Origin of the sequence: Nostoc sp. UHCC 0252 (assembly GCF_034931145.1) — a bacterium.
Lineage (GTDB): Bacteria > Cyanobacteriota > Cyanobacteriia > Cyanobacteriales > Nostocaceae > Nostoc.
Map to the genome: position 1 here is coordinate 1 of NZ_JAYGHE010000015.1, position 57,671 is coordinate 57,671.

The 57,671-nt window shown below is 42.0% G+C and carries 50 protein-coding genes and 1 CRISPR repeat array (1 of these 51 running past the window's edge); of the genes, 25 read left to right on the top strand and 25 right to left on the bottom strand.

Annotated elements, in window-relative coordinates; all coding sequences use genetic code 11:
• Window positions 1-207: 207 nt before the first annotated feature.
• Together VB732_RS35965 and blaOXA are read left to right on the top strand one after the other, a co-directional pair.
• Window positions 208-480 carry a hypothetical protein gene (locus VB732_RS35965; protein ID WP_416235738.1) on the top strand — a complete coding sequence of 91 codons (273 nt, stop codon included), beginning with the start codon at window positions 208-210 and terminating at the stop codon, window positions 478-480.
• 18 nt (window positions 481-498) lie between these two features.
• Complete coding sequence (gene blaOXA / locus VB732_RS11795; protein ID WP_416235739.1) at window positions 499-1,119, top strand: class D beta-lactamase; 621 nt, start codon at window positions 499-501, stop codon at window positions 1,117-1,119.
• Here blaOXA and thiS read toward each other — a convergent pair.
• Window positions 1,116-1,328 (bottom strand): sulfur carrier protein ThiS, encoded by a 213-nt coding sequence (thiS, locus tag VB732_RS11800; RefSeq protein ID WP_323231026.1) that lies wholly within the window; start codon window positions 1,326-1,328, stop codon window positions 1,116-1,118. The two genes, blaOXA and thiS, sit on opposite strands and share 4 nt — an antisense overlap.
• Before the next feature lie 89 nt (window positions 1,329-1,417).
• Window positions 1,418-2,533 (bottom strand): thiamine phosphate synthase, encoded by a 1,116-nt coding sequence (locus VB732_RS11805; RefSeq protein ID WP_323231027.1) that lies wholly within the window; start codon window positions 2,531-2,533, stop codon window positions 1,418-1,420.
• Window positions 2,534-3,646: 1,113 nt separating this feature from the next.
• Here VB732_RS11805 and VB732_RS11810 point away from each other — a divergent pair.
• Window positions 3,647-5,920 (top strand): calcium-binding protein, encoded by a 2,274-nt coding sequence (locus tag VB732_RS11810; protein WP_323231028.1) that lies wholly within the window; start codon window positions 3,647-3,649, stop codon window positions 5,918-5,920.
• A gap of 417 nt (window positions 5,921-6,337) precedes the next feature.
• The gene (locus VB732_RS11815; protein ID WP_323231029.1) at window positions 6,338-8,179 is read left to right on the top strand and encodes a DUF1565 domain-containing protein; all 1,842 of its coding nucleotides are present in this window, start codon (window positions 6,338-6,340) and stop codon (window positions 8,177-8,179) included.
• Window positions 8,180-8,410: 231 nt separating this feature from the next.
• Here VB732_RS11815 and VB732_RS11820 read toward each other — a convergent pair whose 3' ends face one another.
• Together VB732_RS11820 and VB732_RS11825 are read right to left on the bottom strand one after the other, a co-directional pair.
• The gene (locus VB732_RS11820; protein ID WP_323231030.1) at window positions 8,411-9,274 is read right to left on the bottom strand and encodes an NmrA family NAD(P)-binding protein; all 864 of its coding nucleotides are present in this window, start codon (window positions 9,272-9,274) and stop codon (window positions 8,411-8,413) included.
• Between the two features lie 505 nt (window positions 9,275-9,779).
• Window positions 9,780-11,009, bottom strand: a complete 1,230-nt coding sequence (locus VB732_RS11825; protein ID WP_323231031.1) for a TetR family transcriptional regulator — start codon at window positions 11,007-11,009, stop codon at window positions 9,780-9,782.
• A gap of 172 nt (window positions 11,010-11,181) precedes the next feature.
• On the opposite strand from VB732_RS11825, the gene VB732_RS11830 reads away from it, so the two are divergent.
• The 4 genes from VB732_RS11830 (at window position 11,182) to dusB (ending at window position 14,590) form a co-directional block, all read left to right on the top strand.
• Window positions 11,182-12,039 carry an acyl-CoA desaturase gene (locus VB732_RS11830; RefSeq protein WP_323231032.1) on the top strand — a complete coding sequence of 286 codons (858 nt, stop codon included), beginning with the start codon at window positions 11,182-11,184 and terminating at the stop codon, window positions 12,037-12,039.
• 83 nt (window positions 12,040-12,122) lie between these two features.
• Complete coding sequence (locus tag VB732_RS11835; RefSeq protein WP_323231033.1) at window positions 12,123-12,542, top strand: hypothetical protein; 420 nt, start codon at window positions 12,123-12,125, stop codon at window positions 12,540-12,542.
• Between the two features lie 117 nt (window positions 12,543-12,659).
• Window positions 12,660-13,457: an Rpn family recombination-promoting nuclease/putative transposase gene (locus VB732_RS11840; protein ID WP_323231034.1), complete on the top strand. Its 798-nt coding sequence runs from the start codon at window positions 12,660-12,662 to the stop codon at window positions 13,455-13,457.
• 77 nt (window positions 13,458-13,534) lie between these two features.
• A complete protein-coding gene (dusB, locus tag VB732_RS11845) occupies window positions 13,535-14,590 on the top strand; it encodes a tRNA dihydrouridine synthase DusB (protein WP_323231035.1) in 1,056 nt (351 codons plus the stop codon).
• A 37-nt stretch (window positions 14,591-14,627) separates the two neighbouring features.
• A CRISPR array of direct repeats spans window positions 14,628-16,529; the repeat unit is 37 nt; unit sequence GTTTCAATCCCTAATAGGGATTTTGTTTAATTGCAAT.
• Between the two features lie 326 nt (window positions 16,530-16,855).
• On the opposite strand, the gene ald is transcribed toward dusB, so the two are convergent.
• Entirely contained in the window at window positions 16,856-17,947 is a 1,092-nt protein-coding gene (ald, locus tag VB732_RS11850) for an alanine dehydrogenase (protein WP_323231036.1), read from the bottom strand.
• 409 nt (window positions 17,948-18,356) lie between these two features.
• On the opposite strand from ald, the gene VB732_RS11855 reads away from it, so the two are divergent.
• The 8 genes from VB732_RS11855 to VB732_RS11890 all read left to right on the top strand — a co-directional run bounded on the left by VB732_RS11855 (window position 18,357) and on the right by VB732_RS11890 (window position 25,158).
• The gene (locus VB732_RS11855) at window positions 18,357-18,527 is read left to right on the top strand and encodes a hypothetical protein (RefSeq protein WP_094344343.1); all 171 of its coding nucleotides are present in this window, start codon (window positions 18,357-18,359) and stop codon (window positions 18,525-18,527) included.
• A gap of 332 nt (window positions 18,528-18,859) precedes the next feature.
• A complete protein-coding gene (locus VB732_RS11860; protein ID WP_323231037.1) occupies window positions 18,860-19,153 on the top strand; it encodes a hypothetical protein in 294 nt (97 codons plus the stop codon).
• A 169-nt stretch (window positions 19,154-19,322) separates the two neighbouring features.
• On the top strand, window positions 19,323-20,330 hold the full coding sequence (locus VB732_RS11865; protein WP_323231118.1) for a WD40 repeat domain-containing protein: 1,008 nt from the start codon (window positions 19,323-19,325) through the stop codon (window positions 20,328-20,330).
• Window positions 20,331-20,403: 73 nt separating this feature from the next.
• Window positions 20,404-20,628: a DUF2281 domain-containing protein gene (locus VB732_RS11870; protein WP_179074335.1), complete on the top strand. Its 225-nt coding sequence runs from the start codon at window positions 20,404-20,406 to the stop codon at window positions 20,626-20,628.
• A complete protein-coding gene (locus VB732_RS11875; protein WP_323231038.1) occupies window positions 20,628-21,032 on the top strand; it encodes a type II toxin-antitoxin system VapC family toxin in 405 nt (134 codons plus the stop codon). The genes VB732_RS11870 and VB732_RS11875 overlap by 1 nt, the downstream gene beginning before the upstream one ends.
• A 667-nt stretch (window positions 21,033-21,699) precedes the next feature.
• Window positions 21,700-22,755 carry a permease gene (locus tag VB732_RS11880; protein WP_323231039.1) on the top strand — a complete coding sequence of 352 codons (1,056 nt, stop codon included), beginning with the start codon at window positions 21,700-21,702 and terminating at the stop codon, window positions 22,753-22,755.
• Window positions 22,756-22,825: 70 nt separating this feature from the next.
• The gene (locus VB732_RS11885; protein WP_323231040.1) at window positions 22,826-23,599 is read left to right on the top strand and encodes a TIGR03943 family putative permease subunit; all 774 of its coding nucleotides are present in this window, start codon (window positions 22,826-22,828) and stop codon (window positions 23,597-23,599) included.
• Window positions 23,600-23,658: 59 nt separating this feature from the next.
• The gene (locus VB732_RS11890) at window positions 23,659-25,158 is read left to right on the top strand and encodes an Ig-like domain-containing protein (protein ID WP_323231041.1); all 1,500 of its coding nucleotides are present in this window, start codon (window positions 23,659-23,661) and stop codon (window positions 25,156-25,158) included.
• 276 nt (window positions 25,159-25,434) lie between these two features.
• Here the strand turns inward: VB732_RS11890 and VB732_RS11895 are convergent, their stop codons facing one another.
• The 4 genes from VB732_RS11895 to VB732_RS11910 all read right to left on the bottom strand — a co-directional run bounded on the left by VB732_RS11895 (window position 25,435) and on the right by VB732_RS11910 (window position 29,781).
• A complete protein-coding gene (locus VB732_RS11895) occupies window positions 25,435-26,217 on the bottom strand; it encodes a sulfite exporter TauE/SafE family protein (protein ID WP_323231042.1) in 783 nt (260 codons plus the stop codon).
• A gap of 50 nt (window positions 26,218-26,267) precedes the next feature.
• Window positions 26,268-27,554, bottom strand: coding sequence for a sulfite oxidase (locus tag VB732_RS11900; RefSeq protein ID WP_323231043.1), 1,287 nt, complete (start codon window positions 27,552-27,554; stop codon window positions 26,268-26,270).
• A 179-nt stretch (window positions 27,555-27,733) separates the two neighbouring features.
• The gene (locus VB732_RS11905) at window positions 27,734-29,188 is read right to left on the bottom strand and encodes an aminotransferase class V-fold PLP-dependent enzyme (RefSeq protein ID WP_323231044.1); all 1,455 of its coding nucleotides are present in this window, start codon (window positions 29,186-29,188) and stop codon (window positions 27,734-27,736) included.
• Between the two features lie 449 nt (window positions 29,189-29,637).
• Window positions 29,638-29,781, bottom strand: coding sequence for a hypothetical protein (locus VB732_RS11910; RefSeq protein ID WP_323231045.1), 144 nt, complete (start codon window positions 29,779-29,781; stop codon window positions 29,638-29,640).
• 521 nt (window positions 29,782-30,302) lie between these two features.
• Between VB732_RS11910 and VB732_RS11915 the strand changes: the two genes are divergently transcribed.
• Window positions 30,303-31,793: a hypothetical protein gene (locus VB732_RS11915; RefSeq protein ID WP_323231046.1), complete on the top strand. Its 1,491-nt coding sequence runs from the start codon at window positions 30,303-30,305 to the stop codon at window positions 31,791-31,793.
• A 35-nt stretch (window positions 31,794-31,828) separates the two neighbouring features.
• Here VB732_RS11915 and VB732_RS11920 read toward each other — a convergent pair whose 3' ends face one another.
• A complete protein-coding gene (locus tag VB732_RS11920; protein WP_323231047.1) occupies window positions 31,829-33,952 on the bottom strand; it encodes a flavin-dependent dehydrogenase in 2,124 nt (707 codons plus the stop codon).
• Window positions 33,953-34,112: 160 nt separating this feature from the next.
• Between VB732_RS11920 and VB732_RS11925 the strand changes: the two genes are divergently transcribed.
• The 3 genes from VB732_RS11925 to VB732_RS11935 all read left to right on the top strand — a co-directional run bounded on the left by VB732_RS11925 (window position 34,113) and on the right by VB732_RS11935 (window position 35,624).
• Window positions 34,113-34,346: a hypothetical protein gene (locus VB732_RS11925; protein ID WP_179065172.1), complete on the top strand. Its 234-nt coding sequence runs from the start codon at window positions 34,113-34,115 to the stop codon at window positions 34,344-34,346.
• Window positions 34,347-34,771: 425 nt separating this feature from the next.
• On the top strand, window positions 34,772-34,912 hold the full coding sequence (locus VB732_RS11930; protein ID WP_323231048.1) for a hypothetical protein: 141 nt from the start codon (window positions 34,772-34,774) through the stop codon (window positions 34,910-34,912).
• A gap of 532 nt (window positions 34,913-35,444) precedes the next feature.
• Entirely contained in the window at window positions 35,445-35,624 is a 180-nt protein-coding gene (locus VB732_RS11935; RefSeq protein ID WP_012410305.1) for a hypothetical protein, read from the top strand.
• A 179-nt stretch (window positions 35,625-35,803) separates the two neighbouring features.
• On the opposite strand, the gene VB732_RS11940 is transcribed toward VB732_RS11935, so the two are convergent.
• From VB732_RS11940 to lgt, 5 genes are all read right to left on the bottom strand, one after another.
• Complete coding sequence (locus tag VB732_RS11940) at window positions 35,804-36,274, bottom strand: hypothetical protein (RefSeq protein ID WP_323231049.1); 471 nt, start codon at window positions 36,272-36,274, stop codon at window positions 35,804-35,806.
• 679 nt (window positions 36,275-36,953) lie between these two features.
• Window positions 36,954-38,048 carry a 23S rRNA (adenine(2503)-C(2))-methyltransferase RlmN gene (rlmN, locus tag VB732_RS11945; protein ID WP_323231050.1) on the bottom strand — a complete coding sequence of 365 codons (1,095 nt, stop codon included), beginning with the start codon at window positions 38,046-38,048 and terminating at the stop codon, window positions 36,954-36,956.
• Between the two features lie 59 nt (window positions 38,049-38,107).
• Entirely contained in the window at window positions 38,108-38,461 is a 354-nt protein-coding gene (locus tag VB732_RS11950) for a phenylpyruvate tautomerase MIF-related protein (protein WP_323231051.1), read from the bottom strand.
• Window positions 38,462-38,567: 106 nt separating this feature from the next.
• The gene (gene cobM, locus VB732_RS11955; protein WP_323231052.1) at window positions 38,568-39,392 is read right to left on the bottom strand and encodes a precorrin-4 C(11)-methyltransferase; all 825 of its coding nucleotides are present in this window, start codon (window positions 39,390-39,392) and stop codon (window positions 38,568-38,570) included.
• 177 nt (window positions 39,393-39,569) lie between these two features.
• On the bottom strand, window positions 39,570-40,445 hold the full coding sequence (lgt, locus tag VB732_RS11960; protein ID WP_323231053.1) for a prolipoprotein diacylglyceryl transferase: 876 nt from the start codon (window positions 40,443-40,445) through the stop codon (window positions 39,570-39,572).
• A 267-nt stretch (window positions 40,446-40,712) separates the two neighbouring features.
• Here lgt and coaD point away from each other — a divergent pair, with 267 nt between their 5' ends.
• The 3 genes from coaD (at window position 40,713) to VB732_RS11975 (ending at window position 42,314) form a co-directional block, all read left to right on the top strand.
• Window positions 40,713-41,264, top strand: a complete 552-nt coding sequence (gene coaD, locus VB732_RS11965) for a pantetheine-phosphate adenylyltransferase (protein ID WP_323231054.1) — start codon at window positions 40,713-40,715, stop codon at window positions 41,262-41,264.
• Window positions 41,174-41,842 carry a DivIVA domain-containing protein gene (locus tag VB732_RS11970; RefSeq protein ID WP_323231055.1) on the top strand — a complete coding sequence of 223 codons (669 nt, stop codon included), beginning with the start codon at window positions 41,174-41,176 and terminating at the stop codon, window positions 41,840-41,842. Before coaD ends, VB732_RS11970 begins: the two co-directional genes overlap by 91 nt.
• 145 nt (window positions 41,843-41,987) lie before the next feature.
• Window positions 41,988-42,314: a Ycf66 family protein gene (locus VB732_RS11975; protein ID WP_323231056.1), complete on the top strand. Its 327-nt coding sequence runs from the start codon at window positions 41,988-41,990 to the stop codon at window positions 42,312-42,314.
• 90 nt (window positions 42,315-42,404) lie between these two features.
• Here VB732_RS11975 and VB732_RS11980 read toward each other — a convergent pair whose 3' ends face one another.
• The 3 genes from VB732_RS11980 to cysS all read right to left on the bottom strand — a co-directional run bounded on the left by VB732_RS11980 (window position 42,405) and on the right by cysS (window position 46,856).
• Window positions 42,405-43,751, bottom strand: a complete 1,347-nt coding sequence (locus VB732_RS11980) for a TldD/PmbA family protein (RefSeq protein WP_323231057.1) — start codon at window positions 43,749-43,751, stop codon at window positions 42,405-42,407.
• A gap of 89 nt (window positions 43,752-43,840) precedes the next feature.
• Window positions 43,841-45,280: a TldD/PmbA family protein gene (locus VB732_RS11985; protein ID WP_323231058.1), complete on the bottom strand. Its 1,440-nt coding sequence runs from the start codon at window positions 45,278-45,280 to the stop codon at window positions 43,841-43,843.
• A gap of 109 nt (window positions 45,281-45,389) precedes the next feature.
• Window positions 45,390-46,856: a cysteine--tRNA ligase gene (gene cysS, locus VB732_RS11990; RefSeq protein WP_323231059.1), complete on the bottom strand. Its 1,467-nt coding sequence runs from the start codon at window positions 46,854-46,856 to the stop codon at window positions 45,390-45,392.
• A gap of 137 nt (window positions 46,857-46,993) precedes the next feature.
• On the opposite strand from cysS, the gene VB732_RS11995 reads away from it, so the two are divergent.
• The gene (locus tag VB732_RS11995; protein ID WP_323231060.1) at window positions 46,994-48,100 is read left to right on the top strand and encodes a GTP-binding protein; all 1,107 of its coding nucleotides are present in this window, start codon (window positions 46,994-46,996) and stop codon (window positions 48,098-48,100) included.
• Between the two features lie 234 nt (window positions 48,101-48,334).
• Here the strand turns inward: VB732_RS11995 and VB732_RS12000 are convergent, their stop codons facing one another.
• Both VB732_RS12000 and VB732_RS12005 read right to left on the bottom strand, forming a co-directional pair.
• Window positions 48,335-49,012 carry a hypothetical protein gene (locus VB732_RS12000; RefSeq protein WP_323231061.1) on the bottom strand — a complete coding sequence of 226 codons (678 nt, stop codon included), beginning with the start codon at window positions 49,010-49,012 and terminating at the stop codon, window positions 48,335-48,337.
• A gap of 111 nt (window positions 49,013-49,123) precedes the next feature.
• Window positions 49,124-51,100, bottom strand: a complete 1,977-nt coding sequence (locus VB732_RS12005; protein WP_323231062.1) for a heavy metal translocating P-type ATPase — start codon at window positions 51,098-51,100, stop codon at window positions 49,124-49,126.
• Window positions 51,101-51,542: 442 nt separating this feature from the next.
• On the opposite strand from VB732_RS12005, the gene VB732_RS12010 reads away from it, so the two are divergent.
• Window positions 51,543-51,923 (top strand): hypothetical protein, encoded by a 381-nt coding sequence (locus VB732_RS12010; RefSeq protein ID WP_323231063.1) that lies wholly within the window; start codon window positions 51,543-51,545, stop codon window positions 51,921-51,923.
• A 236-nt stretch (window positions 51,924-52,159) separates the two neighbouring features.
• Here VB732_RS12010 and VB732_RS12015 read toward each other — a convergent pair whose 3' ends face one another.
• From VB732_RS12015 to pipX, 5 genes are all read right to left on the bottom strand, one after another.
• Complete coding sequence (locus VB732_RS12015) at window positions 52,160-54,838, bottom strand: RNA helicase (protein WP_323231064.1); 2,679 nt, start codon at window positions 54,836-54,838, stop codon at window positions 52,160-52,162.
• Between the two features lie 120 nt (window positions 54,839-54,958).
• Window positions 54,959-55,777, bottom strand: a complete 819-nt coding sequence (gene proC, locus VB732_RS12020) for a pyrroline-5-carboxylate reductase (RefSeq protein WP_323231065.1) — start codon at window positions 55,775-55,777, stop codon at window positions 54,959-54,961.
• Between the two features lie 106 nt (window positions 55,778-55,883).
• Complete coding sequence (locus VB732_RS12025) at window positions 55,884-56,486, bottom strand: cell division protein SepF (protein ID WP_323231066.1); 603 nt, start codon at window positions 56,484-56,486, stop codon at window positions 55,884-55,886.
• Between the two features lie 365 nt (window positions 56,487-56,851).
• Window positions 56,852-57,520, bottom strand: a complete 669-nt coding sequence (locus VB732_RS12030) for a YggS family pyridoxal phosphate-dependent enzyme (protein ID WP_323231067.1) — start codon at window positions 57,518-57,520, stop codon at window positions 56,852-56,854.
• On the bottom strand, window positions 57,517-57,671 hold the 3' portion of the coding sequence (pipX, locus tag VB732_RS12035) for a transcriptional coactivator PipX (protein WP_094341608.1). 124 nt of this gene lie beyond the right edge of the window; 155 of the gene's 279 nt are visible here — the last part of the coding sequence; its start codon lies off the right edge, out of view; the stop codon is at window positions 57,517-57,519. Before pipX ends, VB732_RS12030 begins: the two co-directional genes overlap by 4 nt.

The window sequence follows — 57,671 nt, forward strand, 5'->3', positions numbered from 1 at the left end:
ATCATCCCATCTTCACAAACCTACAACCTCAAAAAACACAAATTACCTACTAAACTTATCACCAATATCTTGCGTAGGGGCACAACATTGCCTGCGCCCCTACCCGTATACTTCATTTACCTGAAAAACGCTGTATAGCTGCGTGTTCCTCCACAAATGGGCAAGATTACAGTGTAGGATCTCGTTTGTGATTCTATTAAATATGCAATGAAAAATATATTGTTTCGTATATGGCAATCTCTTCGGCGTTACCGAATGCAAGCTGTTATATTTACAATCATTGGATGTGTAGCTGTCACCTTTGAGACAATGCATGTTCTGGCTCAACCGACTTCAACCTCATCTGAACGTCCTGCTGTGAAAGCGCCAAATTTTGGGCGACACTTTCAAGAATTTGGGCGTGAAGGCTCAATCTTGATTTACGACTCCAAAAATAATCGCATTTATGAACATAATCCTAAACGTAATGCAACTGCGTAGGCGTAGCCCGTCGTAGACATCGCTCCAGCTTCGACATTCAAAATTTTTAACGCGCTAGTGGCTTTAGAAACAGGTGTAGTTCTTAATGATGTGGCGGTTCTGACTTGGGATGGAATTCACCGAGACATTGATGCCTGGAATCATGATACAAATTTGCGTCAAGCCTTTAAAGATTCAACTGTTTGGTTCTATCAAGTGCTGGCGCGTAGGGCTGGATATGAACGGATGCAGCAATTTATTAATAAAGTAGCTTACGGAAATCGTCAAATTGGAACCGCCGCAGACATTGATCGTTTTTGGCTAGAACAGAAGATATTGCAAATTACACCCCAAGAGCAAATTAAGTTTTTGCAACGGTTGTATCAAGGCGATTTGCCTTTCTCTCAACGGACAATAAATCTTGTCAAAGACATTATGATCCGTGAACAAACTCCAGACTACACGCTGCGAGGAAAGACGGGATGGTTAACGACTAGCAAACCACAAGTTGGTTGGTTCGTGGGTTATTTAGAGCAAAACAAAAACGTGTACTTTTTTGCAACCACCCTTGATATGGATAAAGTAGAGGATGCACCCGCCCGCATTGAGATTACCCGCAGTAGCCTCAAGGACTTGGGTTTGCTAGCTCATATAAACTAACCACCACCAACAATAGTTACCACTTCTAAGCGATCGCCTGGTTGCACTTTCGTTTCCGGCCAAAACTGGCGGTGGAGAATTTCGCCATTATATTCTACAGCCACCAACCGGGGGTTAAAACCCAACTCTTGGAGCAAATGGGGTAAAGAAGTTTCAACTGGGCAGCTATGGGTTTCCCCATTTACCTGAATCGTAATCTCATTAGACATATTATATATGTGGGGAATAGGGAGTGGGGAGTGGGGTATTAGGTATTGGTTACTTACTTTGGACAAATGACTAATGACAAATGACTCTTTTAAAGTTCTGGTTTAATGCGATTGAGTTGGGAGAGCAAATATTGTGTTACTAGGGTAGGCTGTTCGGCTTGCATGAGCGATCGCACTACTGCTACACGTTCGGCTCCAGCATCGATCACATCATTGATATTATTAGCATCTATCCCCCCAATCGCAAACCAGGGAATTGAGCAATTTTTGGCTGCATAGCTGACATATTCTAAGCCTGTTGCTACCTTACCTAGTTTCGTGGGAGTTTCATAAACTGGCCCTACGCCGATATAATCCACACTTTCAGCAATTGCTGCTTGCATTTCTTCTTTATTTGTGGTAGACATACCTATCAGACGCTGCGAACCGAGTAATTGCCGAGCTACAGAAATGGGCATATCTTGTTGTCCTAGATGCACCCCATCTGCATCGACAGCTAAAGCCAGATCCACGCGATCGTTAACAATAAACAAAGCACCGTAGATATGGCATAATTGCCGGAGTTTTCTGGCTTGTTCCAGACGCAAAGAATCATCGGCGGTTTTATCGCGGTATTGTAAAAGCGTTAATCCACCTTTGAGTGCAGCTTCTACGTTATTCAACAAATTTTCATGTGGGGAAGTAACAAGATACAAACGCGATCGCCACAACAATTGATGGCGCTGATGACCCATTAAACTACTTTCTAGGGTATAAACCTGATAGCGCATCTGCTTACAAGCTTTAGCCATATTTGGTTGGGTTAGCTTGCTATATTCTTCCAACACCCGCAAGGCTTCTTCGACACGGCAAAAGTTAGCTTGCAATACCGATTTTATACTAGCTCGTTCTTCTTCTTGCGGATGGGTTAGCTCAGTCCCCGCATCACCTGGTGTATCTCGCGCCGCCCGTAATTCTGGGGTATGCCACTTGGCTAATTCTTGTCGCAGGCGCTTGCATTCAAGAGCTAACTGGGCACTATTCAAGCCAAAGCGACACCATTCTTCAATAATTCGTAAGCCTTCACGAGCGCGGTCTAAATTGGCATCTAAAATGCGGTAGACAACTTGTTGTACTTGCTCTTTTTGGCTGTATGGCTCGACCATTACAACAACCCCATTAGTACTTTCATCAAAATGTGAATTATCATAAATCCTAGTAACCATAAGTTAATTAATTTGCTTTTTTTACTTAATTTTGGCGGAATCTACGCAAAAAAATCTAGTAGTTAGAGTTACGATAAATTATCCCATGTTCTTATAAGCAGTGATAAGGGTAGTTTGAGGCTACAGTTTTGCACTAAGGTTAGTCAAGTATTTTAGGGTAAATGACAAGCTTACAAAGGACTGGTAAGAGCGGATACACTCGAAAATAGACAATGGGCAAATTATACGCAACTTTCTATAGGACTCCTATTTTATTTTCAAAAAACTCGTTACATCTTAATCTTCTAAAATTCTCTTGCCTTTTGCCTCTTCCCTACTAAGCCAAGTAATTGATTCCTATAGAATTTTTGACAAAAGCTGTTGTTGCTGCTCATAAGGACAAAAAAGTTCTTTCTTTTGCCCTGCCTATCTGATTCTTTTGATAAGACGACCTTTTAAAAGCTACTTAATTTTATTCAATTTTTACTCCGTGAACGGGAATGTGCCACGTCTCTACATTGATTTTTAGAGATGTCTAGTAAAGATATCTTGTCCAAGCTATTGATTATGTAGGTTTTTTATGCGAATCCTCGTAAATTGGACAATGTATTGGCAATATAAGCCAATACAGAGTAGATGTTCTATATATAATGTGAATGTAAAGAGTATGTAAAGTTACTGCCTAATGCAAGATAAGCTTCAGTAAATACACAGTATGATGTTACTGCGAGGTTATTTAAGTGTTCCCTACCTCCATGCTAAATACTGTCACGCAACATTCCCAATGGAAGCGTAAAAGTATCTTTCTTTGTCAGACAAGCATTAGGAACGTCCAAGAAATAAATTATGCATCTTGTGGGGTGGCAATTCTACCTGCCTAAAATATTGAGCGGGTGGAAATACGCATTTCACTCATAAGTAAATTGGGGATATTTTTATTTGGAAACACCTTAAAACTATACTGCTCGGTGTTTTGCATTTTCACCTCAGAATTGTTTTGGGGAAAAGGTTTAATGCTTTTTCTTTGTCCCTTAACCAACAAGTATTGGGCTAAGGTAATTCAAATTCAAAAATGCCCTAAAACAGAATCACCTGCAATCTGAAAACTTCAACATATTCGCTTACCTAAGAATTATGGCAAATATCAATGGCACTAACAGTTATGATTCCCTCGTTGGCACAACTGGGGATGACATTATCAAAGGCTTTGCGGGTAATGATTACATAAATGGTAACGGAGGCAACGACATCTTAGATGGTGGCGCTGGGAATGATACTGTAAATGCTGCTGGTTCTGCTGGAGATAATACCCTCAAAGGCGGAAGTGGGAAGGATTCTTTAGATGTATCTTCTTCTTCTGGGAACAATGCCTTAGAAGGTGGCTCTGAGAACGATAGACTTAATGCTTCCTATTCTTCTGGAAAGAACACCTTGAAGGGTGGTGCTGATAATGATTATCTAAGTATCTTTTATTCTTCTGGGAATAACAACCTTAGTGGGGATGCAGGTAATGACTACCTTGAAATTAGTTATTCTACTGGCAACAATACAATTTCAGGTGGAAGTGGTACCGATTATTTTTACGCTTATGGAGTCCAGGGTGCAAATACCCTTTATGGCGGTGATGGCAATGACTACTTCTATACTAATGTCTCGGATACTGCACCCTCTTCCCTCGTGACTCAAACCGTTGATGGGGAGACAGGTAACGATTACTTGTTTGTTGATTACAGCAATGCTCACGCTGGAATTACCTCAGCCTACGATGATACCAATAAACAAGGCTCGATTGCAGCAGGTACGAATCAAGTAAGCTACAAGAATATTGAACAATTAAACGTCATAGGTACAGCCTTCGATGACTATATTGTTGGGAGTGGTGGCAGTGATACGATTCTTGGCAATGCTGGTGACGATTATTTGGATATTAACTATTCAATAGGCAATAATCTGCTGGATGGTGGCAATGGCAATGATTCTCTTTCCGCTTCTGGCTACTATTACTACTATCGCTACGACGAGTACGACTCCTTTCATACCATTATCGGTGCATCAGGTAATAACACCCTCTATGGTGGTGCCGGGAATGATAACTTGAATGCTAACTATTCAACTGGCAATAACTTGCTAGATGGTGGCGATGGCAATGACTCTCTTTCCGCCTATGGCTACGTTTATGGCTACTACGGTGGTTTTGTCACTTTGTATGACATTGTTGGTGCATCAGGCAATAACACCCTCTCCGGTGGTGCTGGTGACGATACCTTGAATGCTAACTATTCAACTGGCAATAACTTGCTAGATGGTGGCGATGGCAATGACTCTCTTTCCGTCTATGCCTATTTGTACTCTTCTAATGAATACAGAGGTACTACTTATACCGTTGTCAGTGCATCAGGCAATAACACCCTCTATGGTGGTGCTGGTGACGATACCTTGAATGCTAACTATTCAACTGGCAATAACCTGCTGGATGGTGGCGATGGCAATGACTATCTTTCTGCTTCTGGCAATTACGGAATATATGGCCGAATTAGTGCTTCAGGTAATAACAGCCTCAAGGGTGGTGCTGGTAATGATACCTTGAATGTTGACTATTCAACAGGCAATAACCTGCTGGATGGTGGCAGTGGCAATGACTATCTTTCCGCTTCTGGCTACGTGTACTACTCTGGTAGTGGTTATGGAGTTAGCGGTGGATCAGGCGATAACACCCTCTATGGTGGTGCTGGTGACGATAACTTAAATGCTAACTATTCAACTGGCAATAACCTGCTTGATGGTGGCGATGGTAATGACTCTCTTTCAGCTTCTGGCTACAGGTACTACGATTATAATCGTAATGCTTATGGCGTTGTCGGTGGATCAGGCGATAATACTCTCTATGGTGGTGCTGGTCATGATAGCTTGAATGCTGACTATTCAACAGGCAATAACCTGCTTGATGGTGGCGATGGCGATGACGAACTTTCCGCCTATAGTGCATTAGGCGATAACACCCTTGATGGTGGTGCTGGTGATGATACCATCTATGGTGGTGTTGTCCGCGATATCCTGATAGGTGGTAGTGGTAATGATGTCATCTATGGATATGGCGGTGATGATATTTTTGTCTTCAATAGTTTAACTGAAGGTGTTGATAGTCTTTATGACTTTGACGCGACTAATGAATTGATTCAGATATCTGCGGCTGGTTTTGGTGGTGGGTTATTAGCAGGTTCACTTCAGACAAGTCAGTTTAGCCTGGGATCATCGGCAACGACAAGCGATCAGCGATTTATCTATGATTTGACTACAGGTGCGCTGTATTTCGACCAAGATGGCAGTGCTAGTGGATTTACTCAGGTACAATTCGCGCAAATATATAGTGGAGCATTACTCACTAATAACAATTTTGCGGTTGTTTAAGGACTGCTAAACAATATCTGGTGGTAGCGAAAGTCAACACTAGCAACAGATGTAGCAATCCTATTTGATGTATGAAAATCGAGAGGCTTAGATATCTGACTTCTCAAATAAAATGAATGATTTAGATGCGGTTCTTTTGAGGAGATATTGAAGAGCAACGCAATTTTGTGAAATAATTCCAAATTTAGTTGCGATGTCTACGGCGGGCTAGTTTTGTCTTTTGATTCTTTTATTTATAATACTCGGAAAGTGCCAGAAGAGGGATATCGTTTATTACTCTGTATTAAATATCGCCAATCGTTCAAGATATGAGTAATATTATTGACATCATACTCCCTAAGAATATAAAAATTTATTATTTCCGTGTTAAATATGATTCACTGTTGTGTGTTTTCTAGGTACCGTAGGGTAGATATTATGCTTGCAAATCTAAGGGTTATAGAATCAGCAAGGCTTTTATTTTTTAGCTTATCAGTATTATCTTTTACCGTCAGCGTGGGAGCCACAAGTATGGCGTTCCTGGGTAGTGCGTTAGCGGAGCTCGCCGGAGGCATCGCTCAAGTTCCATTGACACCAAATTCAGCACCTTTAAGTGACACCAAAAATTCTCAGGCTAACGTGCTATTTGTCAACCCCGATGGTGGAAACGACGGCGCAGGCAATGGTAGCGAATCCGCTCCTGTGAAAACCATTACTCAAGCTTTACGATTAGCTAACGCCAATACTGTAGTTATGCTCTCCACGGGCACTTATAGCGCCGATACAGGAGAGGAATTCCCCTTAATGCTGAAACCGGGTGTTTCAATTCAAGGCAACCCTAGCAATCAAGGTAAGGATATTATCATTCAGGGAGGTGGTGATTACCTGAGCCGCAGCTTTGCCGGTCAAAATGTCACAATTGTGGGAGCAACCCAAGCCTTGCTGACTGGGGTAACGGTGACAAACCCTAATCGCCGGGGTTACGGTTTATGGATTGAATCTAGCGATCCGGTAATCGCGGAAAATACATTTACTGGTAGTACCCAAGATGGAATTTCTGTCTGTGGTAATGCCGCACCCACTATTACCAAGAATTATTTTGATCGCAACGGAGCCAATGGCATCACAATTGCCGGGAATTCCAGTCCCCAAGTCAAGGAGAATATCTTTCACGAAACGGGTTTTGGCATTAATATTGCTCAAAATGCCGCTCCTGTAATTATAAGCAATCAAATTCAGAACAATAGATCGGGAATTGTCGTGCAGGCGAAAGCTCGCCCGATTTTACGGAATAATATTATTCAAGATAATAAAGAAGATGGTTTAGTTGCGATCGCTCAAGCAATGCCAGATTTGGGTAGTGCATCGGAACCTGGGGGTAATCAATTCCAAAATAATGCTCGCTACGATATTAACGCCAGCGCTGCTAAAGAGTTAATTTCTGCTGCTGGTAACAATCTTGTGAGCGATCGCATCACTGGCAAAGTAGATATTAACGGGACAATAGCACTAGCAGCACAAAATTCTCAACCTGCTGCCAACAATGTGTTGCGAGAAATACCAGCAAACGGTGAAATCACCTTTTCGGCTCCTGAAATCTCTGAAACTACCAATGAGCAAACCAGCAACAGCGTTTCAGCCAATAATCCTGTTTCTGCAAAATTAAACACTCAACTGCTGCCACTAGTGCCAGCGAATGTACCACTTTCCACCCCTATATCCAATCAACAACCACCTATCTCTAAAGTTGCTGGATTTCCGACTCCAAGCAGCTTATCGGCTAGACAAATACCTGCAACTTCAAGCCCAGCACAGCCGCCTAATACACCACAGTTAAATTATGTGCGGATTGATCCTAATACCATCGAGTTTACTGCCCCTGAGTACCCATCCAATTCAGTTACCAGCACAAGGAATCAAACACAGCAGCCATTACCAATACTAGAAACTTCTACCCCAGGTGCTTCAGCACTTTTACCACTTCCTGATCAGAATATCCCTATTGGTAATGCTCGGAATATGCAAACAAGTTCTGCAAGTATTCCTTATGGCGGTAACTCTGCAACACAATTCGGTATTCGTTATCGTGTGGTAGTTCCACTCTTCACTGAAAGAGATCAAGATTTGGTGCGATCGCTTGCTCCTGGTGCGTTTGCCACAGTTTGGGAAGGTCAAAGAGTTATGCAAGCAGGGGTATTTAGCAGTGAATATAACGCTAAAGAAATGCTCAAAACACTTTCTAGCAATGGTTTAAGAGCCATTGTCGAGCCGTTGAATTAATTGGGCAAAGGGGAAAGATTTACATCCCCTCCAGTCTTTTTCCTCAATTTTGAATTTTGATGTAAGGGCGATCGCTCTTTAACGGGTAGAGCAGCGTCGCAAAAAAGCCCAACAACAGCGAAATCAATTTGTCCAGCAGTATAATTTGGCTAATCTTAGGCAGTGCTTGCGCGATCGCACTTGAGCATAAGTTGAATTAGCGATCGTATTCTTGTTTGAAAGAGCGATGAGTTAAACAACAGAATGCGCTAGTTCTGCTATGTAACTCTCTAATGAAACTACTCCTCGTGTAACAAGGTTGTGGGGTGGCATCTCTCCTTTGATCGCAAGGGTTGTCATGTTAGAGAAAGACGCTGCTGCTGCGTTTGAAAATCCCATATTCTGCATTGTCTTTATCCACTGGTCACGCGGAGTTTCCACTACCTCGACTGGTTTTTGTAAAACTTTGGCAAATGCTTGTGCAACGTTGAGCGAAGAATATCTTTCTGGCCCTTCGATGTTGTGTAGCTCTGTATTCTTTATTGGCTCTGTCATCAAACGCGCTGCCAACTGACCAATATCGCGTGGGGCTACCATCGGCAATGCAAAATCGGTTGGAAAGAAGGTATGGATTATGCCATCCTGTTTAGCTGATTGTAGAGATAAGTCCCAATTGCTCATATAGTAGGCAGCGCGGATGATACTAAATGGTATGGACTGGGCGGCGAGTTGCTGCTCCATTTCGTAAAGCACTCCCAAATCGCCAATTTGAGAACCGGGCTGCGCTCCATAAGTGGATTCGGCAACGATTTTCTCTAAGCCAGAGTCTGTTATCGCTTCCAGAATGGATGCCAAGCTTTTTCTTTCTTCAACATCTGTGTCTGTCGCCGGGTTAGCAGGTGGATTAAGCAGGAAAAGACGTTTACCCTTTGCAAACACGCGGCGTAGTTCTACGGTATTATGCACGTCTACAACCTCAACCATCGCACCGCGCTTCTGCCATTCAGGAATAGACGCAGAACTGCGTGAGACAATGGTTACTGGCTCACCTTGTGATAACAGCGTTTGTGCTACAGCAGAACCAACATGACCATTGCCACCAAGAATGATGTGCATGGGAAAAATCAAGAATGATAGGTATGGAAGAAGTATAGGAAAAGTGCAGTGTTGCACTCAAGCAGCCCAACTATTTATATTTAGTCTAAACTCCAGTTGCCAACTTAGGGTCAGAAGTTGGTATTTGCTTACTGAACTTACTTAAGTAAGTCGGTGCAATAAAATCAAACTATGTAAACAAAAGTAAATAAGGCTCAAACTCTTTCTCCCCCTGCTCCCTGCTCCCTGCTCCCTGCCTTATTGCAACAATAATTATTTACGCCGACCTACTTATGTGGTGCGCGAAGCGCGATAGACAGGCACTCTTACAAAAGGTCACGCCGTTCGAGCAACACCCAATCCCCATCTGAGAGTACAGCTACAATCTTGAATGGTGCAAACAACAATGGTAAAGAAACCTCTGTTGTTTTACCTTAATCATTTAAATGCATCATTCTAATGAATTCTTAATTACGAATTACGAATTACGAATTATTCGCTCACTGGCTCCTTATCTCCCCACTCCCTATCCCGGCTTATGATCCAAACGGGTAGCTTGCTCTAGGGCGGCTTTTTCTTTGGCTCGGCGGACATAAGGTTGTAATTGAGAGCGATCGCAACCTGTTAAAATAATCAGGTTTTCCAAAGTAATCCCCCGCATCAACATTTCTACGCGCCAAGTTTGTTGTGCTTGGGCGATCGCTGGCGTTTGTCCTTGAGGAGTTAATAGCCCCTCACTCCATACTTGCCAACGTGTCTCAAGCTCTGATTCTGAGAGCGGTTTGCCTGTTTCATTCAAAAACATGGCTGTTTGAGCATCTTTACGACTTTTCAGCCATTTGATTAAGGGATTATTGGTAAAAGAGCCGTAGCGTTTGCCCAAAATCCACTGATTCACAGGCACTTGACGGACAAACCCTGGAATTGTAATTTGCAAAAAGTGCCCTTGAGTATCATAGATTTGGTGCGATCGCTCCAAGCTAATTATTTCCGTGGCAGATAACCCAGCCCCAAATAACACATAAGCCAAGGCATAATCTCGTATTCCCAATTTCCTTGCTTGTTGCAGAATTTCGTGGACTAAACTAGCAGGCAAATCAGCTACTTCTGTGGTGATGAAGCCTCTTTGTAAGGAGTCTATTGCTGATTCTGCTGAAGATGACATGGCTCCATGTAAAAACAACTCCACCAAATTCTCCAGAAAATCATCGCGATCCTCCCAAAGTTCGTGAAATTCGCTGGTGAACTCAATTACGGCATATCCCAAAATCATCCCATTTAGCAAACTGGCTAATTTTTCTGCCGGTAAGTAGGTATTTAAGTGCCCTTGCTGGATTACAGTAGCTAAATACTGAGCTACATAACGATTTGCCTCTGTTACTCCCCTGCCCAGGGCGCGGCGGTTTTCTGCCGGGAATTGGTCGGCTTCACCCACCACAGACCGGACGAACTCTGGCACTCGTTCTAATGTATGTAAAGTGTCACTTGCATAATCTTTCAGAGCTTGGTAGACATTGCCGGGAGGCGTTGCCCGCCGCACCAGCGACTCACCTAAATCTTTGAAAGCTGCGGACTCTTCCAGCACAGCCAAAAGCAGTCCATGCTTATTGCCAAAATTCCGAAATAGAGTCACTTCATTAACTTCGGCTTTTTCAGCAATTTGGCGGGTTGTGGTAGCGCTGACTCCGTGAGCAGAAAACAACTCAAGTGCAGCTTGAATCAGGCGTTGACGAGTGGAAACAAGTTGAGACGACATAAATAAATGCAAGTGGCACTTGCACGGATATCAGATTTCTGCTAGCATAACAAATGTAAGTGATACTTGCTTTACGCTACTGTAACGAACTAGTATACAGAGCGGGTAAATCTCTGTGGGATTATGCCTAAGAAAAAGCAAATTGCTTGATCATCCATTAACAGGAATTTTTATGACCGCAAATTTTGGGGCGATCGCTCCTGAGAGAGGCAATTCACCTCAACTCAGGTGGATAAATGTGGTATTTTTTGGTGTATTTCATGCCTTAGCACTTCTGGCTCCTTGGTTTTTCTCCTGGCCAGCATTAGGTTTGCTAGTGTTTCTGCACTGGTTATTCGGGAGCATTGGTATTTGCTTGGGATATCACCGACTACTGAGCCATAAGAGTTTCCAAGTTCCCAAGTGGTTAGAGTATGCGATCGCCCTCATTGGAGCGCTGGCTTTGCAAGGTGGGCCAATTTTTTGGGTAGGTGGACACCGCCAGCATCACGCCCACACGGAAGATATTGATCTAGATCCCTATTCTGCCCAAAAAGGATTTTGGTGGAGCCATATACTATGGATTTTCTACCCGCGTCCAGAATTTTTTGACTATGACACCTATAAAAAATATGCTCCTGACCTAGCAAGGCAACCCTTTTATCGCTGGCTGGATCGCTACTTTTTGCTATTGCAAATACCCTTCGCATTGCTCCTATATGCATTAGGAGGATGGCCTTTTGTTTTCTACGGAGTGTTTCTCAGGTGCGTCTTGCTTTGGCATTCAACCTGGTTTGTGAACTCAGCATCACATCTGTGGGGTTATCGCACCTTTGATGCTGATGATGGCGCTCGTAATCTTTGGTGGGTATCTATCGTCACCTATGGAGAAGGATGGCACAATAACCATCATACTTATCCCCACATGGCGAAATCTGGGTTGTCTTGGTGGGAGATTGATGTTACTTGGTGGAGCATCCAAGTTTTGCAGACTTTAGGTTTAGCCAAAAAAGTTGTTTCACGTCCCCCTCAAGGTGCAAATAACGGCTAAATTGCAACTAAATTATCATGAATTTGTTATGCCGATTGCTTTTCGTAGTCGGCTTAATAAGCTATTACTTGCATATTTGCATCATGATCAATACTTCTAGCTTTCGCCAGACGATTCTGCTAGCTATCATCACACTCAACCTCATTTCTACTTGGCTACACTACATAGATAATGCATTATTTTTGAGTCGATATCCTGGCCCCCAGTGGTTTACTTCTGTTGGAGTAATTAGCACTGTGATTGTGATGACTCCAGTAGGACTTTTAGGATATTGGTTTTATGCCAAAGGCATGTTTTGGTTGGCGCACTTTTTATTAGCCTTATACTCAATCACTAGTATCTCCAGTCCAGTCCATTATCTCTTCCCAATGGTTACTCCCATGTCTTTGAAAATGCATAGCCTAATTTGGTTGGATGGAATTATGGGACTGTTACTGATAGGTTTTTTGCTATGGTCTAGTCTTGTATTGAAAGAGTGGCGTAGTACACTACCTGCAAATTGACATAACATATATAACTGAAATTGCCCTCAATTTATTTTCTTAAGTCTAATTAAATAATCTGTTACTAGCTGTTTCACGGTAAAATCTAACGGTTTAAATCACCGCAATGTATCAAGCGTGAAAACCGACAGCATTTTTTACCGCCTTTTTCAAGAACTTCCTAGCATCTTTTTTGAGTTAATTGGTAATTCACCCCAAACGGCAGACGCTTATAAATTCTCTTCAATTGAAATTAAGCAAACTGCATTCCGTATAGATGGTGTTTTTTTTCCAACACAAGGGGAAGAAAATCCGATTTACTTTGTTGAAGTCCAGTTCCAAACTGACACAGAAATTTATTCGCGCTTATTTTCAGAAATTTCTTTATACTTACGCCAAAATAAGCCTAAAAATTCTTGGCGAGGAGTAGTTATCTATCCCAATCGCAGTTTAGATACATCAGATATCAAGAATTACAGTGAATTTTTCACAAGTGGGCGCATCAGTCGTATTTATCTTAATGAATTAGGTGAAACTGCATCATTGCCAGTTGGAATTGCTACGATGAAATTAGTGGTCGATGAAGAGGAGACAGCAATTATTGCTGCAAGGCAGTTAATAGAGAGAACTCAGCAAGAAATCAACATCGAACCACAACGGCGGCAGTTACTAGAATTGATAGAGACAATATTAGTTTACAAGTTTCCGACAATGAGTCGAAAGGAGATTGAAGGTATGTTTGGGTTAAGTGATTTGAAACAAACACAAGTGTATCAAGAAGGTAAACAAGAAGGAGCGTATGAAGAAAAGTTTAGAATGATACCTTTGTTGTTGAGATTGGGATTGAGTTTTGAAGAAATGGCAAAAGAATTAGGTTTGAGTTTAGAGGAAGTTCAGCAAGAAATCCAAAAACAGCCTCCAAGTCAGGATACCTAGCCTACAATTAGCACTACTCACAGATACCCATAAATAATCCTGTTATTTTCCATTCCCATAATTTTTAATTTTTTTATATGATTTCGCTCTCCCCCATTCTTCAAGCTAGACTCTCCCAACCCTTAAAGATTGGCTCCTTTGAGGTAAAAAGTCGGGTTCTCCAGTCGCCTCTCTCTGGGGTGACAGATATGGTGTTTCGCCGTCTCGTGCGTCGCTATGCGCCAGATTCGATGATGTATACCGAAATGGTGAATGCTACAGGGTTGCATTATGTCAAGCAGCTACCCATAATCATGGAGGTAGATCCAAATGAGCGCCCAATTAGTATTCAACTATTTGATTGCCGTCCAGATTTTTTAGCAGAAGCAGCAATTAAAGCAGTTGCAGAAGGTGCTGATACTGTAGATATTAATATGGGTTGTCCAGTAAATAAAATCACTAAAAATGGTGGTGGTTCTTCGTTGTTGCGACAACCAGAAGTAGCAGAGGCAATTGTGCGAGAAGTGGTAAAAGCTGTTGATGTCCCTGTGACAGTAAAAACCCGTATTGGCTGGAATGACAACGAAATTACTATTCTCGACTTTGCCAAGCGCATGGAAGATGCAGGGGCAAAAATGATCACAGTCCACGGACGCACCCGCGCCCAAGGATACAATGGCAATGCCCGTTGGGAATGGATTACTCGTGTAAAAGAGGTGCTTTCTATCCCAGTCATTGGGAATGGAGATATTTTTTCCGTTGAAGCGGCGGTGAAATGTTTAGAGCAAACTGGCGCTGATGGTGTGATGTGTTCTCGTGGGACTTTGGGTTATCCGTTTTTAGTGGGAGAAATTGATCACTTCCTGAAAACTGGGGAGATATTACCAACCCCTACCCCGATTCAGCGTTTGGAATGTGCAAGAGATCATTTACAAGCCTTGTGGGAATATAAAGGCGATCGCGGTGTACGTCAAGCCCGTAAGCACATGACTTGGTATGCTAAGGGTTTCGTCGGTGCTGCCGAACTCCGAGGACAGCTAAGTTTGGTTGAAAAAGTAGATCAAGGTTTAGCAATGATTGATCAAGCAATTGAAAAACTAGCTAATGGTTATGAACTTGAAGAAGAAACACAAGGTAGTTTGATAATGCTTTAATATCTTTAACTAGCCAAAGTGGAGGATCACAAAAAAAGTTTCAATCCCTAATAGGGATTTTGTTTAATTGCAATACTTGATATGCACTACGGGCAATATCCCAATAGCGTTTCAATCCCTAATAGGGATTTTGTTTAATTGCAATTTGCTTGTCAGGGCACATCACTAATCGTAAAGTTTCAATCCCTAATAGGGATTTTGTTTAATTGCAATGTATCTTGAGAGAACCTTGCCCCCTTGCTCCCGCGTTTCAATCCCTAATAGGGATTTTGTTTAATTGCAATCATAAGTCAGAAAAGGATCATCTTCTCTATGATTGTTTCAATCCCTAATAGGGATTTTGTTTAATTGCAATGCGTTCCATTCACTGAATCTGCACTACCAGCCCGTTTCAATCCCTAATAGGGATTTTGTTTAATTGCAATGAAAATTGGTATTGTTGAATATCTTGATAAGTTGGGTTTCAATCCCTAATAGGGATTTTGTTTAATTGCAATTGACGGCGGATTATGCCAGAACTTATCCCACGGCGTTTCAATCCCTAATAGGGATTTTGTTTAATTGCAATTTTCGTTTTGCGATCGCTCTGCCTTGGTCGTAAGCGATCTTGTTTCAATCCCTAATAGGGATTTTGTTTAATTGCAATTCACCACACCAACATGAAGGGAGGCTCTAGGGGGTTTCAATCCCTAATAGGGATTTTGTTTAATTGCAATTTTAGTATCTGAATTTTTAGCCGCAAAAGGAATGTTTCAATCCCTAATAGGGATTTTGTTTAATTGCAATTAAGACTACTCAGCCTTGTCTTCTGCTGCTAGTGGTTTCAATCCCTAATAGGGATTTTGTTTAATTGCAATAAAGCACTGTTGAATTAGAATTTACCTTAAGGCTGTTTCAATCCCTAATAGGGATTTTGTTTAATTGCAATCTACCCTTGCATTTTCCAGTGTATGGACTCAAAGGTTTCAATCCCTAATAGGGATTTTGTTTAATTGCAATAGTAAAAACCTAATTTGAGCAGATGCTGAGTGGAGTTTCAATCCCTAATAGGGATTTTGTTTAATTGCAATCCTGAAATGCAAGTAATAGGCTCTAAAGGTTACGCGTTTCAATCCCTAATAGGGATTTTGTTTAATTGCAATTTTAACATCCTCTGAATCATCCTCATATACCGGAATGTTTCAATCCCTAATAGGGATTTTGTTTAATTGCAATATTTGAGCATAGGCGTAGTTCACCACCTCCAACTAGTCGTTTCAATCCCTAATAGGGATTTTGTTTAATTGCAATTCGCTAATATCCACACTGCCTGTACTGCAACTTTGTTTCAATCCCTAATAGGGATTTTGTTTAATTGCAATTCAACCCAGATGATTACTAAAAAATGCAGACATTGTTTCAATCCCTAATAGGGATTTTGTTTAATTGCAATTTTCCGAATTGAGTGCCCTGAATCATAGTCTTTGCGTTTCAATCCCTAATAGGGATTTTGTTTAATTGCAATCTCATCTCCGCGTTACACCAGTCAATTGCTGATTGATGTTTCAATCCCTAATAGGGATTTTGTTTAATTGCAATTTTTCGCAATACTTAGATTAACATATACTCATTAGTTTCAATCCCTAATAGGGATTTTGTTTAATTGCAATCTACTACTACTGTCTCGCCTCTCCCCGATTCATCAGTTTCAATCCCTAATAGGGATTTTGTTTAATTGCAATGTTTCTTAGCAGCCATTCCTCAGATTTGGCAATATTTGTTTCAATCCCTAATAGGGATTTTGTTTAATTGCAATCTAGCCCCTTGTATGCGCGTATATATAATAAATTGGTTTCAATCCCTAATAGGGATTTTGTTTAATTGCAATCGACTTGTACCGCGCCATCCAAGAGCAGCTTGCAGGTTTCAATCCCTAATAGGGATTTTGTTTAATTGCAATCGCTGGGGTCTGAAACCCTTGTTGTATTTAATTTTCAAGGTGCAGTTGCGCGAACGAGTGAATCATAACACAGCGAATAGTCAGGGCACAAGATGTAAATCGCTGAAAGCCACTCCCTACAAGGTGCGCGGATGGTTTGAAAGTACTCTTTGCCCAGAAAGCTTTGTATAGATGGAGCATCAGCCATTTTTTGCCCCTTCTCATTTTGTACACCTACCCATCCGCGCATAAGGCAAGAAAATTAGTTTAATTACCGATCGCTAACTCTATTAAAATAAGCGAACACCTCCGGTGCGCCAAAGGCGAACGCCTAATCCTTGCACACCTTAATTTACCAAGTCAGGGAATACCTCTTGCACAGCCGGATGCACCAAGCGATGATTCTGCACATTCACACCCTTCGCTAAGGCTGGGTTAACTTCTAGCGCCTTAATTCCCAAATTCGCCAACTGGACGACATAAGGTAATGTACTGTTATTAAGTGCCTGGGTTGCTGTCCAAGGTACTGCTCCTGGCATATTGGGAACGCCATAATGCACCACGCCCTCTTCAAGGTACACCGGATTTGTGTGAGACGTGGCATGTAAGGTCTCGATACAACCGCCTTGGTCAACAGCTACATCAACTATTACAGAACCGGGACGCATTTGTTTAACCAATTCACGCGATACTAATGTTGGGGCCCTACGTCCTAATACTAAAACTGCACCGATGAGCAAATCAGCTTCTTTGACTGCGGCTTCAATATGAGCAGAGTTGCTGTAAAGGAATTCTACCCTAGAACCAAAGAGGGTTTCTAGATAGGATAAGCGTTCAACACTTACATCTAGAATCTGCACGATCGCACCCATGCCCATAGCAATTTTAGCTGCTTCTGTGCCGACAACACCGCCACCTAAAATTACTACTTTACCTGCTTTAACTCCAGGAACACCGCCTAAAAGAACTCCTCTACCACCTTGCTGACGTTCTAGGAATCTCGCCCCAAATTGTACTGCTAGCCGACCGGCAATTACGCTCATGGGTGTGAGCAAGGGTAGTCTGTTAGCACCAGGTTGTTCTACAGTTTCGTAAGCGATCGCACAAGTGCCACAATCAATTAAATTCTCTGTCAATTTGCGATCGGCGGCTAAATGTAGATATGTAAATAATATTTGCCCTTTCTGCAAAAATTTGTACTCAGATGTCAACGGCTCTTTGACTTTCACAACTAATTCTCGATTCCAAGCCGTCTCTGATGTCGGGACAATTTCGGCTCCAGCACTTTTGTAGTCTTCATCTGAGAATCCAGCACCATTACCTGCTTGCGTCTCGACAAAGATGCTATGACCATTTTCTCGCAGCACCCGCACACTAGAAGGACTTAACCCGACACGAAATTCTTGATCCTTATTTTCCTTTGGAACGCCGATTTCCATATAAAACCTCTGATAATTTTTTTGTTTAACTCTAGCCTGCGAATCTCAAGCGTGCTACCGACTTATTACAGATAGCTGTATTAGAGATAGTTAATCTGTGTTCTAAGTTTCTTAATTTAATCTGAGTAGCCCCAAACTCAAGCCCTTGACTATTACCCCAGTGTTTATACAATATATAAAGAATAGTAACAATTTATTAAAAGAGTAATTGTATAGCTCCTTACTAGGGAGCCTTTGCTGAATTTATCAAGTCATCTTGGTATTCAAGCGGTGCAATTAACTCATAAGTTACCAAGCGTAAGGTAAAGGTTAAGGGAAAAAACCAGTCAATTCCTTTAGCGCTTATCCGCGACTTCTGCTGTGAAGTCTCATATCAAGTCCCGTTTGCCGAAAAAAAGGTTTCTTAAAAATGACACAAACACAACCAACGATTACACCTAAATTAGAAGAGCCGAAGTTTGGCTTTAACGAATATGCTGAACGCTTAAATGGTCGAGCAGCTATGATTGGCTTCGGTTTGCTACTGGTGATTGAATATGTCACCAATCAAGGGGTGCTATCATGGCTGGGTCTGAAGTAGTGCCACCAACCAGCCGAAGATGGAAGTTGTAAGCTAGTAGTTAAAAGAGTTTCAACCAGCTGGAACAACCAGTTGGTTTTGACTTTGTTAATTGATAGCGAACTACTTTGTCCTAGAATGTAAGCAAGAGAGGAATCGAAAGACCTACTATTGATGGGAATATCATAAACTTGCTACTACTATACGCAAGGCGATTAATGAATATACTTCCTACCCTACTAAAGAAAATCATAAGTAGTATCTGCCTTAGATGAGAAAGGCAAATTATGGGTGAGGTATTCTTGGTAAATGTAAATATACACAAAAGCTGAACTGGAACCAACCAAGCTGTGATGAATGCTGTATTACCTCGTTTTTTGAAGTCAACCTACCGAAAAGAGCCACTAATCAGTGTATTGGTGACGATGGGCGCTATAGATGCCCTGATTGGCGGATTGAATGATAGCTGGTCATTGTTCGCTTTTGGTTTAGGAACAACAGGCATAGCCCTAGCTTTTAAATTGTGGCGTTTCCAGCAGCGCCGTCCTCTACCAGAGGAGCCTGTAGTGCAACATTATTTGCCCTCTCGTTCTTCTAGTGCGCCTTTACCAATGTTAAGCGTTTCTAAGAGAAAACCACCTCTTTGAGACAGCTGAGTATGAGTTATAAGACGCGATCAATCGCGTCTGTACAAGAGTTATAAATCATAACTCTAAGTGGTTTGTTTGTATATAAAAAGTAAAGTGAGGAAAAAGTGTGAGTAGTGAGGGAAGAGGTGGGGATAATTTTCTGCGTCCGTATATTATCCTGTCATTTATGGCAGCCGTCGCCCTTCCAGTGTCTATCTGGAAAGGGTTTTACATTCATCAAGCTCATGCTGCCGTTGAAGTAACGCCAACCTCCCCAACTACTAACAGCTTTGCTAATGCTCAACTACTTTACACACTCAGAGGACATAGGGGAACTGTTAAATCCCTCGCTTTTACTCCAGATAGTAGAATTCTTGCGAGTGGAGGCTCAGAAAATGAGGGGATTATTCGCCTGTGGAATGCAGCAAATGGCAAAAAGTTGGCGGATATTAACAAAGCACACAAAGCAGCCGTAGAGTCTTTAGTGATTTCGCCAGATGGACAAACCCTCGCCAGTTGTAGTAATGACAACACAATTAACCTCTGGAACCTGAAAAATTTTAAATTTACCCGCTCTTTTGTCGGACATACCAGCAACGTATTATCTTTAGCTGTGTCTCCTGATAGTAAAGTTCTCATTAGTGGAGCTTTGGATGGAATTCGGATATGGGATTTGCTACAGCAGCGTCCTTTAGGGACTCTAGTACGCTTCGATAATTTGATTTATACTCTGGCCATTAGCCCTGATGGACAGACTTTGGCTAGTGGTGATAGTAAGGGTGTAATCAAGCTGTGGAGTTTGAGTACTGGTAAATTAGTTACTGAATTAGTAGGTCATTCTAATGCTGTTAGCGCTGTCATCTTTACACCAGATGGAGAAACATTAGTTAGTGCTAGCCGCGATCGCACAGTCAAACTGTGGAATATTAATACTGGAGAATTAGTCCGCACCCTCACAGGACATAATAACTGGGTAAATGCGATCGCCATTAATCCCGATGGACAAACCCTTGCAAGTGCCGGTAGAGATGGGATTAAGTTGTGGGATTCAACTTCAGGTGAGTTAATCAACACACTAACTGGACATACAGACTGGGTAAGCGCGATCGCTTTTAGTCCAAATGGTCAAATCCTTGCCAGTGGCGGATTCGACAAACAAATCAAGATTTGGGGAACTCCACAAAAACGTAATTAACAGTGAACAGCGAACCCTGACTTCTTAAAATAAGTTAGGGTTCTGAATGACTTGTAGACAAGGTGATAAGTATATGAATATTGAGCAAGCAGTCTTGGAGAAATTGCGCCAGTTACCTATAGATAAGCAGCAAGAGTTATTGAATTTTGCAGAATTTTTGTATCAAAAAAATATTCCTAAAGCTACCTTACGTAGTGTAAGAGGGTTATGTGCTGATTTAGCAATGGATATTACTGAACAAGACATTACCGAAGCTCGTCAAGAAATGTGGGGTAATTTTCCCAGGGATATTGTCTGATGACATCAGTAGTTGCAGATACACACGCTTTAATTTGGTATATTTTCGACCTAGAGAGGCTATCGAAAACTGCCTTAACAGCTTTAGAGCAAGCAGTCAGCGATGGTAATCCTATTTATGTTTCAGCTATTTCAGTGGTTGAAATTTCTTATTTGGTTGAGAAGGGACGCTTTGCACAAGAGGTATTAACAAGAATTTTAAATGCTCTGGATGATCCTAATGTGGGTATTGTATTAGCACCCCTAGATCGTAATATTTCGGGCGCAACGAGACAAATTGACAGAGCAACTGTTCCTGATATGCCAGATAGGATCATTGCAGCTACTGCTTTTTGTTTAGGTCTTCCTCTAGTTACCCGTGATCTGCAAATTCAGGCATTAACAAATATTCAAACTATTTGGTAATAAATTGGGAAACCTCATGTCAGCTGGGTCATAGGGTTTTTTCAAGACCCTGCTGGCTCACCGCGCGACCTCTCTGTTGTAGTAACTACTGTCCAGGCTCCTAGAGTAATGGCAACTTTTATACAAAAGAGCGATCAGCACAAGGTATTGTGCTAAAAGACAAGGTATTGCAAGCATTTAATGTGTTTGCTAAACTTTTGTCTTGCCTTTTTAGAACTTTTATAGTAGAAAATTAACCAAAGCTCAGATTAAATCATGCCAGAACTACCTAAAATCAATGATAGTAGCTACCAAGAGCGATCCCCGATTGTTGAATAACTGTAAATACTTGATGAAAATACAGCCGAGCTAATATTTTATCCAGCAAATTACTGTAAGTATAAACATAGGTAATTTCAAATCATCTATGCAGCTACTTGCCCTCTATATTTGGAACAATTTCTGAACTTAGACAATCCTAGAACTAGTCATCGTCCGTAAATGCACCCAGGTAAAAATTACTATCTTGTCTGAAGCAAAGGTTTGTAGCGCTTAAGCGCTATTTGAAACGTAAGACAACTTGCTACTTAAATGATGTTTAATTATCCCGGACTGCTTTTGATCCCCATTTCGATAGAATGACTAGGCAGAACCCTAAAACTAAAAACCGCTTTTGACTGCGACGCACATGAATCAACTGAACAATGGTTTTACGATATTTCTAAGTCTGCTAGTCGAGGCGATGCCTTTTTTGCTTCTTGGGGTTTTATTCTCCAGTTTGCTGCTATTTTTTGTTGATGAGCGCAAATTAGTAGAAAAAATGCCCAAAAATCCTCTGCTGGGTGCTTTAGTTGGCAGCATGATCGGCTTTTTGTTTCCGGTGTGTGAGTGCGGGAATGTACCGGTAGCGCGGCGGTTCCTAATGCAGGGAGTACCCACACCAGTCGCAATTGGTTTTTTGCTAGCAGCGCCAACAATTAACCCAATTGTAATTTGGGCAACTTGGACAGCATTTCGAGATCAGCCAGAAATAGTAGTATTGCGAGTCGTATTTTCTCTAGCAATTGCCACAATTATCGGTTTTGTTTTCAGTTTTCAGAAGGACTTAAACCCCATAGTCCAACCCGCGATCGCTCGGTATATGAAGTTTAATCCACCTGCACAGCCACAAACCAAACGCCGTGGTAAACGTTATCAAGTAGAACAGGAAGCAACAATACCGAATCTGTTACAATCCGGGACTTATATCTTAGGAGGAAAAGCAGGTATACCTATGCGGATAGATCCTAATTTGGTACAGGCTACTACCGCAGTTTCTAATCCGAATAAACCGCTTGCAGATAAACTGCGCCTAGTCATGGATAATAGCATCCAGGAATTGCGGGAATTGGGTGGAGTGATGATTTTAGGAAGTGCGATCGCTGCTGCTATTCAAGTCCTAGCTCCCCGTGAATTAATTCTCAGTTTGGGTGCTGGCCCCATTAGCTCAATTCTAGTCATGCTGATATTAGCAGTAGTGGTGTCAATTTGTTCCACAGTCGATTCTTTCTTTGCCCTATCTTTTGCCTCAACCTTTAGCAGTGGTTCATTATTGGCATTTCTGGTGTTTGGGCCAATGATTGACATCAAAAGTGTTGGTTTGATGTTATCTATTTTTAAACCCAAAACTATCTTTTACTTATTTGCTTTAGCAGGACAATTAACATTTTTGTTCACCCTATTCCTGAACTTGCACGTTTTTTAAGAAATTATTTGTCATTTGTCCTTTGTTAATGACTAATGACCAATGACCAATGACCAATGACTAATAATTAATGGCTAACAAAAATTCCAAATCTAAAATCCCAAATCTTTTATTCCCTTGGCTGGATGCCCTAGCAATTACAGCTTGGGGTGTTTTAATGTTGAGATATTGGCAAACTAACAAGCTGAACCTATTGATTCACCCAAATTTCTTTGGGCTGGTGATTGTGGGTGGTATCGGCTTCATCATTATTGGTTTTTTTAAGATGCAGGAACTTTGGCAACGGCGTCGCCGTGATGTTACGCCAAATATGCAGCATATTAGTTTATTTCCCCCTGGTTGGGGCAGTGCTTTGTTGTTGACTACAGCGATTCTCGGTTTTATTATTACACCGCAAGTTTTTGCTAGTGACAAAGCCCTCCAAAGGGGTGTAACGGCTGATTTATTGGGAAGCACACGTGTCAAACCCCAAGCCTTTCGGGTTACTGTTCGTCCAGAAGAGCGATCGCTTGTAGACTGGGTACGCACTGTCAATGTCTATCCAGAGCCAGATGCATATACAGGACAAAAAGTAAAGGTACAGGGATTTGTTATCCACCCGCCAGATATAGGAAAAGAATATTTATTTTTAGCCCGATTTGTCTTAACTTGTTGTGCAGCAGATGCTTACCCTGTGGGATTGCCCGTCAAACTAAAAGATAATCAAGAGCGTTACTCCCCTGATACCTGGCTGGAAGTCGAAGGACAAATGGTGACAGAAAATTTGGCAGATAAACGCCAACTGACCATTGCCGCGACCTCTCTGAAAAAGATTCCTCAACCGGAAAATCCTTATAGTTATTAGTCATTTGTTGATGACCAATGACAAATGACTAATGACCAATGACTAATGCCCAATAACTAATGACTAAATCTAAAGCATTTATCCAACCACTGGATCGGATAGCGATCGCACTAATGTTACTGCTAAGTGTGCTGATTGGGTTAATCATAATGCAAGGTGATGTAATCACTGCCCGTGTCCGGGACTTTACCTGGCAAAACCAACAAGTAGGGGCAGAAGATAACTCCTTTACTCTCACCTTCAGTCGCCCAATGGAAACAAAAAGCGTAGAGGAGAACTTAAAAATCGAGCCACCTTTAGCAGGTAAATTCAGCTGGGCAGGGCGGCGGATGGTTTATACACTGGTGACACCAGCACCTTATGGCACGAATTATAAAGTGCAGTTACAGGGAGCTAAAGATCAGTTTGCGGAACAAGAAGGCAAAAATCGGGTAATACAGCCCTTTGTTGGTAGCTTCCGCACACGCGATCGCATCATTCTTTACATAGGAACCGATAAAGAAGAACAGGGACGATTAGTTCTTTACAACTTAACCGAAGAGCAAAAAAGACTACTTACGCCTAAAGACTTGGTAGTAATGGACTTTGAGTCCTTTCCTGATGGGGAGAAAATTTTATTTTCTGCTCGCGCTGCTAACAACCAAGACTTACTTTCAGCCCAACTGTACACAGTGACAACAGGCGTTCCTGGTAAATCTGAACAAGAAGTAGAACCAGCAGGCAGAGTTGACTTGGTTTTAGATAGTAAAGATTATCAAAACCTGAAATTTGACTTATCACCTGATGGGCAAACTATTGTCATCCAACGGGGCAATAAAACTAATCCCGGTGACTTTGGGCTATGGTTTATGCCAGCAACCAGTAACGGTTCAGCAGAAAAACCCACCCCTAAACGTCTGGAAAGCCAACCTGGGGGAGACTTTATGATCACACCAGATAGTCAAGCCGTAGCAGTTGCCCAAGGACAGGGAGCAGCCATCCTACCACTGCAAGGTGATGCCAGTAAACCCCTAGATTTTCTGCCGCAGTTTGGTTTGGTACAGGCTTTCTCTAAAGATGGCTCTCAAGCGGCGATGGTAAAGTTTAATACAGATTACACGCGAGATTTGTTTTTAGTAACAAACCAAGGCGTGCAGAAACAACTATTAAAAACTACAGGCTCAATTCTCAGCTGCCAATTTGATATTGCCTCACCCACTATTTATTGCTTGCTGACACAGCTAGTATCCAAGGAACAATACATAGAACAGCCTTATGTGGTGGCAATTGATCTAAAAACCGGGCAACAGAAACCATTATTAGTGCTACCTCCCGCTCAACGGAATGTGCAAATGAGTTTATCTGCCGACGGTTTGGGCTTGTTATTTGACCAAGTAGTACCGCAGACAAACCCCCCGGCATCATTACCACCAAATACTTTGAAAACTGATGATGGAGATGCGATCGCTACTAGTAGCCTGTGGTTAATGCCTTTATTGCCCATTGCGGATGCTGCGACTGTTGAAATTAGACCAGAACAACTCCCCTTAGACGGGTTTCGTCCCCGATGGCTACCTTGAAATAGAGGCAAGGGGGCAGGGGGCAGGGGGCAGGGAGCAGGGGGCAGGGAGCAGGGGGCAGGGGGCAGGGAGCAGGGAGCAGGGAGCAGGGGGCAGGGGGAATAATTTCTATGGGGATTTAAACCCATGTTCCCTGCTAGAATGTAGTAATTTTCTAAGCATTTTGCACCCTTCAAAAACTACTTCTTCGTTGAAAATATTTAAATTCCCGACTTCTTTAAGAAGTCGGGAATATTGTTGATAACAAGGTGAAAAATTGTCATTTATCGAAGATTTTTAAACTATCACTTGATAATTTATCCAGGCTTCCCAAAAAAGATAGATTGATAGTGCGCCTAAAAATATGCGAAGCACTAAACTTACAGTAGAATCTGGTAGTTTAGGCAATGTGCGAGTACTTATCTGAACGCCTAAAAGACCACCACAACCCAAAACTATACCTTGAGCAAACAGAATATTTCCCTCTAATGTGTGTCCTGTGCAGGCAGCTAAAGCAGTGATGACAATTACACCTAGACTAGTCTGAATTGCTACTTTAATGTCTTCTCCTAGTAGCAAAATTTGTAGTGGAACCATTATAGTACCGCCACCTAAGCCAAATAAACCTGCTAAAATTCCTGCTGCTCCTCCAGTGCCAATTTTAGAAACTAAGGGGTTAAATACTGGGGCTGTATTCTCTTTTTCCTTGAAGACCAGTTGCTTACGAAGTTCAATCAAATAGATATTGGCAAGTAGTATTATGCCAAATGCAAAAAGTATTATATAAGATGGGATTTTATTGGCGAAATATACGCCTATTCCAGTAGTTAAGAAGGCTGGAATTCCTAAATAAATTACTCGTTTAAAGTCAAAGTAGCCCATTCGCCAATTCTGTAAACTTCCAGAAATTGAAGTAATTACAATTGCAAGGCTACTAGTAGCGATCGCCTGAACGGGAGTATAACCTAGTGTGACTAAAAGAGGGATTGTAATAATACCACCACCTATTCCTAAAAGTCCAGCTATAACTCCAGATATTAAACCCCCAGTCACTAAAATCAACCAAGTAAAATCAATCATAAGTGGGAATTGGGAATGGGGAATTGGGATTATTCTCAGTTGTTTGCTTTTTATGCTTGTACTGTTACTGGATGGCTGACAACGGCTCCGTAGAGCAAGCCAGAATCATTCCACGGAACTGTACTAGGTTGTGTATTACCTAAATTGTCGGTAGCACGAGCTTGAAGAAAATATTCTCCGGGAGTTGGGTTCCATTCAATGTCCCATCGTGTCCATGCAAATGGAAAATTTGGTTCTCTCAGTCGGGCAAATTGCCAAGTTTTACCGCCATCTAGACTGACTTCTACACGGACAATTTTTCCTTTACCAGACCAAGAACGCCCTCGTAGTAAATGAGTTTGAGCCGAAAGCGTAGCGGGCCAAGCTAACTCGAAAGCGCTTTTAACATTTTGATAGGTAATCAGCTTACCTTTATATGGTGCGATCGCTGGGTAATCTGCACCAATCAGCACCATCTGCTCCGTTACCCACTGGGTATATATCGGTGTTTCAGAAACTTCAATCCGCTCAATCCATTTAACGTTGGCGTTTCCTCCCCAACCAGGAAATAAGGCACGACATGGTTGGCCATGATCTGGAGGTAATGGTTCTCCGTTCATGGCATAGACGACGAGGGAGTTATCTGCTAATGCCTTGCTAATTGGAACTACATTACTGAATTTGGATTTATTTGTCCCCTTTGAATCTAGCGAATCCACATCTGCACCCTCAACGAGTACATCTTTTGCTGTGGATTTCAATCCAGCCCGCTCTAATAATATACTCAGTGGTACACCAGTCCACTCAGCCACACCAATAGCCCCAAGCCTCCATCGGGTTCCGGGAAGTGGTATGTTGTAAGCTTCTTCAAAGAAGCGCCGACCATTAGCAGCACACTCAATAGCGCAAGTGACTGAAATGGACGGCATAGCGATGATTTCATCGTAAGTGAACTCACAAGGCGCAGAAACCCCAGTTCCATGAATTTGCAAACGCCACGTAGATGGCTCAAAGGGAGGAGGTGTACTGCGGTTATGAACATAGAACCAATCATTTGGCACTAAATAACCACGCCCATACATTGCTTCCCAGTTCATCTCTAATGTGCCTTTGCTATGAGAGATATACCCTGGTGGCAATGGTTTAAGTATTTTACTGCCCTTGCTTTTAACAGCTGCTTGACTGTGAGCAGGCGCAGGTTTAGCTAAACCCCCAATGGCTGTTGCACCAACCATTGTGGCTAGTATTTTTAGAAAGCGCTGGCGCGAAATACCTGCATCTGTGCTTTTTTGCCAAATGCATTCATCAACCCGTGCGTGTAAATAATCCTCCTGGTCAAAGAGGTTTTCATCGCTCAAGCTATACCCCCTTGTAATTCGTAATTCGTAATTCGTAATTTAAGATACACAGAATAAGGCTTGATGAAGGGGCAGGGGGAGTAGGGGACAAGAGGTGAGAACTTGAAACAAGTCTTTCCCCTTGTCCCCAATTCTCCTTGTCCCCAAGTCCTCTTCCCAATGCCCCATTCCCAAAAAAACTAGCTGTTTATCGCTGTCCAAACACCAGTGATTTCATCTTGTGTGTAGTTGGGCAAATAGTGGTCAAATCCGTTTTTAGCTATTTGTGCGATCGCATCAATCAAGCGATCGCAATCTCCCAAAGTATTATATACTGCAAAACTGGCGCGGATAATACTGGGAATGTTGCGCGTAATTCCCCTGTCTACTTCCTGAGCAATTTCGTAGTCTCGCTCATCCGAAATATTCTTGAGTTTGCGAATGTATTCATAAGTACAGAAAGCCCCAGCCCTAACCCCAATGCCATATTCTTGTGCCAAAATTTCTGCCACTAAGCGTCCATCAAAGCCATCGATATCAAAGGGAATAACATGGGCTAAATTATCTCCTGGGATATGTAATTTGACTCCAGGAATCAGCCTAAGCCGTGTATATGTGAATTCGACTAGAGAGTGTTCATACTGAGCAATGCGATCGCGCCCTACTGCTTCGATAATTTCAATCGCCTTGGCAATTGCGATCGCCCCCATTGCATTTGGTGTTCCAGGGTCGTGGGCCCGTTCTGTATAAAAACGCTTTATCTCTAGGTTTCTAGTGATATAAGGCAGGTTTCCACCGCCGATTTGATAAGGGTAAGAACTGTCAAAAAATTCCTTTGGCCCTAGCAAAACCCCAGTTCCATAGGGTGCATACATCTTGTGTCCAGAGAAAGCTACAAAATCTAAATGACATGGGTCATCATCAGCACGCATATCTACTCGTTCATGCTGAATTAACTGACACACGTCAGCAAAAATTTTAGCACCATACCGATGTGCTAAAGCTGCGATTTCATAAATCGGAGGTCTATAACCTGTAATTGTTGAAGCGCCTGTAATTGTTACTAACTTAATTTGCTCGGCTTCGGGAAGATTTTGGTGTGCCTTAAAAATATCTTCAATTTCTGCGACACTTACACTTCCGTCGGGCTGGGTTCTGTACTGCACAACTTCGTCTCTAGTAACCCAAGGTAGCAAGTTTGATGAATGCTCAATATCAGAAACTAAGATTTTTCCAGGTTTTTTTGCCCAAAGTGTGGCGGCTCCATTAATTGCTTCTGTTGTGTTCTTCGCAAAGATTACATAGTTGTTTAAAGATGACCCCACAAAGTCCCGAATGACGTTCCGGCTAGCATCATATTCTCGTGTAGTGATGATGGACTTTTGCCCAGAACCACGATGCACGCTACCATAAGTATCGAGCATTTCATCCACATACTGCTTAAGGCTTGCAAAGGGAGTAGTTGTGGCTCCATTATCTAAATTGACGTACTCAACATAGTTTCCCTTAAGAGTCTTCACCTGAAAAGATAGAGACTCATCTGTGAATAACGGTCTAATTTCTTTGTCCCAAAAACTATCGAAACTTTCTGCAATTAGCGGTAATTGGACAGTTTCTTGCTTTGTATTTACACCCATTGCAAGTATGTCGGTCATCTTTAGCACCCCTATTTTTAACTTGGAATTTCTGGAAAAATGTAACTTTAACAAAGCTTTCTCGAATGCAACCATCACATTAACGGATGGAAATCATAGTCTTTAGAATTACTTTGTCGCTACTAGAAAACTCGGTTATCACAATTATTCTTTAACAAATAAATTAAAATGTGTATCCGTGTAAAAACTTAAAATCAATATTATTAATGATAAATATAGTACAATGTAAGAAATGCTTGTAAGTAGTTAAGTATACTTTAAACAATTTTCTTGCAGTTATTAAACAAACTTGATGTATTGAAAGCAAATTAATAGAGCAGCCTCTGACTAGCTAAAGCTGAAATTGCTTGCCATAACTGTTTTGACCGAGAAAAAGGTCATGCTAAGTTAAGATTATTCTTTAAAAAAGTTTCATAAATTTACTTATGCTAAATATTACCAATTTAAAATCAGTTTATACGTATTTGTTCGTAGTCATCAGATTTTTCTAATATTTTAGTCTCAGCAGAAGCTTTTAATTGTTTGCTGACATTAAATAGCGATCGCTCAAGATAACGGAATGATGGTTGAATAATGGATACTTGTACTGACATCTATCCTAAGTAATGAATAATGCGAAGCAAAATGTATTTTAGGATACATTTTAAATTAATATCTTTAAGACAGATGCGATTATATAAAATAAACTGTGTAGTAAGGTTGCTTTTTCATGTAAAAAAATTTCTCTGGGACAGAGCCATTACTGTATTAATCTTTCTTGTTCCCTGCCCGTTCTCTCTGCCTCTTCTTGACGGAGAAGAGCATCATAGTGTTATAACGGCATCAGTCTAAATACAATAAGACTTACGCAAAACTAGACGCGGTGGGGTCGATTGACGAATTGCCCCTACAAAAAATTAAGGTTTGAGCTATTTTTTGCATAAGTCCTTTACAAAATAGGGAACACCAATTGATGATTAATTGCTGGTGCTTGGAGAGAGTTAAACTTAGCTTCTAGAGCAAACCCTGATTAGACACAGTTGATAAGCAATGCTAATGCCAGCACTGCTGATATTTTTAGGCAGGTGGGTCAAGAGTGATAAATGAAGCCTACACATCAAATAAGGGAGCTGTGATGGAATCCCTAAATTCTGCTAATTCGCCACAATCGGAGCAGGCGAATTGTCCCTTTTACTCAGTTGTGCCTAATGACAATATGACAGTTAAACAACTGCCACTTCTTATGCCAGCTGGAGATACACAATTTTCAAAAGATACCACCCAGCAAGACTGGGTTGCAGAGCCAGAAAGCGGCAAGCAAGCACTTATTGACTCAGAGTTTCAGAACCTGCTGGCATTGAACGAAGAATTGCGTGCGGCTAATAATAATTTGTATGAACAGGTAGAGCAGCTAAAAGACAACCTAGCTGAGTCTGAAAAGGTTTTGCAGTGGCAGAAAACGCGCTCAAGTGTTACTGAGTCGATGCTCAACCAACATACTCAAGAATTGGCTGCGGCTCAAGAACAGATAAAATCCTTATTTCAACAATTAGAAACTGCTGTACAAACTGTTCAACGCCAAGAAATTGTCACTGATAGTTATAAAGCACAGCTACAAATTAGCCAACAACGCCTTGCCCAGCTAGAGCGAGAATGTACGTTGTTACACACCAATAACAGCGAACAATCTGAGCATTTATTGCAGTCAGAAACCGTTTGTCGGGAATTGCGTACTAGACTGATGCGACAACAACGCCAGACGCTGCAATTTAAAGCGGCTCTAGAAAAATGTTTAGATACATCGGTTCCTAGCTATGACTCCTTAGAAGATACTGCAAAACACCCCAAAGACATAACTAGTGGACAAGGAAGATTTTCTAGAAAAGCTCGGTCTTTGTTTCCTAACGCCCAGCCAATTCAACCTTGGTCAGTAGAATCAGAATCCTTGACTGACAATGAAGATGATTCTTGGGGCGAACCGTCAGCATCAATCCCATTCCAAAGAAATGAACCAACTCCACCGCCATCTTCTTGGAACTGGTCAGTTAAGCAAAAGACCCCAAAACCAGCAGAACCTCCTGCCCCGTCTTCAAAAATTGACGTTCCAGGTACACCAGAAGCTGTTTCAACTTCGGGGTCATCCAATTTAGATCAGCAATTAGATAGTCTAATCCAAATGTTTTTTACCTCCCAGTCTGAATCTGCATCACCACCGACTACTGGAAAAACAGATGTGGATAGCAATGATGCTCCTGTCTGGGAAACTTTAGCAACAATCTTAGAAGAGGATGAAGAAGTAGAAAATCCACGGGAGGCGCATTTGGAGGCAGAAACTAATCCCCCTCCAACGACTTCCACTTCTTGGACGACAGATTCTGTACCTTCACCAGCCAATAGCTTACTAGTTTCTTCTACCTCCTTCAACACTGAGCCGCCTGTTGGAGAAACTGAAGATTACTGGTCAGAATCTCAATTGTCAGAAAATGATTTTTCTCCAGAGTCACTAGGCGATAACCCTGATGATGCCAATTCACCTTCACCTGTAGTTTATCCCCAGCGTCCACCCAAGGGGCGCAAGTCATTAGCATCTGTGGAACTACCTAATTTCCGCCCCAAAGGTCAATAGTTAGTTGTCATTTGTCATTTGTCTAATACTAATGACTAATGACTAATTCTTGCTTCTGATTTCGGAATTATGGCTTCTGGGTTTGTCTTTACTACTTGAGAGCGCGATCGCGGTTTGCCTGTGGCGATCGCATAATTAATCGCCAGCAGCCACAGCCACAAGCCCGGATTCCGGGGTTCTAGCCAATGACCTGCCCGATTTAAGAAGCGCCCGAACCACGGACTTAGCAAAGCGCTAACGAGGGCATGACGACCAAAGTTGAAATAACTACCAAGCCATCGCATTAAATCTCTAGGCCCAGCAAGTTGCCAAATCCATAAAAGTAAAGCAGGATTTTTTCTAGCAGCTTTGAGTGCTAGGCGGTTAAAGGTTAGCCAATTACACCGATCTTTGATGAAGTTATCTGCTACTTCTTGGGGTTCATCTGCTAATAGTCCAAAGAAGGTGTTGAGCATGGAGTTAATGCGCTGGGGTGGTAAAAATTTTCCGGTGGGAACCATCATCCCTTTGGAAAATAGCCAAGTCACAGAAACATTGCTTTGGTAGGCGCGTATTTGGTTCAAGTGGCGGAAACTCAACAAGTCATGTTTGAGAGCAATATCCAAAAGGGTTGTTAAACGCTCTAAGTTGCGAACTAGGGAACCAAAACCGGTGAAGACAAGAGGAGACTGGAGTGATGCAGCATCACCGATCGCAATCAATCGATCGAAGGCAACTGTGCGATCGCTACTTCCCACACTAAAATGCCCTGGTATATAGCCAAATGTCGGCTTCTTCCACACCAATTTGTCCATATCGCACCTGCGATACTCTGGCAAAATCGTGAAAAAGTCCTCGTACATCTCTAGCAATGAACCGGGATTTTCAGCATTGACTTCGTGGTAATGAAATAAATAAATCGTCAGTTCATCATCTGCGCCAGGAAACAGTTCCCAAATTAACTGCCTTCCGCGTGAAATATCCCCATGACTATAAAGCACGTCCCCATATTGGGAATCCCATACTTCCGGTTCAAAACCGCTCTCAATTGCCGCTCCTACCGTAGGGCATACACTATCAAAGGCACGACCACCATTTAATTGCCAGGCGATGGGTGAGGCAGTTCCCATCGCATCTATTAGCAGCCGTCCACTTACTTGTTTTTCAACCTGACTAGGTAAGTGCTTGACTTGCAACAAAACTTGTGATATATCAATATCTGCACGGATAAACTCTGTCTCATCCCAGATTTCGCCGCCTGCGGCTTGCAATTTTTGCCCACACATTTGGAGCCATTTTTCGGAATCTAAGCCTAAATTTAGGACTGTGGGTGTGTGCAGAACGGGCGATCGCAGTTTGGATGGATTATTCGCATCAAAAAACTTATTGAATCCATCTTTGTATTCTCTGGCAATGATGGTTTCTAACTCTGCGGGGGTGAGTAAACCCAGGTTAAGCAAGCTTTGAATCTCATCGCGGGAAATATTCCATTCTCGGTTCATCCGGCCAAAGGGCATTCGTTCCACCAGCAGGACTTTATATCCCAGTTTTGCCATCAATGCTGCATGAATCGCGCCTAGTGCGCCACCAATGTAGATGATGTCGTACTGGGGATTAGGGATTGGGGATTGGGTATTGGGATTACTTTTTCCCCAGTTCCTTTGATTGGAAAAAACAACCTGACGAGGTTGCTGCGGATTCCGTACTCCTTCGCGCCATCGTTGTTCCCACCAGTAGGCGCGTGTTAGATCGTATTCACCGTTAGGCATTTTCTGAAAATACTTGACGGTGAGGGGGTAAGCAGAGGCTAACGCAGCAAAAATCGATTGCTGGGATAAATCAATCGTTGGCGGTTCTGGGTAATGATGCGGAAAACGGTTTCTGATTTCTTTGGTTAGGCGTTGCAGAATTTGTCTCTCATTAGGAAAGGGTTGTTCTGCCCAACGAAACACTTTTAAATAGGTAGTTCGTTGCACTGACCAGACAAATACCGAAAGTTCCGCAGGCAAGTTTTCAGAAAAGGCCGCCCCAGCAGGTGTAGTAGCACTGGGTATTTTGAGGCGAAAGCCTTCCAAAGTAAGCACTTTTTCTCCATTTCCAGGTTCAAAATCTGTTTGTAGCCAGTTACGCACAGTTTCTATATCTGGAGTTGGAACTTCTAAATAAAGGATTTCTTTCATTTTTTCCTGACATCTCCCATCAATCTACTCACTAAGACAGATTTTCTTAAGGCACAGAGTAAGGTATACTCCGCCCTATTAGTTTCATAAAGATTCAGTGAAGAAATTTTAAGAGTTTGTCAAATTTATTGTTCATTTTGTATTTCTGTAAACCCACGCCATGAATTATCCCATTCCAGACAGTCCCCAGGAAATTTTTGCTCTGCGACAACAGCCGATTGATGAAGAACTTGTTGCTGCTGCGATCGCTGGCGTAATTAAAGTTGTCCGCGCTCAGGGTCAATCTTTGGAAGAATTAACCGCTCAGTTGCTAGCAGATGATCCACTGCTGGATCAGCAACAACGTCGTTGGTTGAGCCAATTAGTTGCCCAATCCTGGGAAAAGTTCTCCTAAAACCTTGCTTAAGATAAAGTTTTTGTCGCAGCATTAGATTTCTAGGTCTGCACCTAAGTATTGAAATATTGGCGATTCCTACGGCGGGCTGCGCCTACGCACTTTAGATATAAGAGTAACAATAATTATCAGTATAAAATTTGGTGATTGGGTTGCTGTTTTGGTATTAATGGCACAGAAGCCACTAAATTAACCATATCAGCGTTTTACATTGCTAATGAATTTTACAACGTTCTGAAAGCGCGATTTGCTCAATTGGCGGCGCTGGTAAATGTTTTTGCTGCCGCAGGTCGGGTTTTTCTTTTCTCGCTGGGCGTTTTGTACTCATGATGTATCACTGAGAACATCTTATGCTGACTTTTTGCTTAAGTTGACACCAATGAGCATTGCTATGCCCCTACCGCGTGGTCTATAGCGGTTCCTGCATGAGCAAAGTAGAGAAAGAAATAATTAACTATAGTAGGGCTGCTGCTGTGCTACCCTGCCCACGTGCTTGGAATTCTATTCAGAAGCCGGATAGTAACAAAGTGGCGATCGTTTTGGGTAGAGAGAAGAGTTTAAGATAAAAGGCAAAAATCTGCCACGTACTAGTTCTACTCTCACAGATCATTCAGTTAAGATTGTCTGTGAAAATTTACGGCATTTGATCATAGGGTAGTTTTGATTAAATTTTCTTACCAGAATTTCACCTCATGAATCTTGCCAGCAAATATTAACTAATCCTTAAGATAAATATTTTGTTACTAAAGATACAGTATTTTCTGTAGTTTAATTTTTGAATACAAGAACGGCTTTTTTTGTATCTGTCCAAGATGACTATGAATAAGGTTTTCTCAAGGCATTCGTCACAGGGATCAGTAAATCTCTAAGCAGTATCTACTTAAAAAATAATTTATGTATCTAAAGTAAGAGGGGAAAATCACTTAAATTATAGGATAGTATGATTAAGATATCGAAAACTTTTCAAATCTGAAATTTTGTTTAAAATAATCAGCCAATATTAAAGTCGTTTGTTAAGTTGGGTCAAACCAAAATTTTTTCTACTTTAAACTGGCAGTTTTCTCAAATAAAAAATAAATTACAACCAGGGGTTTTAAAATGCAGACAGTACAAAAGATTTACTGCCCAAATTGCGGCTGCCAAGCAGAACGTTATTATATTTCTGATAGTCAATTAACTCGTACACAATGCTCTAGTTGTGATTATTTGATGATTAGTTGCACTCGCACTGGCAAAGTTATTGAGGCTTATGCACCAGGAATTTATGCACAGCGCTAAATAATAGAAATTAAAAACTAGAGAATGTTTTCTCTAACTTTTTATTAATAATAAATTTACTTATTATTAATAGGATTTACGCAAAACTACAGGCGGTAGGGGCAATTCATGAATTGCCCCTACCCAGAAATTAGAGTTTGGGCCATTTTTTGCGTAAGTCCTGATTAATTTTGAATACTTTACAGATTCTTCTGCTGTCTAAGTTGTTGCTGTCGGATCTGTTCTTGTAACCTGAATTGTTGCCGTTGTCTAATTTGTTGATCTTGTCTGAGTTGTTGCTGTTGTATTCTCAGTTGTTGCTGTCGTGAAAAGTCTTGCTGTTGTAGTCTTGTTTTTTCCTGTTGTAGTCTAAATTGTTGCTGACGGAACATTTCTTGCCGTTGTCGTGTAAATTCTTGCTGTTGTATTGTCTGTTGTGGTTGTAGTAGTTGAGGTTGTTGAAGGTTTTGCTGTAGCCATGTTTCCCTCATTCGTTCTTGTGTTTGCTGATTTTGCTCCTCTTGTTGTTGTCTGATTCTTTCTTGAAGCGAATCCTGCGTCTGGGGATTGGTCTGAATTATTTGGGCATTAGCAGGAGAATTAATCGATAAAGCTTTTGCAAGCACAATTAGTGGTAGGCATACTTTAACCAGTGATAAGCGATTCAACATACAGTTATTTCCTCAATTGTTATAGGTGGATTTAGCGATCGCTAAATCCTGAAAATCTCAACAAAATGACCCAATACATAAATGCAGGGGCTTGGAATAGTTGACTAAAGCTGATGTTTTGTTTACCGTTATGGGCTTACGCGATACTTACGGCTGACTACGCCAACATTCTTCAGTCCATAGCGGATTTTAAATATCAATGCATTGAGATAGCTTTCTAAATCAAGGTTATATCCAGTGCATTATCTTGATTTTTCATAAAACTCTCGCTTTCTAGATATTCATCTTAATTAAATTATACATTCAGATTTTTTACGCGAGTTGCCGGATTTCCGTAATTCATCTAACTCATACAGGTAAGTTACGGGGACTTTAAAGTAATTTAACTGGACTATTTCCTACTCATTATCGCCCGTTTCATATTATGTCCGGTTAAACAATTGCCATTGCGAACGAAGTGAAGCAATCGCAAGGCTTTTGGGATTGCTTCACTTCGTTCGCAATGACATATCACAAGTAGTTTGCCGGACATAATATCAGTCGTAGTCTAAATAGGTAAAGATTCCTGTCAAAAAAAATTCAGGCAGTTTTATACCATAGATAAACAGAGATATGTCTTCAAATACATCTGTGTTTATCTGCGGTTCCATATTCATTCATCGAATTGACTACAACAAGTTTAATTTTTACTTGCTCTCAATTGTCCGCAAGCAGCATCGGCTTCTAAACCACGGGAATAACGCACACTAACAGCAGTATTTTGTTGCTTAAGGACATTAACAAATGCTTCAATGCGATCGCGGTTGGGGCGTTTGTAGTCTACTTCTTGGATGGGGTTGTAAGGAATCAAATTCACATGACTTTGAAATCCTCGCATACATTTTGAAAGTTCTAATGCGTGTTCTGGTAAATCGTTGACACCAGCCAAGAGAACATATTCAAAGGTAACGCGCCGTCCAGTGATTTCTACATATTCTCGACATTCAGCCAATAACTCTTCTAGAGGATAGGCGCGGGCGCTGGGGATGAGTTTTTCTCGCAGTGCTTGGTTGGGTGCGTGGAGACTAACCGCGAGAGTAACTTGCAAATTATTTTGCGCGAACTGACGAATGCGATCGCGAATACCCACTGTAGAAACTGTAAGCGATCGCTGTCCGATACCAATATCTTGATTTAAAGATTTCAACGCTGCGAGGACATTCTCAGTATTTAACAACGGTTCACCCAATCCCATGAACACGACATTGCTAACCCGTTGCTGAAAATCTTCTTGCACAGTTAACACTTGATCGATAATTTCATGCCGTGCTAGGTTGCGCTTGTAGCCTCCCTTACCAGTAGCGCAGAAATCACACGCCATTGGACAACCCACCTGAGTAGATACGCAAACAGTCAGACGGGCTTTTGGGCCTTCTCCCCTTTCTGCGAAGGTGGGGATACCAACAGTTTCAATAATTTGGCCGTCTGTTAATCGTAAAAGATATTTGACTGTGCCATCGGGAGCCTCAGAGCGGTAGTGTAAAGTTGAGCGCCCAATGGGGACTTCTGCTACTTCTTTCCGCCATTGTTTAGAAAAGACAGAAATATCAGCTAGCGATCGCACTCCCTTATCGTAGATCCATTCATGTAGTTGCTTTCCTCTGTAAGCAGGTTGTCCTTGTTGCTGCACCCAAGCGCTTAACTCCGCCAGAGAAGCACCGAGAAGGGGAGGAATTAATTCTGATTTTTCTGGGTTGTGTGAGTCAACCTGAGAGACAAGAGGCGTAGCAGACATAAAAAAATCAAGAGTTGATGTAGGATCTCTATCCTACACCTGCCAGATAAAGTTAGTCTTTAACCAAAGGTTGTGCCGTTCCAGCCCCACATTGCACCTTTAGCGTCTGCAAACTCGATGTAAATCCGATTTTTCGGTACACCTAGAGTTTGGTTAATCTGCTGGCAAAAGTCCTGACTCATTGCTGCGGTTTGGTCTGGCTTCATTGCGCCAACGCTCTTAATTTCAATATAGCAAACCGGGTCTGTATTCCCTGCAAAAGTCATAGGAATTTCTGGCTCAAAAGCAGTCATTACATAAGATTCTGGTTTTCCCAAATGTTTCGCTAACTTGGCAGATAGGTTTAAAAGCATTGACTCAATTTCAGCTTTTTGAGGAGCAGATGCAGAAGTTTGAACTTTAATTAATGGCATAGTACCAAATTAGAATTTTGAATTTTATTCACACTGTTAAGTTTACCGAACCGTAAACCAGACAAGAGGGCAGTTTTCCCAATTCCCAATTCCCAATTCCCACTCTTCAATGATGAGATGAGCGAAACAGGCGATCGTATTCGGGATGATATAAACGCGATCGCCCTTTTGTTGTTGAGAGTGCTGGACTGATTATATAAAGTGTGGTGCGAATTAATTCTTCTTTATGAGTACATTCCGCCATTTGATTCAGAGGGACAACCCTGATTTTTTCATCAGGCCATCCGATACGAAAGCAAATTGCAATGGGGGTTTCGGCTGGGTAATGTTCAAGTAGTTTAGCTTGGGCATTTTCGATGTGACGCGCACTGAGATATAAGCAGAGGCTAGCCTGATGTGCTGCGAGAGAGGCTAATTCCTCATTGGCTGGGACTTCTGTACGTCCACTAATACGGGTCAAAATGATGGTTTGGACTAAACCGGGCACAGTTAGTTCTACTTTGAGTTTGGCAGCAGCAGCTTGAAAAGCGCTAATACCAGGTATGACTTCAAAAGGAATATTTGCCTCTGCGAGGAGGTGCATTTGCTCATGGATGGCGCTGTAGAGACTAGGATCGCCAGAATGGAGACGGACTAGAGATTTATTTTGCGATCGCACCCTATCGATCATAATCGGTACAATCTCTTCTAAAGTCTGATTCGCAGTTCTAATTATTTCTGCATCTTTTCGGCAAAGTTCTAAAATCTGTTCGGGTATTAAAGAATCAGCAAATAAAATCACATCAGCAACAGCCAGTAGTTTCTGCGCCTTCACCGTCAATAAATCAGGATCTCCAGGGCCTGCTCCGACAATATACACAGATGGTTCTATGGCATATAGTGTTTTTTTATAACTTAGGTTTTCTGTATATTCACTTTTAAAAGAACCCACAACAATCCCTCAAAAAACTTTTTTGATATTTTCTCAGTATCTTTCCGGATTCACTCTCTTTCGCTGGTAGAGAGTAATGGTAGATGCACCCTGGTTAAGCCCTAGAAAATATTCTGGGGCATTTTTTATTTTTGGGAATCGGGAATTGGGAATTGGAAAAACAGCCCCTTATCTCCCTCATCCCCTCATCTCTCCATTGCCCTTGGGAGTAGGAACTACATCGGGTAAAGGGCGTTTGAGTAAGTAAAGCCAAGCTAATCCAACTAATCCAAATAAAATTCCAAGGCTACTGACTACTTGTGCCATTCGTAATGGCCCCAGCATCAAGCTATCAGTGCGGAAACCTTCAATCCACAAGCGTCCTAAGCTGTAGGCTGGCCAGTAAACTAAAAATAGCGTCCCTACCTTTAAACGTGGCTTACCGGATAAAGACCGGAAAAATAACGTTATTAGTAGCGCAAACACCATTAAATTCCACAGAGATTCGTACAAGAAGGTGGGATGGAAGTAATCGAAACTAGCATATTGTAGAGGACGATGCTCTGGTGGAATATACAGCTTCCAAGGCAAATCGGTAGGATCACCAAAAGCTTCAGAATTAAAGAAATTGCCCCAACGCCCGATCGCTTGTCCTAAAATCAGCGAAGGTGCTACTAAATCCGCTAGCTGCCAGAAAGAAACCTGCTTGATTTTGGCAAAGATTAACGCAGCTATAACGCCACCAATAATTGCTCCGTGAATGGCAATACCACCTTCCCAGATAGCAAAGATTTTCCCCGGAGTTGGGGCATATTTTGACCACTCAAAGAAAACGTAATATAGCCGTGCGCCGGGAATTGCCCCAATTAATAACCAAAAGAACAAATCACCTAGCAGTTCAGGATTAACGTTACGGCGTTTTGCCAATTCCTGAGAAAGGATTACGCCAATTAACACTGCTGTGGCAATCAATAAGCCATACCATCGAATACTTAGTGGCCCTAATTTCACCAGAATGGGCCCTGGAGAAGTAAATTGAAACGCCAATAGCAAGGTGGAAAAATCCAGTGCCATGAGAAATTACCTAGAAAAGTTCGTTAACTACCCGCGCACTTTGCGAAGTACGGAGTTTCTTATATCTCGAATACTGGAACTATACGTGATTAAAATCCAGCATCCATATTTAGGAGTCTAATTCCTAACGCCTAGTTGAGCATAACTTGTGTCACAAAAACAATTGAGTTTAGCATTCTTGCTCAGAGCGCAAGATGGTAAATTTGAGTAAGTTACACAAAATAGTTTCGATATAATCACCTAAACAACTTTGATATATCTAAAATTGTGATTGCTATTTATCCTGGTAGCTTCGACCCCATAACCTTGGGACACCTTGACCTCATTCAGCGCGGTTGTCGGCTGTTTGAGCAGGTAATTGTCGCGGTACTGCGGAACCCGAACAAAACGCCACTTTTTAGCGTACAGCAACGGCTAGATCAGATCCGTCTTTCTACACAACATCTACCTAATGTAGAAGTAGACAGCTTTGATGGTCTTACCGTAAACTATGCCCAAATGCGACACGCACAAGTTTTGCTTCGGGGATTACGGGCTGTGTCAGATTTTGAAGTGGAGCTGCAAATGGCTCACACCAATAAAACTCTTTCTACCCAAATAGAAACAGTTTTTTTAGCAACTTCAAATGAGTATAGTTTTTTAAGTAGTAGTGTGGTAAGAGAGATTGCAAGGTTTGGCGGCTCTATCGATCATCTCGTTCCCCCACACATTGCCCTAGATATATACCAATGCTACAATCACAACTCTCCAATGTTGAACCCAATCTCAACGGAAGCAATCCCCCCCCTGAAGAATATGTCGGTGGAGAGGGAAGCGTAGATATTCAGCAGGAACTCAACCGCCTAGAGGAAATAGTTCTCTCTAGTCTCAGGATTCCTCTGACGGGACGCACTCTCATAGATGAAGAAAAGCTGCTGGAACAGCTTGATTACATCCGGCTTGCTTTACCATCACTTTTTCAAGAAGCAGCAGCCATCCTCGATCAGAAGGATGAAATTCTGCTAGAAGCGGAAGAGTATGGACAGCAGGTTGTTCAGGCCGCGCAAGCAAAAAGAGCGCAAATTTTGGCTGAAAGCGATATTATTCAACAGGCAGAACAAGAAGCTGAACAACTGCGCCGACAAGTGCAACAAGAGTGTGAGGAAATAATGCAAGAAACCCTCGCCGAGATTGAGCGTAAGCGGTATGCTTGTCAGCAAGAGTTAGAGCTTATGAGGCAAACTGCGATCGCTCAGGCTCAAGAAATTGAAGATGGTGCTGATGCTTATGCCGATGGCATTTTGGGCAATATCGAGCAGGATCTCAAAGATATGTTGCGAATTATTACCAACGGACGGCAACAATTGCAAATTGATAACCTCACGCAGCGTAATTCACCTCCTAGCAAAAAACGATAGAGGCTCTAATAAGAGATGATGAAAAATTATAAGTTGGGTTTCGCTATTGCTTAACCCAACTATTTTTATTAGGAAGATTTTTTGAGGAATCTACCGAGTAATAGATTTAAATTTGTGGATTTTAACTAAACAGGATCTATAATAAATGATTACTTTCGCTCAAGTTAATTTTGGATTGAATCTAGCCGGCTTAATTGGAATTATTTATTTTCTTTTGGCAGTTGTTTACTTTATTTTAACATTAGTTTGGCTAGCCCAACGTGGAACTAGGCTTACAGGTTGGGCTTTAGCCCTTTACATTATTCAAGTGATATTTACACCAATTATAATGTTAATGTGCGGAGTAATATTGCTTTTTCAAGGTTGGCGTTTAGATCCAATTCTTCTGTTTGAGCAATTTTTATCGTTGCTATTAATTATTTATTTCGCTATTAAAGATATTGTAATTAATGCAGTTTACAGAAATAGGTGATTTTAGTATTTCACGAACAACCAGATCCCCGACTTCTTTGAGAAGTCGGGGATCTACGTTTTGCAAATCAAAAACGCAATTAATATCTGATTACAGAGTGTATGTAAAATCTTCTACCAGCATACCAGGAACTAAACTACCTCCCAGTTGGCGGCTCTCATAAGTGCCTACTTCAGGAATGAATTCTTGAAAATCGGTTAAATCTACTAATTTTTCTCCCCAGAAGCGATAGAGACTTTCATCAAAACGTAAGTTTTCAATGGGAGCAATAATTTCTCCGTTTTCCACCCAAAAACAAGCATAACGGGTCATACCTGTGATTCTACCAGTGTGGCGATCGCTCCAATTCAAGTAATGCAAATTTGATAGATATAATCCTGTATCCAATTTCGGAAGAATTTGCTCAAATACTAAGTTTCCTGGACTGATTTCTGGCGCACGTAAAGTTTCTGAACCATTAGCACCATTAGCAGTTTTCTGATATTCCTTAGCAGTACGAGAATTCACCAAAGTATTTACCAAACGTCCTTTTTCTATTACAAATAACTCCGGTGCTGCTATTTCTCCTAATTCATTAAATCGCGGCACTAATCCTTGTTGAAAGTTTTCTTTCAAACTAAATCTTGGGGAAAGTTGTTTTTCTTGACGCGATAAAGCGGCTAAAGCACTATTTCCTTGTTGGATATCAGCTTCGCTTACTGCTCCCCAAGAAAGCATCAGTAATAAATCTGCAACAGCAGCAGGTGCAAAATAGGTTTTGTATTGTCCCCGTGACAATTCTTTAGCTGGGCGAGCAAGCAATTCTAGTTGCTTTTTACCTTCGCTGATTTTGGCTATATAAGCGGATTTATCCCAGTCACTTCCTGCAAATGTACCCTTAACTGCTTGTCCAGAGTTGGAAAATAGAGAATAATCTAAGGTAAAAGAATCAGTAGCAAACCAGTGTTTTTGACCACTGGAATCACCATAAGCTTTAATTACTATTCCTCCAGCATATATACCAGTAAAATCTAATTCGGCAACTAATTCTAGTACACTTGGTACTACTGATTCCTCTGCCAATAAATTACCAGAATGTACTTCTCGGCTGGTATTAGTTCCTGATGGTAAAACTAGATACGGATCGATGGGTAGTAGAATTAGTTCATCGCGTAGTTCTTGCAAAGCAGAATATGCTAATTGCCAGTCTAACTCCCAATTTCCAGTAAAGGGAAATTGCCGAATACTGCTGCGTTGATCTGCCATTAAAGTCAGTTCTACCCAACCATCAGCAACACAACCAGTTTGTCGCACTTTCGCATGATTAAAACGAGTAAATTGGCTTCTTTCACTGCTGAGTCTCACAGTGAATTGTTCATTTTCTACTTTTTTGATAACTAGAGTTTCAATCAGTCGATTAAAGCTAACTTCTAACGCAGATAATTCCTCAATTTTCATAGATATTAAATATTAATCGGGAGTGGGGAGTAGGGAGTGGGGAGTGGGGACGTGGAGAATGAAAATGTCTCTGTGTCCCCGTGTCCTCTTCAAGTTCCTCCACCAAAAACTTCGACATTAGCAAATACACAAACAGGCGAACCATGTCCTACCCAAATGGCCTGATTTGGTTCTCCTTTACCACAATAAGGAGTACCATACATTTGCCAGTTTTCGGCATTTCCCACTTCGATTAAGCTGTGCCAAAACTCTGGTGTTGTGGCGCGATAGTTGGGATTGCGGAGGGTTTTGGTGAGTTTACCATTTTCAATTAATTTAGCGTACTCGCAACCAAACTGAAATTTGTAGCGGCGATCGTCAATTGACCAAGATCGGTTAGATTCCATGTAAACGCCGTTTTCTATCCCGCTAATAATGTCTTCAAAGGTTGCATTTAGAGGCTCTAAATTCAAGTTACCCATGCGATCGATCGCTGGCCGATTCCATGAGGAAGCGCGGGCACAGGCTACTCCTGGTACACCTGCTCTTGCTTGACTCTCCAAACTCCCTAAACCCCGTTGGAGTACACCTTCTTTTACCAAGTATTCCCGTGTTGCTACAGCACCAGTATCATCAAAGCCATAGCTAGCAAATTCACCAGGCACGGTGGGATCAAAGGTGATGTTCATTAATGGCGAACCATATACCAGGTTGCCAAAATCACTTTTATTAACGAAACTGCCTCCAGCATAGTTACGCTCATCTCCTAAAATTCGGTCAATTTCTAGGGGATGCCCGACACTTTCGTGGATTTGCAGCATCATTTGATCTGGGGCTAAAACTAAATTGGTGCGGGTGGTTGGGCATTCTTCTGCTGTCAAGAGTTCTACTGCTTGTTCGCCAATTTGCCGCACCCGATACCATAAGTTTTCTTGTTTTAATAGTTCTAGTCCGCCTTGGTAACAGTTTGCCTGCGAACCATTGTTGCTGCGTTGCTGAACAACCGCACCATCTTGGGCGGTGGCTCCATAATGAGTGCTTATAGATAGAGTTTTTTGATAGACTTCTGAGCCATTGCTGCTAACAAACCAAGACTCTCTATCAATAGTGCTAGCACTGGCTATGGTTTGCACAATTTTGTCGTCAACTTTCAGCGTTTGGCAAATCTGAACCAGTAAATCGTTGATTTCTCCCGGACTTAAAGCATCTAACGGTTCAAGGAATGGAGATTTATATTCACCAACAACTTTAGGGCGCTCACTTTCACGGAAGGGATGTATCCACCATTCACTGGCTGCTAGTGCCTGTTTATAGGCTGTTTGAGCAGCAGCTTGTAGGGAAGACAGTTCTAGAGAGTTAGTTGCTGCATAACCCAGACAGCCATTTACTAAAACTTCCAGCATGGCTCCAACAGTGAAAGATTTGCCGTTGAATTGGGGTAAGCCGTCACGGACTGAACGAGTTGTAGAAGTCTCTTTTACGGCTCTGATACCAATCCAATCAGCAGGAATGTCGAAACTAGCGATCGCTTTTTTGAGTTCAGACCACATAATTTAAGGGAATGGGGAGTGGGGAATGGAAAAGAGGCAGAGGGGCAGGGGGCGGGGGGCAGAGGGGAATATTCTTCTGCCTTGCTCCCCACTCCCCACTCCCTACTCCTTAATTCCGATGCCAGCGTGTACCATCACGGCTATCAATTAGCGTAATACCTTCTGCTTGGAGTTCATCACGAATGCGATCGCTTTCGGCAAAATTCTTGGCTTTACGTGCTTCTTGCCTTTGCTGAATTTTCGCTTCAATTTCCGCATCGCTTAAACCATCATTCTTGTCATTTTCCGCTTCTATCTCGGCTTCTAAACCCAAAACTCCAGCCAATGTGACAAGAGTTTGCCATTGACGCTTTAACTCATCAGGGGAAGTTTCGGTTTTCCCTTCATGGACAATAATATTTCCCTCACGGCGCAGTTCTTTGGCTAATTCAAACAGCACTGTTAAACCACCAGGAAAATTAAAGTCATTATTTACAACTTCTTGAAAGCGTTCAATAGTTTCAGGAAGTAGTGAGGCAGTTCCTACTCCCCACTCCCCATTCCCCACTCCCCATCCAAGTTTTTTACCGTACTGGTAGCCAAAAAGTAACCCTTCTCTAATGGTGTGCCAACCGTTGGTTGCTGCGGCGATCGCTTCGTCGGTAAAATCTATGGGTGTACTATATTGAGCAGTCAGTACGAACAAGCGCACTGCCATCGGGTCAACTCCTCGATCCAGTAATTCCCGAATAGTGATAAAGTTGCCCAAAGATTTGGACATTTTTTCACCATCTACTTTCACCATGCCGTTATGAAGCCAGTAACGCGCCAGAGGTTTTCCTGTCACGGCTTCTGATTGGGCAATTTCGTTTTCGTGATGGGGAAAAATTAAGTCAGCACCACCAGCATGAATATCTATGGTATCACCCAAGCGATCGCGCACCATTGCCGAGCATTCTATATGCCATCCCGGACGGCCTGCGCCCCAAGGTGACTCCCAAGCTGGCTCTCCCGGTCTTGCTGCTTTCCACAAAGCAAAATCAAAGGGGTCTTTCTTTTTTTGGTACTCTGGATCATCTACGTTGACGCGATCGCTTTTCCCGGCTTGCATATCTTCTAACTTGCGTCCAGAAAGCTTGCCATACTCAGCAAACTGCCGGACTGAATAATATACATCACCCTCAGCAGGGTAAGCAAAACCTTTATTTTCCAACTCATGAATTAACCGTTGAATGCCATTCATCGTGTGAGTAGCACGGGGATATTCATCAGCTTCTTTGATTCCCAATCGCGCCATATCCTCAAAATATGCTTTGATAAAGCGATCGGCTACAGCTTCCATTGAGGAATTTTCAACACGGGCACGATTGAGAATCTTGTCATCAATATCAGTAAAATTTTGAATATATCGGACTTCATAACCGATAAACTGGAGGTATCGGCGCACTACGTCCCAAACGATGCAAGCTCTAGCATGACCCAAATGGCAGTAGTCGTAAACCGTCACGCCGCAGTAATACATCTTAACCTTGCCTGGCTCGACTGTTTCAAACGGTTCTTGACGACGGGTGAGGGTATTGTAGAGTGTTAGGGTCATAACAGAGTAATGCTGAAATAAGAAGATACGTAATAATAGGGTAAAGCAGCTGGGATGGCAGTCCAGCATCCCTATGCTAGTGTTTTATGGACTCTCTGCGCTACATTACTATTTTTTGACTATTTGATAACAGCGCTATGCAATCAGCAGTTACACCCGAATCTTCGGCAATGGATACACCCAAACAAGGAATGCCAGTAACAATTATTACGGGCTTTCTAGGTAGTGGCAAGACGACTTTACTTAATCATATCCTCAACAACCAACAGGGTTTAAAAACCGCCGTTCTCGTAAATGAATTTGGCGAAATTGGCATCGACAACGAGCTAATTGTTTCCACTGGTGAGAACATGGTGGAACTCAATAATGGTTGTATTTGCTGCACTATTAATAATGATTTAGTAGATGCAGTTTACAAAGTTTTAGAACGCCAAGAAAATCTCGATTATCTAGTAGTAGAAACAACTGGATTAGCAGATCCTTTACCAGTAGCTCTAACGTTTCTGGGCACAGAATTGCGAGATTTAACTCGCTTGGATTCGATTATTACCGTGGTAGACGCGGCGAATTACAGCCTAGATTTATTTAACTCTGAGGCAGCATACAGCCAGATTGCTTATGGCGATGTCATTGTGCTAAACAAGGCTGATTTGGTTGATGAAGCCACTTTGAATGAGTTAGAAAGAAAAATTAACGAAGTTAAGGAAGGGGCAAGAATTATTCGCGCCACGCGATCGCAAGTGCCACTTCCGTTAATTCTCAGTGTTGGTCTGTTTGAGTCTGATAAATATTTTGACACAGTGGTGGATGAACACGACCATCACGACCATGATCATCATGATCATCATGACGATCATGACCACTCAACATGCGGTCACGATCATCACGATCATGACCACGATCATCACCATTCTGACCATTTAGAAAATGATGGTTTTACTTCCATCTCTTTCCAAAGTGATAAGCCTTTTTCTATTAGGAAGTTTCAGTATTTCTTAGATAACCAGCTACCCTCAAATATCTTCCGAGCGAAGGGGATTATGTGGTTTGATGAAAGTCCGAAGCGTCATATTTTCCACCTTTGTGGTAAACGCTTCACTTTGGATGATGATGAATGGCAAGGTAAATTGAAAAACCAACTTGTGTTGATTGGTCAAAATTTGGATCGTGAAGCTTTAATTACTCAACTCGAAAACTGCATTTGTCTACCTTCAACCTCTCGCGGTAAAGGGTTTGGGAAATAAAAGTTAGGAGTTAAAAATTAAAATTGTGTACTCGTTCCCAGGTTCGTCCTGGGAATTTTTTTCAGGGACTCCGGTATTTGTTATTATCGAAACAGAATTCAGTTCAATACTGCGTAGGTTTTGAAGATTTGTAGGTTGGGTTAAACGAAGTGAAACCCAACAAAGCCCTGGAAATTTTGGGTTTCGTTCCTCAACCCAACCTACTAGCGCTATATCCATCGAAATTGTTTAAAGTTAGTCCGATGGGTTAAGAACAACGATTATTTCTGATAGCCTGATTCCCAGAGGTTTCCAGTGGGGATTGCTGGAAGAAAAAGTACTATCCCCAGAAACTGCTTGATAATCATTGGCGAACTTTTCGTAAGCATTAGGAGCAGCATCTACTCGCAAGATGACTTTACCTTGATAGCGGGATAATTTGCTACTATCCAGCAAAATAGTACCACCGTAATCCCATGCTAATCCATAGAGTTTAAAGTTACCTAACTTCTTGCGTAACTCACTTAAGGGAGTTCCAACACCAATACCTTCGCGGGTTTTCCAAGCTGAACCCAGGTTACGCACATCTAGAGGTTTGGTACGAGTATTATCACTCCAAACTACTAGCAGCGATCGCCCCTGATTTAGATTTAACTGAGTAGTTGCAAAACTACCCATTCCTTCAGGGCCAGAAATGGTTTTATCAATGAGATTAGATGCACCAAATAGCTTTACTAAATCTTGCTTGGTAGTTGTGCGTCCTATCGGCCCAACTCTTTCGCCAGGAACGATTAAGGTGTCTTTTAACGGTTGCGATTTAGCAACGGTAATTGGATGATTGATTTTTTGAGGTGGTGCAAAGGCTGGGTTTGCTGAACAGTTTAGGAGTAAAGCTAACGCAGCCGTAACGATACCTTTAATAGATGGGTTCACAGTGTACCTCTGCGGGAATCCGATTTGGGAGTGTTCAATATATTCAATTATTGCTTTTCAGCTTTAACTTTTACAATTTCCCAATTACGGATTACCGATTTTTCCAAAACTTTATTTCATCGCTCTAGTTGCATTTAAAATTGCTAGCAATGCTACTCCGACATCAGCAAAAACAGCTTCCCACATTGTAGCTATACCAAAAATACCCAATCCAATAAATACACCTTTAATGAATAAAGCAAAACCAATATTTTGCCAAACAATCGTGCGGGTTTTTTTGGCGATTTGGATTGCTTCTGCTACTTTTGATGGTGCATCTGTCATGATGACAATATCAGCAGTTTCTATTGCTGCATCTGAACCCAAGCCACCCATTGCTATACCCACATCTGCTCTAGCAATCACTGGCGCATCATTAATACCATCCCCAACAAAGGCAACTTTATTATGCTTGCCGGCAGTGCTGAGTAGCTTCTCAATGGCATTGACTTTCTCTTCTGGTAATAACTCGGCTTCGTAAGCATCTATGCCTAGCTGTTGAGCAATTCGAGATGCGATCGCTTGATTATCTCCTGTCAACATTACTGTTTTTTCTACACCCATTCGCTTGAGTGCTTGAATAGCTTGTCTGGCATCTTCTTTCAATTCATCAGCAATGATAATATAACCAGCGTAGATATTATCCACTGCTAGATGAATCACTGTTCCTTCTAACTGACAATGATCATGAGCAATATTCTCTCTGTGGAGTAAGCGATCGCTTCCCGCTATCACTACCTGATTGTCAACCTTGGCTCTAATTCCATAGCCTGCAATCTCTTCATAATCTTTCACCTTAGAATCATCAATCTTTCCACCATAAGCCTTGCAGATAGATTGAGCGATGGGATGATTTGAGTGCGATTCTACTTGAGCAGCTAATTGTAGTAATTCTAGATCATCGTAGCCATTTTGTGGTACTACTTTTGCTACTTTAAATACGCCTTGAGTTAATGTTCCAGTTTTATCAAATACAACTGTATTGACTGCATTTAGAGTATCTAAAAAAGTAGAACCTTTGACTAAAATCCCACGTTTAGCCGCACCTCCCACACCTCCAAAGTAACCCAACGGAATACTGATCACAAGTCCACACGGACAGGAGATAACTAGCAAAATTAGGGCACGATAAACCCATTCTGAAGGACTTGCACCAGGAATCAATAAAGGCGGTAATATTGCAACTGCTAGAGATGTAAAAACTACTATTGGCGTATAATATCGGGCAAATTTAGTAATAAATTTTTCTGTTTCTGCTTTTTTACTTTTAGCATTTTGCACTAAGTCTAAAATCTTAGCAATGGAAGATTCATCAAAAAGTTTTGTTACTCTAATGCTGAGAACACCCATTTTATTGATCATTCCAGCCAAAACTGTCTCACCCTGTCTTACTGTTCGCGGTACAGATTCTCCAGTTAACGCAGATGTATCAACTTGCGAATTTCCATCTATAATTTCACCATCTAAGGGAATCTTTTCTCCCGGTTTGACGACGATTGTATCTCCGATATTTACTGTATTCGGGGATACTTTTTTTAACTCTCCCTCTCTTTGGATATTTGCATAATCTGGGCGGACTTCTAATAAAGCTTTAATAGAATTACGAGAACGACTAACGGCAACATCTTGGAACAATTCGCCAATTTTATAAAATAGCATGACTCCGACAGCTTCGGGCAATTTATGAATTGCGATCGCGCCAAGTGTCGCTACTGTCATTAAAAAAGTTTCATCAAATACTCTCCCTCTAAGAATATTGCGTCCAGCAGTTTTTAAAACACTCCATCCGCTTAATAAATAGGCAGGGATAAAAATGAGATATTCACCTATTGAGTAGAATGTATTATGTAATTGATTTTCAAAAATCACGCCTGGTACATATAAACTTAAAATTGCTACCAAAGGCAATATCTCATTTTTTAGATTGAATTCGCCATCGTGTTCGTGATTATGGTTATGATTTTCATCATGATTGTGGTTATGATTCTCGTGATGGTCATGTTCGCAGCTGCAACAACCTGAAGATTCTGAATGTATTTTTTGCTTCATTTTTTTGATTTAGGCTAATAAATTACTTGGTATATGAGCCTTTTTACAAATGTAATGAAAAAAAGGTTTTTTTACAAGTTAAACATTTAAGAATGAGAATCTATATCAGATTTATCGTGAAATACTCATCTTATTCTTTGGTTTAAATTAAGATTTGTAATTTTAAAAATATAGTTATATTAGTTATCGAGTTTATAGAATAATCTAAGATATAACTTTTGCTCATAGTGAGTGATTTATTAGGCTGCATAAGATTTTATAGGTTTTTAAGTCTGCACTTAAAGCCTATTTAACTTCTTAATGATCCTCTGAAAAAACTAAGTGGATATAAAACCTTCTTGGATAGCAAGTGTCAAGCTAGCTATTCATAGAGAAAACTCACTTGAAGCTTGAAAGTTAATCGAATACCCTAAGCTAGTAGACAATTTTCTCAAGGGAATTTATGAACAAAAAAATTCTTCTGAATTTGCTTTCCACTTCCTCAATTTTTGTGTCGATGATGTCTACGCTAGTGGCATTTCATCCTGCCCATGCTAGTGATAGTATTACACAGCGATTACTGCACACAGAAGACGGTCGTACCTGTATCACTAACCCACATGGTGGAAAAGATTTTGTGTGCATTCGAGATTCAGAGAGAACAAAACCGTATACCTCTACCCGTTCTGCAACTATTGTCACATCAGTGTCAGATCAGAATGTTGCCATGTTGAATTTTACTGAAGAAGAAAGTGATGCTGCAATTAAGATATTTGCCTGCGACTGTCCATTGTGCATCAATTCTTTGCGCCAGTTGCGCGGTACTGGAAACTTGGTCTACTAAGGTTGAATAGCGCTGATAGGGACTACAACTTCTGTTATACAGATGTGATTAATTACGTATAGAAAATATACGAAACCAAAAAAGCATTTTTAACTACGTACCACTACTATTAAATATAGATTCATTCTTGGGATAGTTTGTAGGGGTAATTCATGAATTGCCCCTACAATGTCTAATTTTGCTTAAGTCCTGAAAGAAAAAGACGCACAGAACTCTGTAGCTAAGAGTGTCCTGATTTATTCAACCACCTCATTCACAGGGAATCTATCAATCAACTGCATCGCCCGATAAGCATTACGCAAGAAAGAGTCTGGTAAATGGGGAACGTGAGGTATTTGTGATAATAAATCCAACGTCCGGCGGAGAATTCTCACCACATCGCCTTCATCTAAGGTCGTGTTTTCGCAGAGTTCTGTCCACTCCATTCCCAGCGCCCATTGTTCTACTATGGCAATTAACTCAAACTCTAACCATATAGGCAGCGCTACGTTATACCGCCGTTGTAGTTGGAACATTTGGCGACGAATTCCCCGCAATTTTGCTAAGGCTTCTGCCACTTCATTACTAAGCTCAAAGTTAACCTTGCTATCTGGACGGGGTGTTTCCATTACCAAACCGGCGGCGGCGGCGGCTAAATGGTGGGGATCTAAGTTGTCCAATTCGCCACTAGCGAATACCAAACCCAACCACAATTCATTCTCACCCCGAATAGCGGCAGCAATTCGCCCTAATTGTGTGGGCACTAAGTTATCTAAAGCGCCAAAGTGTTGCAGAATTAAGATTAAATTGAGAAATTCTTCCCAATGACGTTGTGAATGTTGCTCTACTTGCCCTTGTAACTGTTCGAGTTCGGCTTCTAGTTCGACATATTTGGCGCGACGCTTGAAAAGCGTGGCAGCATTGCCTGATTGATGTAGGGGATGAGCTTCTAGTTGCTCTTGGACGGCAGCAGTGCGGCTAAGTTGTTCTGCTACTTCTGGTGCCAGATGCGAAGATTCTATCGGATTAGGAATACGCACTGCGATCGCAAAGCTTTCTTCATTACCACGGCGTGATTGTCCTGGTTTCAAGGGCATCTCTGGCGGTGGTAGTAAATCTTCTGACACTTCAATGCGAGGCAATTCGGCATATAAATCGACTACATCCCCTGTGGTTGCCACATACCAGCGATTATCATGCCCCAAGCATACCAAGTAGGGAGCTTGACCAGAACCAGGCGATTTTCCCACTAACACTGCGGTTACGGGTGAAGACACTGTGATGTTTTTGCCTTTGAGACTCAACAGAGTTCCTGACACTGCAAAGTCTAACATCATCCCTAATTCTTCTTTTCTATCTTCCTGTGCTTGCTCTTGCAGGGTTTTCAATATCTGGCGTTCTACTTTCAGACGTTGCCGCAATTTTTCATAAATAGCCAGTTCATTTTCATCAACTGCGGCGATTTGCTCATGTAGTTGAGCTAATTGTTTTTCCAGTTCAGCAATCTCATCGTATTCTGGCCTTAAATGCAAGGTAGCCATGTACTGCCCAAAACTGCGCTCTATCAGTTCCCTAGTTTGCTCTAGGGTGTGGGTTTGCAGCAAGTTGAGTACCATGCCATAACTAGGCGTAAACTGGCTTACGAGGGGGTCTGGCTTGGATGTCCCCAAATATGCCGCTTCTTTGGCTCCTTCAAAGGGAGTTTGGACTGTCACCACATGACCTTGTTTATCCATCCCCCGGCGGCCTGCCCGTCCTGCCATTTGCAAGAATTCGGAAGCATTTAATAGGCGGTGTCCGGTGTCAGTCCGCTTGGAAAGGGTAGAAATTACCGTTGTTCGGGCGGGCATATTAATTCCCGCGGCCAGCGTCTCAGTGGCGAATACTACTTTAATCAGCCCTTGCTGAAATAGTTCTTCTACCAGTGCTTTCCATGCAGGCAGAATCCCGGCGTGGTGGGCAGCAATTCCCCGATAAAGGGGTGCAATTTGTCCAGAACGCCCAGCTTCGGGATTGCGGGCTAAAAAGTCATCAATTTGTTGCCGCAAAATCTGGGACTCTTCATTATTTACCAGCCATAAATCACCCACTTCCGCCACCGCTTTATCACATCCCCGGCGGCTGAAAATGAAGTAAATGGCTGGTAGCATATCCCGTTGCTCTAACTGGCTCAGAGTATAAATTATGCCAGGAGCTTCCGGTCTACCATTTCTTCCCCTGTCCCTTTCTCCTCCTCTGCCCTTCTTCTTCTGAAGAAGGCGGGGATTAATTTTGGTTTTGCTATCATTCAGCAAGGGAAATAACCCTTTGGGATTGCAAAAGTGAAATTCTAAGGGGACTGGGCGAAAATCGGAGTAAATCAGGTCTGTTGGGCCATGAACGCGATTTAGCCAATCGGTGAGTTGATCGCTGTTGGCAACCGTTGCTGAAAGGGCTGCTAGTTGCACTTCACGCGGACAATAGATGATGGATTCTTCCCAAACTGTACCGCGCTGGCGATCGTTCATGTAGTGGCACTCATCAAGTATCACCGCTTCCACGTCTACCAATGAGATGCCGACTTGCCCGATAGGTGTACCATAGAGCATATTTCGGAAAATTTCTGTGGTCATCACCAAAATCGGTGCATCCCTGTGAATGGAGGCATCTCCAGTTAACAGTCCGACCTGATCAAACCCAAATTTTTCTCGAAAGTCACGTAATTTTTGATTCGAAAGGGCCTTTAGGGGAGTAGTATAAAATACACGTTTTCCTCGCGCTAGGGCGCGATAAATGGCGTATTCCCCGACTAATGTTTTGCCCGAACCTGTGGGCGCACAAACGACTACAGAGCGTCCGGCGTTTAGGGACGCGATCGCATCTTTTTGAAACTGATCCAGATCAAAGGGAAATATAGCCCCTAAGTCAAGTTCTGGAGACGGCGCAGGATAATTCACTCAATCACATTTGCAACCAGATTGTTTACTATACTAACGAGTCTTTTGTCAACTTCGTTAATAGTCATTAGTCATTAGTCATTAGTTTTTCACAAATGACCAATGACTAATGACTCTTTATTATTTTCCCAGTTCTTGCGATCGCTCTGTGGCAGCTTTGACTGCTTCAATTAAAGCTGAACGAAATCCTGCCTGTTCTAGTTTGGCAATTCCGGCAATAGTTGTACCACCGGGACTGGTAACGCGATCTTTAAGTTCTGCTGGGTGCATTTTGGTTTCCTGCAACAGTTTTGCTGTTCCTAGTACGGTTTGCAATGCTAATTGATTGGCGATTGCTCTAGGTAAACCTGCGGATACTCCGCCATCAGCAAGTGCTTCTACTAGCAGTGCCACGTAAGCGGGGCCGCTACCAGATAGTCCTGTGACTGCATCCATCAACCCTTCTGACACTTCCACCACTTCGCCTACAGCCGAAAAAACTTGCTGTGCTATTTGGTGATGCTTGGTGTTAGTATATGCACCTAAACAAATGGCGGTAATTCCTGCTCCCACAGTGGCTGGGGTGTTGGGCATTGCTCTAATAACTGGCAATTGCACAAATGCAGCTTCTAGCTGACTTAAAGGCACACCCGCTAAGATGGAAATAATTAGGGGTGAGTTTTCCCTATTAATAATATCAATATCTGCTAATTCTTGAGCGATCGCACTAAACACCTGCGGTTTTACTGCCAAAAAGACAACTTCTTTTGTTTGCGTGAAAACCTCACTATTATCCGTCGTCACAGCAACATCGTATTGCTGTTTCAAAAAATCTAGGCGTGAAGGTAGCGGTTCGCTAACTATGACTTCTGATGATTGATAAATTCCACGCACGATAAGGCGGGATAAGAGCGCTTCTCCCATTACCCCACCACCAATTAAGCCAAATTTTATAGTCATTGATCATTAGTCATTAGTCACTCGTCGTTTGTCATTAGTCATTTGTCGCTATTATCAAGACTCAGGACAAATGACAAAGGACAAAGGACTAACAACTAATTTAACTTTATTGTGCCATCCGGTTAGTTTCGTTGCCCCAGGTTTGATTAGGAGTACCTGTAGGACGAGAAGGACGTACTGGTGGTTGTGGTACTTCATGAAGAACGCCACCTTGGGTGCTAACTTGGACACAACTTGGTGTAAACAAGAAGATGCTTTCACCGATGCGCTCTTGATGTCCATCTAGTGCGTAAGTACCACCTGCAACAAAATCTACTGCTCGTTGAGCTTGATCTGGATCCATGATTGTCAGATTTAATACCACTGACTTCCGTTCTCGCAACGCTTGAATTGCCTGGGGCATTTCTTCAAAGGTGCGTGGTTCGAGGACTAAAACTTCCGAAATTCCGTTAATTGCTCCTGGCATACCAATCACATTCCCCATTGGCTTTGAACCTGCTGCGATATCATCTCCCATTGTAGGCACTGGTTCCCGCCAGCGTCGATTTTGAGCGGCTGCGCTCTCTTGTGCAGCTGGGGGTTGGGGATTTTCTTGCTGATACAGATTTTGGTAATTATTATCTGTTTCTGGCTCTTCTTCGTAATATTCGTATTCCACTTGCTCATTTAGACCCACAAAGTCTCTGAGTTTGGAAAAGATGTTGTTCATTGTCTGTGTACTCTCCTGGTGCGAATAGCCTGTATTGACTTGGCTTAGGATTTATTTAGATAGGAGCAATCGCTACATCGGTGGATACTTCAGCAAGTATATTGCTATTTGTAGCCCATACTACGAGTTTTGGCGATGAACTGACACTTATTGGAAAGGTCTGTGCATCGCCTAAACATAATAATGAGTCAAAATTATATCCTAAGGTTTGTCCAAAGGAAAGCTCTTTTTATCCCATTTCACCTTGGCGATTGCTCTTGTCAATACTATATCCTTTGTTTCTAATTGCACCAGTTTGTTACAAAATTCTTGTCATCAAATTCTGATCTTTATTGATACTGACCCAGAAAGCTGATGATCAAAGGCTAAGAGCGATCGCCAAACAATATTGTTCCTAACCGTACCATTGTTGCACCTGCTTGCACTGCTAGTTCGTAGTCGCCTGACATACCCATAGATAATTGCTGCATTTGAATGTGTGGCCAGTTTTGCTCCTGGATTTTCTTTGCTAGCTCACGATTGAGATTAAACACATTCAAAATTTCCGAATCATTTAATCCTGAAGGCGGAATTGTCATCAAACCTTGAATTTGTAAATTTTTGTATTGATCGAGTGTGGGTAAATCAGCCAAAAGTTCTGGCACACTCCAACCAGACTTGTTGGCATCGGGGAGAATTTTCACTTGCAGGCAAACTTGGGGATTCACTCCTAGCTGTTGCGCCAATTGATCTAAGCGCTGTGCCAGCTTCAAGTTATCCACGGAGTGAATCCAAGGGAAGTGTTCGATGGCTTTTTTGGCTTTATTGCTTTGCAAATGTCCAATAAAGTGCCAGGTAATATCCGGTAAGTCTTGCAACTCGGCTTGTTTGCTGGCGGCTTCTTGGATACGACTCTCTGCAAAATCACGAATTCCTGCGGAGTATGCAGACCGAATGGCCTGGGCTGGAACTTGTTTGCTAACAGCAATTAATTTAACTGAAGTTGGCAGAGAGGAGCGAATGGAAACAATACGTTCAGAAATCGAACTGCTCATTGGAAGGTTCGCTGGAAAACACTCTGAAGCTGATCGTACTCCTGAGAATGTCCACTGCGCCGCAGAGTACGCAAGCGATTTTCTAACATCATTCTCGCCTCAGTCCGTCCTATGGGCTGGAATTTAACACCTTTAACGTCATTTGCGACCA

Coding starts and splice junctions, on each gene's coding strand:
- rlmN (WP_323231050.1), bottom strand. CDS start 38,048: ATGTCTGCTACGCCTCTTGTCTCTCAGGTTGACTCACACAACCCAGAA.
- thiS (WP_323231026.1), bottom strand. CDS start 1,328: ATGTCTAATGAGATTACGATTCAGGTAAATGGGGAAACCCATAGCTGC.
- proC (WP_323231065.1), bottom strand. CDS start 55,777: ATGACTATAAAATTTGGCTTAATTGGTGGTGGGGTAATGGGAGAAGCG.
- VB732_RS11985 (WP_323231058.1), bottom strand. CDS start 45,280: ATGTGGTCTGAACTCAAAAAAGCGATCGCTAGTTTCGACATTCCTGCT.
- VB732_RS11975 (WP_323231056.1), top strand. CDS start 41,988: ATGATTACTTTCGCTCAAGTTAATTTTGGATTGAATCTAGCCGGCTTA.
- VB732_RS11995 (WP_323231060.1), top strand. CDS start 46,994: ATGCAATCAGCAGTTACACCCGAATCTTCGGCAATGGATACACCCAAA.
- lgt (WP_323231053.1), bottom strand. CDS start 40,445: ATGGCACTGGATTTTTCCACCTTGCTATTGGCGTTTCAATTTACTTCT.
- VB732_RS12005 (WP_323231062.1), bottom strand. CDS start 51,100: ATGAAGCAAAAAATACATTCAGAATCTTCAGGTTGTTGCAGCTGCGAA.
- VB732_RS11810 (WP_323231028.1), top strand. CDS start 3,647: ATGGCAAATATCAATGGCACTAACAGTTATGATTCCCTCGTTGGCACA.
- VB732_RS11825 (WP_323231031.1), bottom strand. CDS start 11,009: ATGTCGTCTCAACTTGTTTCCACTCGTCAACGCCTGATTCAAGCTGCA.
- VB732_RS11925 (WP_179065172.1), top strand. CDS start 34,113: ATGAATTATCCCATTCCAGACAGTCCCCAGGAAATTTTTGCTCTGCGA.
- VB732_RS11870 (WP_179074335.1), top strand. CDS start 20,404: ATGAATATTGAGCAAGCAGTCTTGGAGAAATTGCGCCAGTTACCTATA.
- VB732_RS12010 (WP_323231063.1), top strand. CDS start 51,543: ATGAACAAAAAAATTCTTCTGAATTTGCTTTCCACTTCCTCAATTTTT.
- VB732_RS11910 (WP_323231045.1), bottom strand. CDS start 29,781: ATGTCAGTACAAGTATCCATTATTCAACCATCATTCCGTTATCTTGAG.
- VB732_RS11940 (WP_323231049.1), bottom strand. CDS start 36,274: ATGTTGAATCGCTTATCACTGGTTAAAGTATGCCTACCACTAATTGTG.
- VB732_RS12025 (WP_323231066.1), bottom strand. CDS start 56,486: ATGAACAACATCTTTTCCAAACTCAGAGACTTTGTGGGTCTAAATGAG.
- VB732_RS11970 (WP_323231055.1), top strand. CDS start 41,174: ATGCTACAATCACAACTCTCCAATGTTGAACCCAATCTCAACGGAAGC.
- cysS (WP_323231059.1), bottom strand. CDS start 46,856: ATGACCCTAACACTCTACAATACCCTCACCCGTCGTCAAGAACCGTTT.
- VB732_RS11980 (WP_323231057.1), bottom strand. CDS start 43,751: ATGAAAATTGAGGAATTATCTGCGTTAGAAGTTAGCTTTAATCGACTG.
- VB732_RS11890 (WP_323231041.1), top strand. CDS start 23,659: ATGACTAAATCTAAAGCATTTATCCAACCACTGGATCGGATAGCGATC.
- VB732_RS11905 (WP_323231044.1), bottom strand. CDS start 29,188: ATGACCGACATACTTGCAATGGGTGTAAATACAAAGCAAGAAACTGTC.
- VB732_RS11835 (WP_323231033.1), top strand. CDS start 12,123: ATGATCAATACTTCTAGCTTTCGCCAGACGATTCTGCTAGCTATCATC.
- VB732_RS11860 (WP_323231037.1), top strand. CDS start 18,860: ATGAATGCTGTATTACCTCGTTTTTTGAAGTCAACCTACCGAAAAGAG.
- VB732_RS11830 (WP_323231032.1), top strand. CDS start 11,182: ATGACCGCAAATTTTGGGGCGATCGCTCCTGAGAGAGGCAATTCACCT.
- VB732_RS11895 (WP_323231042.1), bottom strand. CDS start 26,217: ATGATTGATTTTACTTGGTTGATTTTAGTGACTGGGGGTTTAATATCT.
- VB732_RS11820 (WP_323231030.1), bottom strand. CDS start 9,274: ATGCACATCATTCTTGGTGGCAATGGTCATGTTGGTTCTGCTGTAGCA.
- VB732_RS11815 (WP_323231029.1), top strand. CDS start 6,338: ATGCTTGCAAATCTAAGGGTTATAGAATCAGCAAGGCTTTTATTTTTT.
- VB732_RS11880 (WP_323231039.1), top strand. CDS start 21,700: ATGAATCAACTGAACAATGGTTTTACGATATTTCTAAGTCTGCTAGTC.
- VB732_RS35965 (WP_416235738.1), top strand. CDS start 208: ATGAAAAATATATTGTTTCGTATATGGCAATCTCTTCGGCGTTACCGA.
- VB732_RS11935 (WP_012410305.1), top strand. CDS start 35,445: ATGCAGACAGTACAAAAGATTTACTGCCCAAATTGCGGCTGCCAAGCA.
- VB732_RS11885 (WP_323231040.1), top strand. CDS start 22,826: ATGGCTAACAAAAATTCCAAATCTAAAATCCCAAATCTTTTATTCCCT.
- VB732_RS11805 (WP_323231027.1), bottom strand. CDS start 2,533: ATGGTTACTAGGATTTATGATAATTCACATTTTGATGAAAGTACTAAT.
- ald (WP_323231036.1), bottom strand. CDS start 17,947: ATGGAAATCGGCGTTCCAAAGGAAAATAAGGATCAAGAATTTCGTGTC.
- VB732_RS11865 (WP_323231118.1), top strand. CDS start 19,323: ATGGCAGCCGTCGCCCTTCCAGTGTCTATCTGGAAAGGGTTTTACATT.
- VB732_RS12030 (WP_323231067.1), bottom strand. CDS start 57,520: ATGAGCAGTTCGATTTCTGAACGTATTGTTTCCATTCGCTCCTCTCTG.
- VB732_RS11950 (WP_323231051.1), bottom strand. CDS start 38,461: ATGCCATTAATTAAAGTTCAAACTTCTGCATCTGCTCCTCAAAAAGCT.
- VB732_RS11855 (WP_094344343.1), top strand. CDS start 18,357: ATGACACAAACACAACCAACGATTACACCTAAATTAGAAGAGCCGAAG.
- dusB (WP_323231035.1), top strand. CDS start 13,535: ATGATTTCGCTCTCCCCCATTCTTCAAGCTAGACTCTCCCAACCCTTA.
- VB732_RS11875 (WP_323231038.1), top strand. CDS start 20,628: ATGACATCAGTAGTTGCAGATACACACGCTTTAATTTGGTATATTTTC.
- VB732_RS11930 (WP_323231048.1), top strand. CDS start 34,772: ATGAGCAAAGTAGAGAAAGAAATAATTAACTATAGTAGGGCTGCTGCT.
- VB732_RS11920 (WP_323231047.1), bottom strand. CDS start 33,952: ATGAAAGAAATCCTTTATTTAGAAGTTCCAACTCCAGATATAGAAACT.
- VB732_RS11915 (WP_323231046.1), top strand. CDS start 30,303: ATGGAATCCCTAAATTCTGCTAATTCGCCACAATCGGAGCAGGCGAAT.